A 56,296-nucleotide genomic window follows, 5' to 3' on the forward strand; every position below is an offset into this window, starting at 1 on the left:
GCCGGAAAGTGCCGCTCGCGCCCGGTCAGGCCGACAAGGTCGATCATCTCCTGCGCGCGCTTTTCACGCTCGGTGCGGCCGATGCCCTGGATGAACAGCGGAAAGGCGATGTTGTCGCGCACGTTGAGGTGCGGCAGCAGCGCGAAGTGCTGGAACACCATCCCCATCTTGTGACGGCGGATCTCGATCAGTTCGGCCTCGGTCGCCTTCAGCAGATCCTTGCCGTCCAGCATCAGTTCGCCCGCCGTCGGCTCGATCAGCCGCGACAGGCAGCGCACCAGGGTGGACTTGCCCGACCCCGACAGCCCCATCACGATGAAAATCTCGCCCTCACGGATATCAAGGCTGACATCGCGCACGGCGCCGATCAGGTGGGCCCGTTCCAATTCGCCCGGCGCGACCTTGCCGCCGGTCTCGCGCAGGAACTTCGCGCCCCCCGCGCCGTAGAGCTTCCACAGATTGCTGCACCCGAGTTTGATCGGGCGCGGATCACCCGCGCCCGCCTCTGCTGGCTCGATGGCCCGATCCGATGCCGTCACCTAATTGGCCCACGCCTTCCAGGTGGCCTCGTTGGCCGCGATCCATGCGTTCGCCACGTCGTCGATGGACTTGCCGTCCAGATCGACCTCGCCCGACATCTTGTTCAGGTCGGCGGTCTCGATGTGGTAGGCCTTGGCGACCTTATAGGCCAGCGGCCACTTGTCCTTCATCCCGCCAAAGGCGTATTTCCAGATCTTGCCGTGCGGCTTGCCGCAGTCATAGGCCAGATCGGGGTTCACGCCCCATTTCGGGTCGGTGTAGCAGGCCGGTTCGTATTCCGGGAACTGCACCCATTCGCCCTGATACTTGGCCGGGGCCCAGTGCGGCGAATAGATCCACACCATGATCGGCGCCTTGCGCTGATAGGCCGAGTCAAGCTCCGCGAACATCGCCGCATCGGTGCCGGCATGGATGACCACGAAGGGCAGCTTCAGCGCCTTCACCCGCTCGTCGTCGAAGCCTTCCCAGGTGACCGGGCCGCCCAGATAGCGACCCAGCGGCGCGGTCTCGGGGGTCGAGAAGGCGGCGGCGCAGGCGGGCGCCAGCAGCGCGTGCCAATCCGGCAGGCCCGGGCACTTGTCCTTCATGTACAGCGGATACCACCACTCCTCCTTGGCGTCGGGGCCCAGTTCGCCCAGCCGCTCGGTCTGCTTGGTGGCGTCCGAGGCCTTCATCGCCTCGCCCGCGGTGGTGTCCCAGTATTCCATGCCGACGTCGATATCGCCGTTGGTCAGGCTGGTGGTCAGGCTCGAAAGATAGTCGCCGGTCGGATACTCGACGTTGTCGCCCAGCTTTTGCAGGATGCCGCCAAGGATCTTGGCGTTGATGTTCACGCTGGTCCAGTCAAAGAGCGCGATCCGCACCGGATCGGTCGAGTCCTTGGCCTGCACCGGTCCCATACTCAGCGACACCGCGCCAAGAACGAGCGCCCCGAGCGCAGCGGATTTGAACGTCGGTAGTCTACGCATCGTCAATTCTCCCATGTGTCGCTGGATTCAACGCGGTTCCCCGCCGCTCACGAAATGGTGATGGCGTTTCCCCACTGTGTCAATGTTTTCCCGCCACTAAAATTCTTGCCGCCCGGCGCGGTGCGGGCGGGGCCTTCGGCGGGCAACCAGATGGCGTGGACGCACAAGTTTGCGGCAGGTCGCGCCCGCGTTGCCGCCCGCGGCCCGCAACGACACAGGCCCCGCCGAAAACTCGGCAGGGCCTGCACCCGGATTTTCAGACGGCCGCCGCGGCGGCGTCGCTCAGTACGGCGAGTCGGGGAAGTAGAACGCCTTGGCGTTGTCCTTGGTCACCAGCGTCGCGTCCATCGTGAAGGTGCCCCGCACCGGAACCTGATCGTAGAAGTTCGCGGCGGTCAGTTCCATCGCGGTGCCGATCATGGCTGGCGGATAAAGCACGTCGACCGGCATGATCTTGTCGCCGTCCATCACCTTCTTGATCATGTCCTTCGACCCGGCGCCCGCCACGACATACTGGATGTCGGTGCGTTTCGCCTGGTCGATCGCCTGCAGCACGCCCACGGCCATGTCGTCATCCTGGCACCAGACCACGTCGATCTTGGGGTATTTGGTCAGGTAGTCCTGCATCACCTTGAAGGCGTCATCCCGGCTCCAGTTGCCGAACTGCTTTTCCAGAACCTTGACGTTCGAGCCCTTGATCGCGGCGTCAAAGCCGTCCTGGCGCATCTGGTCGATCGGGATCGGCAGACCGCGGATCACCACGACCTGCGCATCGGGGCTGCGGCCCTTGATGTAATCGCCCGCCACCTGCCCCAGCGCCACGTTGTTGCCCGCCACGTAAAGGTCGCGCACCGTGCCGTCGTTCACGCTGGGCGCGCGGTCGACGAGGGTGACGAACACGCCCTTGCTCTTGATCTCCTTGATCGCGTTGACCAGCGGATCGGGGTCGGAGGGCAGGATCACCAGCGCATTGATGCCCTGGGTTTCAAGGTCCTGCACCGCGTTGGCCTGGCTGGCTGCGTCGGGCGAGGTCTTGACGATCACCTTCAGCCCCGGATGTTCCGCCATCAGCAGCTTGGCCACCCGCTCGGCGTGGAACACGATCCCGGCGGTCCAGCCGTGGTCGGCGGCCGGGATCGACACCCCGATGGTGATGTTCGTCGCATCGGCGTGGGCCAGTCCGCCGAAGGCGGTCGCGGCGGTCAGGGCCAGTCCAAATAGCATTCTTCGCATTGTCTCTCTCCCTAATCAGACCGAGGGTTCAAGTGTTGCGAGCCGGGCGGTTCCCTCGATTGCCGCCCGGCGCGTCGTCACGATTTCCGGATCAGCGAGCGCTGAACCAGCATCGCGATGATGATGATCGCGCCCTGAATGGCGCCGATCAGGTATTCGCTGACAAAATTCGACAACAGCATGATGTTGCCCACCAGTTCCAGAATGAAGGCGCCGCAGATCGTGCCCCAGATGCGGCCCACCCCGCCGCGCAGCGCGGTGCCGCCCACCACCACGGCGGTGATCGCCTGAAGCTCCCACAATATCCCGGTGGTGGCCGAGGTGGAGCCGAGCCGCGGCACATAAAGCAGCACGGCGATGGCGACGCAGAGGCCCTGAATGACATAGGTCACGATCCGCACCCGGCGCACCGGAATGCCGGAATACCGCGCCACGTCCTCGTTCGAGCCGACGGCGGCGACGTGGCGGCCGTAGCGCGTGCGGTAAAGGATGAAGGCGCCGATGGACGCGGTCACGAAGATCGCCAGGATCGGGATCGGCACGCCCAGCACGGCGCCGAAATAGACCGGGCGGTAGGTCGCCTGAAGCTCGGGGTTGCGCAGGGTGATCGCGCCGCCCTGCGACAGCCAGGTGGTCAGCCCGCGAAAGATCCCCATCGTACCCAGCGTGGCGATGAAGGGCTCGATCCGCCCGACGGTGATGATCAGCCCGTTGGCCAGCCCGCAGGTCGCCCCGATCGCCAGTGCCAGCGCCATCGCCGCCATCAGCATCGTGACCGGGTCGGCAATCACGCCGCTGTTGAGGAACAGGATCATCACGCTGCCGACGAAGGCCACCATCGCGCCGACTGACAGATCAAGCCCGCCGGCCGAGATCACGAAGGTCGCGCCGACCGCCGCGATGGCGATGAACGCGCTGCGGGTGATGACGTTCAGCAGGTTGTCGACGGTCAGGAAGTTCGGATGGGCAAAGCTGCCCAGCACCAGGAGCAGCGCCAGCGCCACGAACGGCGCCACGGCGCGCAGGTCCACCTCGGTGCGGCGTTTGCGGGCGGCGGGGGTGGTCTGCGCAATCGTCATGCTGGCTCCTTACGCCGCCGCCCCGGCCGCAACGCCGGTCGCCAGCACGACAATTTCGGTTTCCGTCATCCGCGCGCCCGCCACCTCGCCCGCGATCCGCCCGGCGCGCATCACCACGATGCGGTCGCAGATGCCGATCAGCTCCTGCATCTCGGACGAGACCACGATGACGGATCGTCCCTCGGCGGTCAGGTTGGTGATGAACTTGTAGATCTGTTCCTTGGTGCCGATGTCGATGCCGCGCGTCGGCTCGTCGATGATGATGATCTGCGGGTCGCGCATCATCATCTTGGCCAGCAGCAGTTTCTGCTGGTTGCCGCCGGACAGTTGCCCGGCCAGCATGTCGGGCCGCCCGACCCGGATGTCGAAGTCGCCGATCGCCTTCTCAAGCGCCACCCGTTCGGCCGCCGTGTCGATCCGGCCGCGGCGCACGAAGCGGCCGAGCGAGGCCAGCGTCAGGTTGACCCCCAGATCGCGGGTCAGCAGCAACCCCTTGCCCTTGCGATCCTCGGTCAGGTAGGCGATGCCCGCGTCCAGACTTTCGGCGGCGGTGTGGAAATGCACCGGCCTGCCCGCGAGGCTGACGCGGCCGCGGCCCGGACGCAGGCCGACGATCGCCTCCATCACCTCGGTCCGCCCGGCCCCGACCAGGCCGGAGAAGCCCAGAATCTCGCCCTTGCGCAGCGCGAACGACACGTCGTGCGCATAGCCCGGCACGCTGAACCCCTCCACCTCCAGCACGGTCTCGCCCTGCGGCGGGGCGTGGTGATCGGGATACAGCTTCGACACGTCGCGCCCGACCATCAGCCGGGCCATGTCGACCGGCTCAAGATCGGCGGCGGCGCGGGTCGCCACCTGATGGCCGTCGCGCAGCACGGTGATCTGGTCGGCGATCGCCTTCACCTCGTGCAACCGGTGCGAGATGAACATCACGCCCACGCCCCTGTCGCGGATATCGGCGATGATGCGCAGCAGCGCGTCGGTTTCCACCCCGCTGAGCGAGGCGGTCGGTTCGTCGAAGATCACCACCCGGTGCGGCACCAGCAGCACACGGGCGATCTGCACAAGCTGGCGCTGCGCGATCGACAGCCGCCCGACGGTGGCGCCGGGGTCCACATCGGTGCCAAGCTCGGCCAGCACCGCCCGCGCGCCCGCGTTCATCGCGCGGTCATCGACGGTGAAACGCCCCACCAGTTCACGGCCAAGGTAAAGGTTCTGCGCCACCGTCAGATCGGGCGCGAGCAATATCTCCTGATGCACCAGCACGATGCCGCGCCGCTCGGCCTCGACCGGGCCGGCCAGCGTCACCGCCGCGCCATCGATCCGCACCTCGCCCGCCGAGGGTTGCAGGTGCCCGGCCAGCACCTTCATCAGCGTCGATTTGCCCGCGCCGTTCTCGCCGATCACCGCGTGAACCGCGCCGGGATGCACGGCAAGGGTGATGTCGTTCAAGACCCGGATCGGGCCGAAATCCTTGCACAGCCCCACCGCCTCCAGGCAGGGCGCGGCGGCCGCGGACAAAGGCGCGGCCGGACCGGTCATCCCAGCGGCGTCCAGACGCTGCCCGCCTGCGACGAGGCGACCGCCGCCGCGATGAAGCGCATGCCCGCCAGCCCGTCCTGCACGGTGGGATAGATCACCTCGGCGTCCGGCGCCTGCCCGCTGCGCGCGGCCCGGATCGCGCGCGCGGCCTCCATGTAGATGTTGGCGAAGCCTTCCAGGTAGCCCTCGGGGTGGCCGCCGGGGATGCGCGTCACCCGCGCCGCCTGCGGCCGGGCCCCGGCGCCGCCGCGCGTCAGCAATTGCTTGGGTTCCCCGAACCGCGTGAACCACAGATAGTTCGGGTCGGCCTGCGTCCACTCCAGCCCGCCTTTGGTGCCGTAGACCCGCAGCTTCAGCCCGTTTTCATTGCCCACCGCGACCTGACTGGCCCAGAGCATCCCGCGCGCCCCGCCGCGATAGCGCAGCAGGATCTGCACATCGTCATCCAGCGGGCGGCCTTCAACGAAGGTGGTCAGTTGCGCCAGCAAGGACTCGGTCTGAAGCCCGCTGACGAAGGCCGCCAGGTTGTAGGCATGGGTGCCGATGTCGCCGATCGCCCCGCCCGCGCCCGACCGCGCCGGATCGGTGCGCCACTCGGCCTGCTTGCTGCCGGTGCGCTCGGCCGCTTGGGTCAGCCAGTCCTGCGGATATTCGGCCTGCACCAGCCGGATTTCCCCCAGCTCGCCCGCCGCGACCATCGCGCGGGCCTGCCGGATCATCGGATAGCCGGTGTAATTGTGCGTCAGCACGAAAACCTTGCCGGTCTTCGCCACCAGGTCCACCAGCTCCTCGGCCTCGGCCACCGTCAGCGTCATCGGCTTGTCGCAGATGACGTGGATGCCCGCCTCCAGGAAGGCGCGCGCGACCGGGGCGTGCATGTGGTTCGGGGTGACGATGGACACCGCCTCGATCCCGTCCGCCCGCGCCGCCTCGGCCCGCGCCATTTCGGCGTAGGTGCCATAGCTGCGATCCGCCGCGATGCCGATCTCGGCCGCCGAGGCCGCCGCCCGCGCCGGTTCGGACGACAGCGCCCCGGCGACCAGCGTGAACTGATCGTCGATCCGGGCGGCGATGCGATGGACGGCGCCGATGAAGGCGCCCTGCCCGCCCCCCACCATGCCAAGGCGGATGCGGTCGGCGGTGCCGGTCGGGCGGCTGGCTTCGATGGTCATCTCAGGCTCCTCGGCTCAGGCCCAGCATACGCCGGTTGGCGGCATCATCCGCGCCCGAGCCCGCGAAATCGTCGAAGGCTTTTTCGGTCACCCGGATGATGTGGCGCTTGATGAACTCGGCGCCCTCGCGCGCGCCGTCCTCGGGGTGCTTCAGCGCGCATTCCCATTCGAGCACGGCCCAACTGCCGTAACCATACTGCGTCAGCTTGGAAAAGATGCCGCTGAAATCGACCTGCCCGTCGCCCAGGCTGCGGAAGCGGCCCGCGCGGTCGGCCCAGCTTTGGAAGCCGCCATAGACGCCCTGCCGCCCGGTCGGGTTGAACTCGGCGTCCTTCACGTGGAAGGCCCGGATGCGTTCATGGTAGATGTCGATATAGGCAAGGTAATCAAGCTGTTGCAGCACGAAGTGCGAGGGGTCGTACAAGAGGTTGGCGCGGGCGTGGTTGCCGACCCGATCCAGGAACATCTCGTAGCTGGCGCCGTCATGCAGGTCTTCGCCGGGGTGGATTTCATAGCAGACATCCACCCCCATCTCGTCCGCATAGTCGAGGATCGGGTGCCAGCGCCGCGCCAGTTCGTCGAACGCGGTTTCCACCAGCCCGGCCGGGCGTTGCGGCCAGGGATACATGTAGGGCCAGGCCAGCGCGCCCGAAAAGGTGGCGTGCGCCGAAAGCCCGAGGTTGCGCGAGGCGCGCAGCGCGCGTTTGACCTGATCCACCGCCCAATCCGTCCGCGCCGCCGGATTGCCGCGCACGGCGGGGGCGGCGAAGCCGTCGAAGGCGGTGTCATAGGCCGGGTGCACGGCGACCAGTTGGCCCTGCAGATGGGTGGACAGTTCGGTGATCGCCAGCCCGTGATCGGCGGCGATCCCGGCGATCTCGTCGCAGTAGGTCTGCGAGTCCGAGGCTTTCACCAGATCAAAGAGTCGCCCGTCCCAGGATGGAATCTGCACGCCCTTGTAGCCCAGCCCGGCGGCCCAGGCGCAGATCGACGGGAACGAGTTGAACGGCGCCTCGTCGCCCGCGAACTGGGCAAGGAAGATCGCCGGCCCCTTGATCGTCTTCATCGCACACCTCCCAAGGACACTGAAGACCGAAGCCCGGCCTCAGACTCATCATCTACAGTTTTTAATGGATTACAAACCGAATTCAATCCATGGCGTTACCCCGCCGGGCCCGGCTCAGGCCCCGGTCTTGCACGGCACCGAGGCGGGATCGTGCAGCGCGCGCAGGGAATCGGCCGACTGCCGCACGACGTCCGCGATCCGCAAAAGCTGGCTGGTCAGCGGGCTGGTCCTGCGCCAGATCATGCCGATGGTGCGCGACGGTGTCGGCGCCTTGAAGCGCGCGATCGACACCGGCGCCGAGCGCGTCTCGACCGCCACCGCCATGTCCGGGATCAGCGTGACACCGATCCCGGCCCCGACCAGTTGCACCAGCGTGGCCAGCGAACTGCCGTCCAGCAACTCGCGCGGGGGGGCCGCATGCAGGTTGCAGAACGACAGCGCCTGATCGCGAAAACAGTGGCCTTCCTCCAGCAGCAAAAGCCGCATCTCGCGCAGCATTTCGCGGTTGGGCACCGGCTTGTCTGCATCCTCGGCGGGCCGGACCAGCACGAAATCCTCGGAAAACAGCGCGACCTCGATCAACGAGGGTTCCGACACCGGCAGCGCCACGATAGCGGTGTCGAGCCGACCTTCCATCAGCTCCCGCAACAGCTTCGACGTCAGCGTTTCGCGCACATGGATGTCGAGGTCGGCGTTCATCCGGGTCAGGTTGCCGATGATCGTGGGCAGCAGATAGGGCGCGATCGTCGGGATCACCCCGATCCGCAGCCTCCCCACCAGCCGACCCTGCGAGGCGCGCGCCAGATCGCCCAGTTCATCGACCGATCGCAAGATGTCGCGCGCGCGCAGGGCGAAGGCTTCGCCGAAGTTGGTCAACCGCACCTGACGCGCGCCCCGCTCGAACAGGTCCGTCCCGAGAGTTTCCTCCATCTCTTTGATCTGCATAGACAAAGCAGGCTGCGAAATGGTGCAGGCTTCCGCCGCGCGGCCAAAATGGCCGTGCCGGGCCAGCGCCTCGAAGTAGCGAAGCTGCTTGAACGTCAGATTGATCATAACCGTGCCTTATCGCCGCAATCAGGAGATTCAACTTAGACTAATGAACCGACTTTGATAGACCTGATGGCAAGGCGCAACGAGTCACCAACTCCGCCACGGTCCGGCGTCAAGTCCACTCACGGTGCCTCGGCGCCGGACGCGCGGAAAGTCGGCGACCTTGCAATCGCGTCAACGCAGCCACGATCGGAGAGAGACATGGACGGAAATGAAGGCGGAACCGCAGGCAAGTGCCCGGTGATGCACGGGGCGGGAAGCCAGACCACGGCTGCGGCACGCTCGAACCGGGACTGGTGGCCGAACCAGCTGAACCTCAGGATCCTGCACCAGCATTCCGCACTGTCCAATCCGATGGGTCCGGCGTTTGACTATGCCGGTGCGTTCGGAAAGCTCGACCTTGCGGCGCTGAAGGCAGACCTCGTCGCGCTGATGACCGACAGCCAGGACTGGTGGCCGGCCGACTGGGGCCACTACGGGCCGCTTTTCATCCGGATGGCCTGGCATAGCGCGGGCACCTACCGCACCGGCGACGGGCGTGGCGGCGCGGGCGCGGGCTCGCAGCGTTTCGCACCGCTCAATTCCTGGCCCGACAACGTGAACCTCGACAAGGCGCGGCGCCTGCTGTGGCCGGTCAAGCAGAAATACGGCAGCAGGATATCCTGGGCCGACCTCATGATCCTCGCCGGCAACTGCGCGCTGGAATCGATGGGCTTCAAGACCTTCGGCTTTGGCGGCGGGCGGGTGGACATCTGGGAACCGGAGGAGGACATCTACTGGGGCAACGAGGACACCTGGCTGGGCGATACGCGCTATGAGGGCGACCGCAAGTTGGAAAACCCGCTGGCCGCGGTGCAGATGGGGCTGATCTACGTGAACCCGGAGGGGCCGAACGGCACGCCGGACCCGGTTGCCTCGGGCCGCGACATCCGCGAAACCTTCGCCCGCATGGCGATGAACGATTACGAGACGGTCGCCCTGACCGCCGGGGGTCATACCTTCGGCAAGGCCCACGGTGCGGGTGATGCGGCGCTGGTCGGCCCGGCACCAGAGGCGGCACCGATCGAGCAGATGGGCCTGGGCTGGAAAAGCAGCTTCGGCAGCGGCAAGGGTGGCGACCAGATCGGCAGCGGCATCGAGGGCGCGTGGAAGCCCAATCCCACGACGTGGGACATGGGGTATCTGACGGTCCTGTTCAAATATGACTGGGTCTTGGGCAAGAGCCCGGCGGGCGCGCAGCAATGGCACCCGAAGGACACGGCGCCCGAGGATATGGTCGTCGATGCCGCCGACCCGTCAAAGAAGCACCCGCCGATGATGACCACGGCGGACATGGCGATGAAGATGGACCCGATCTACGGCCCGATCGCCCGCCATTTCCTCGACAACCCGGACGAGTTCGCCGATGCCTTCGCCCGCGCCTGGTTCAAGCTGACCCATCGCGACATGGGCCCGAAGGCGCTTTATCTGGGCACCGAGGTTCCGGCCGAAGACCTGATCTGGCAGGATCCGATCCCCGCCGTTGATCACGCCCTGATCGACGCGGCGGACATCGCGGCGCTCAAGGCGAAAATCCTCGCCTCGGGCCTCTCAGTATCGGAACTGGTCGCCACCGCCTGGGCCTCGGCCGCGACCTTCCGCGGCTCGGACAAGCGCGGCGGTGCCAATGGCGCGCGCATCCGGCTGGCCCCGCAGAAAGACTGGGAGGCCAACCAGCCCGCGCAACTCGCCAAGGTGCTGGGTGTGCTTGAAGGGGTGCAGACCGCCTTCAACGCGACGGCGACGGGCGGCAAGAAGGTCTCGCTCGCCGATCTGATCGTGCTGGGCGGCGGTGCCGCGGTCGAGCAGGCGGCGAAGGCGGCGGGCCACGCGGTGACGGTTCCCTTCACGCCGGGCCGCACCGATGCCTCGCAGGAGCAGACCGATGTGGACAGCTTCTGCGTGCTGGAACCCACCGCCGACGGGTTCCGCAACTACCTCAAGACCGCCTACACCGTGTCGGCCGAGGAACTGCTGATTGATCGCGCGCAACTTCTGACGCTGACCGCGCCCGAGATGACGGTTCTGCTTGGCGGCCTGCGCGCGCTGAACGCGAACGTCGGCGGGGCACAACACGGCGTCTTCACGACGCGGCCGGGGGTGCTGACCACCGACTTCTTCGTCAACCTGCTCGACATGGGCACGGTGTGGACGCCGACCTCGAAAGACGCCGCCACGTTCGAGGGTCGCGACCGCACCACCGGCGCGGTGACGGGAACCGGCACCCGGGTCGATCTTATCTTCGGCTCGAACTCCCAGCTTCGCGCGCTTGCCGAGGTCCATGCCTGCGACGACTCGCAAGCAGGCTTCGTGCGGGACTTCGTGGCGGCCTGGACCAAGGTGATGATGCTCGACCGCTTCGATCTCGTCTGAGCCGGACGCATGAACCCCGAACGCGGCGGAACCCCCGCCGCGTTCGGGCATCGGGTCCAATGACCGCGGTCACCGCGGGTTCCGCTGTCCCGCACAGGCTTGACCCAGATCAACCCGTGCGGGCTGCGGGGCCGCTACCTTGCCACAGGTGTCACCGGGCCGGGAGAGCGGGACGTGCGGGAACCGCAAGCACCAGAGGCCGCCCCGCATGCCGCGGCACCGCAGGCGGTGCTGGATGGGTTGCGGGTCGATGCGGGCACCGGGCTGACCGAGGCCGAGGCTGCGGCCCGCCTTGCAAGGTTCGGACCCAACACGATCGAGGCGCGGCGGCGCGCGGGCATCCTGAGCCTGCTGCGCCACCAGATCGAAAGCCCGGTCGTGATTTTGCTGGCGGGCGCCGCGGCCCTTGCCGGATATTTCAACGAGATCGAAGAGGCCGTGGCGATCGGGATCGTGCTTGGCCTCAACACGCTGATCGGCTTTCTGACCGAGTTCCGGGCGACGCGCTCGATCGCCGCGCTGCGGGCACTGGGCACGCGCACGACGCGCGCCCGGCGCGGCGGACATGAGCGTGTGCTGGACGCGAAGGGGTTGGTTCCGGGCGATATCGTCGTGCTGGATGCGGGCGACGGCGTGCCCGCCGACCTGCGGCTGGTCGAAGGATCGAACCTGGAGGTTGACGAATCCACCCTGACCGGCGAATCCGTCGCGGTGCCGAAGGCGGTTCCGGCGGTCCCTGCCGAGGCCCGGCTGGCCGACCGGCCGTCGATGCTGTTCAAGGGCACCGCCCTGACACGGGGCAGCGCGCTTGGCATCGTGGTGGGCACCGGGCTTGCGACCGAGCTTGGCCGGGTGTCGCAACTGGTCGCCGAGGCCGGGGCCGGAAGCTCGCCGATCGAACGGAAGCTTGCGCATCTGTCCGCGCAACTGGTCTGGGCGACGCTGATCCTCACGATCCTGATCGCGGGCGTCGGCATCCTGACCGGCAAGGACATCCTGCTGATGGCCGAGGCGTCGATCGCCCTTGCGGTTGCGGCGATCCCCGAGGGCTTGCCGATCGTGGCGACCCTGGTGCTGGCGCGCGGCATGTGGCGCATGGCGCGCCAGAACGCGCTGGTGGAACGGCTGTCGGCGGTCGAGACGCTGGGCGCCACCACGATCAGACTGACCGACAAGACCGGCACGCTGACAGAGAACCGCATGACGGTGCGGCGGCTCTGCCTGGCCTCGGGCGAGGTCGTGATCCCGGACGCCACCGGCACCCTGCCCGACGATGGCACCCTTGCCACGCTGCTGGAAACCGCCGTGCTCTGCAATGACGCCACGCTTGATGGCGCCGAGGCACCCGGCACCGGCGACCCGATGGAACTGGCGCTGTTGCGGGCGGGGCTGCGGGCAGGCTATCGGCGCGCCGGGCTTCTGGCCGCAAGGCCGGTGGTGCGCAAGCACGCCTTCGACGGCCAGACCCGGCTGATGGCGACGGTTCACGCCAGCGGCGAGGCGTTCCTGGTCGCCGTGAAGGGCGCGCCCGAGGCGGTGCTGGCGGCCAGCCGCCATGTGGCGCCCGACGGCACCCTGCGCGCCCTTGATGCGCGGGACCGGCAGGACTGGCTGCGCCGGGTCGACGACCTTGGTCGGCACGGGCTGCGCGTCATCGCCTGCGCCACCGCGACCGTCGACCGGGCGGACGCGCCGCCCTACGCCGATCTGGTCTTCCTCGGCCTGATCGGGCTGGAGGATCCCGCGCGGGCCGATGCCCCGCAGGCGATCGCGGCCTGTCACCGGGCCGGTATCCGGGTGATCATGGTCACCGGCGATCATGCCGTGACCGCGCGCAGCATCGGCCGCGCGGTGGGTCTGCCCGCTGCCGCGGCCAATGTCGCCGAAGGCGCGCAGGTCGCCGAACTGGTGACCGGCGGCACCGACGATCTGACCGCGATCAGCATCTTCGCCCGCGTCAGCCCGAAGGAAAAGCTTGACCTCGTGCGCGCCTATCAGGCCAGGGGCGAGGTCGTCGCGATGACCGGCGACGGCGTCAACGACGCGCCCGCGCTCCGGCAGGCCGACATCGGTGTCGCCATGGGGCTGCGCGGCACCGACGTGGCGCGCGAGGCCGCGGCGATGGTCCTGCTCGACGACGCCTTCCCGACCATCGTCGCCGCGATCCGGGAAGGGCGGATCATCTTTGGCAACATCCGCAGGTTCGCCGCCTACCTGCTGGCCTGCAACCTGACCGAGGTGCTGGTGGTCGGGCTGGCCGTGCTCTCGGCGCTGCCGCTGCCTGTGCTGCCGTTGCAGATCCTCTATCTGAACCTGATCACCGATGTCTTCCCGGCGTTCGCGCTGGCGCTGGGTGAAGGCGAGGCGGACGTGCTGCAACGTCCGCCACGCGACCCCCGACAGCCGATCCTCGGTCGCCCGCAGTGGGTCCGGATCGTGCTGCAAAGCCTGGTGATGACCGGCGGCATCTTCGGCGCCCTCGGGGCCGCGCGGCTGCTCGGCTTCGACGCGCGGGCCACGGTGTCGGTGACCTTCCTGACGCTGGCCTTTGCGCAATTGTGGCAGGTGTTCAACATGCGCGCGGACCGATCAAGCCTGCTGCGCAACGAGATCACCCGCAACCCCTGGGTCTGGGCGGCGCTTTGCCTGTGTTCCGCCCTGCTGGCGGCGCCGCCCTACATTGCGCCGCTGGCGCAGGTGCTTGGCCTGGTTCCGCTGGAGCCGCGGATGTGGGCGGTCGTGCTGGGCCTGAGCGCGGCGCCGGTCGTGGTCTGGCAGGCCGGGGCGCTGATCCTCGGCCGACTGCGCCGCGATCGCTGAGCCCGGCCCCCCCCCTCAGTCGTCCAGCACGGGCCCCTTGCCGGTATGCTTGCGCAGCCGCGAGGGGGTGTGGAACTTGCGCACGCGGAACGGGTTCTTGTCGCTCTGGCTGCGGAAGGTCAGCCGGATCGGCGTGCCCGGCATGTCGAAATCGGCCCTGAGCCCGTTCACCAGATAGCGGCGGTAGCTGTCGGGCATGTCCTCGGGGTGCGAGCACATCAGGATGAAACCCGGCGGCCGGGTCTTGACCTGGGTCGCGTAACGCAGCCGGATGCGACGCCCGCCGGGTGCCGGTGGCGGGTGCGCCTCGGTCATAAGGTTCAGCCACTGGTTCAGCTTGGAGGTGCCGATGCGGCGGTTCCAGACCGCGTGCGCCTTCAGGATCGCGTCGTGCAGCCGGTCCAGCCCGCGCCCGGTCAGCGCCGAGACGGTCACCAGCGGCGCGCCGCGCAACTGCGGCAGCAGGCGGTCGAACATCTCCTTGAGTTCGGCCAGCTTGCCCTGCTTTTCGTCCTCAAGATCCCATTTGTTGACCGCGATCACCACCGCGCGGCCCTCGGTCTCGGCGAAGTCGGCCAGACGCAGGTCTTGCGTCTCAAACGGAATTTCGACGTCGAGCAGCACCACCACGACCTCGGCAAAGCGCACGGCGCGGATGCCGTCAGACACCGACATCTTTTCCAGCTTCTCGGAAATCCGGGCGCGCTTGCGCATCCCCGCCGTATCGAAGATGCGCATCGGCGTGCCCATCCACTCGGTCGCGACCGAGATCGCATCGCGGGTGATCCCGGCTTCCGGCCCGGTCAGCAGCCGTTCTTCCCCGATGATGCGGTTGATCAGCGTCGATTTCCCGGCGTTCGGCCGCCCGATCACCGCGATCTGCAACGGGCGCGCCTTGGTCGGCACTGGCACCGAGCCCTCGTCATCGCCCTCGGGCACGTCGACATCGACCTCGGGCAATTCGTCGGGGTCAAGCTTGGCGCGCTCGGCGAAAGCGTCGGCCAGCGGTTGCAGCACACGGTACAGGTCGTCCATCCCTTCGCCGTGTTCGGCCGACATCCGCACCGGCTCGCCCAACCCCAAAGCGTAAGCCTCCAGAAAGCCGGACTCGCCCGCCTTGCCCTCGGCCTTGTTGACGCCAAGGATGACGTGGGCGTTCTTCTTGCGCAGGATCTCGGCAAAGACCTGATCGGTCGCCGTGACCCCCTGCCGCCCGTCGATCAGGAACAGGCACACATCCGCCATTTCCACCGCGCGTTCGGTCAGCCGCCGCATCCGGCCTTGCAGGCTGTCGTCGGTGGCATCTTCCAGACCGGCCGAGTCGATCACGGTAAAGCGCAGGTCGGCGAGCTTGCCCGCGCCCTCGCGCAGATCGCGCGTCACGCCGGGTTGGTCGTCGACCAGCGCCAGCTTGCGGCCGACCAGACGGTTGAACAGCGTGGACTTGCCCACATTGGGGCGCCCGACGATGGCGAGGGTGAAGGTCATGGCATGGCTCCGGATCGGCGAAACCGACCCGTTACACCCTTACGCGCCTAGCGGAAAGCGCGAAGTTGGCCGTCGCGCGTCACCACGTAGAGCGTGCGCCCCGCCACCACCGGATCACTCGCCGCCCCAGCGCCCAATTGCAGCGCGCCGGTCTGCGCCCCCGAGGCCGGATCGAAGAACCGCGCCTGCCCGTCGGACGAGGTCACGATCAACTGGTTGCCCGCCAGCACCGGCCCGTAATGGGCAAAGATGTCGCGGCGGTTCTTGGCCTTCTTGACCGGCACGTAATAGGGCAGATCCACCTGCCAGATCAGGCCGCCCGTGGTGGCGTCCAGCCGCGCGAGCTTGGCCTGATCGGACACCAGGAACACCGACCCGCCCTCGGGCCAGACCGGGCTGACCACGCCCTCATCCGCCGTCCAGATCTTGTCGCCGGTGTTGAGATCGAGCGCCATCACCTTGCCGGAGGCGTTGCCGATAAAGATGCGGTCGCCCACCACCACCGGATCGCCGGAGATGTCGTTCATCGAGGCATAGCCCTGCCCCAGCCGCTCGCCCGCCACGGTGGTCGACCAGATCTGCGACCCGCCCGGTTTCAGCGCGCCGACCAACTGCCCCGAGGGGAAGGGCAGCATCACGAAGCGGGCGCTGAGCGCCGGGCCCGCGCCGCCGGTCACCCCGGCAACCGAACCGCTGCCGTCAAGCTGCCAGCGCACCTTGCCGGTGCTGGTGTCGATCGCCCAGGCACTGGAATCGCGCGCCACCACATAGACCACGCCGCCCTCGACGGTGGGGGTGCCGGTGACGGGCGCGTGGAAATGCTGGCGCCACAGCACCGCGCCGGTGCCGGGGTCCATCGCCACGACTTCGCCAAAGCCCGAGGCCACGAACAGCTTGCCGTCGCCGAAGGCCAGACCGCCGCCGGAGGCATCATCGCTGTGATCGGTCGCGGGCGTCAGGTCCACCGACCACAGCGTCGCGCCGGCGGTCGAGGTCGCGGTGACGGTCGCGCGGCTGTCGAGCGTGAAGATGCGGCCCGCCGCCACCACCGGATCGGCGCTGATCGCGTGGCCTTTGTCATCGCCCTTGCCGATCGGCGCCGCCCACACGGCGGTCAGCGTCTGGCCAAGGGCCGCCTGCGTCATGTGGTGCTGCGGGCCGCCCATGCGTGCGGTCCAGTCGGCATTGGCGACCGGGGCAGGCAGACGGATCGGCTCGGTCCGGTTCCTCGGGGTGGTGTCGGGCGAGGTCGCGCCCGGCTTGTCGGCATCCGCCATCACCTGATCCAGCGGCGTGCGCAGATCGAAGCGCGGCCCCTTGAGGATAAGCGGTTTTGGCGCACAGGCCGCGACGGCGCCCAGGCAGGCGATGACTCCCAGCACCCCGATCCGTCTCACGGCCTCAGCTCCTCCTCAAATTCACTCGGACGTGGCATCCAGGGCCCGGCCGATCCATCAGTTCACCGCAGGATCGCCACCGAGGGCGACAATCATCGCAGTCGCGCGCCGACGCAAGCCCGGCGTGACCTGCGGCTCTTGCAGGATCGCCTTGAACTGCGTGATCGCCCCGGCCTTGTCACCCGCCCCGACGGCGATCAGCGCCAGTTGTTCCATCGCCAGCGGCCGATAGGGCCGTCCGGCCTCGGCCAGCGGCTTGAGCGCCGCGGTGCGGGCCTCGGCGGTCATCGTGTCGCCCGCCACCACCGCGCGCTTCAGCGCGGCCAGGTCGCGGTAGCTTTGTGGCAGGCTCGCATCCGCCACCACCGCGTCCAGCGCGGTGGTCGCGGCCTGGGTATCGCCCGCCTCGACGGCGGCCCCGGCGGTGAGGAAATCGAGGATCGCCGCCTGCCCGCCCTCGGCATGCAACGCCTCCAGCGCCTTCACGCGGGCGGCGGGGTCATTCTCGGCCTGCGCCGACTGCACCGCATCGCCAAAGGCCCGCGCGGCGGCGGCCTCCTGCGCCTTGGTATACTCGCGCCAGGCCGCGCCCGCGACGATCAGCACCACCGCCAGCATCGGAATCCAGCCGTAGTTGCGGAAGAACGCGAACAGCTTGTCACGGCGGACCTCTTCGGTCACCTCGTCGATGAAACTGTCCGGGTTGCTCATCCGCGTCTCTCCTGGCCTGTGGCGCCGCGATCCGGGCGGCCTTCGATCCGGGCCCGTCTTACACGCAAGCGTCCGGCCTTGCCAAGCCCCGGCCCCTGCGCGTTTCCGCTTGACCTCGCCCCCGCGCCTGTCAAAACCAGCGCGACGCCGGAACCGGACGGGATCAGATGAGCACCGCCACCCTTTCCATCGACCTCGACGCAATCGCCGCCAACTGGCGTGCGCTTGACCGGCTGAGCGACAGCGGAACCCAGACCGCCGCCGTGGTCAAGGCCGACGCCTACGGGCTGGGCGTCGGGCCGGTGGCGCGCGCGCTGGCCCGCGCCGGGGCGCGCCGCTTCTTCGTTGCCGTCGCCGAGGAAGGCGCCGCGCTGCGCGAGGCGCTGGGGCCGGGGCCGCAGATCTGCGTGCTGTCGGGGCACATGGCGGGCGACACCGAGATGATCGGCGATCTCGACCTGACCCCGATGCTGAACTCGCTCGACCAGATGACGCGCCATCTGGAGGCGCTGCACGGCCACCCGTTCGGCATCCAGCTTGACACCGGCATGAACCGGCTGGGGATGGAGCCCGACGAATGGGCCGCCGTCGCCGCGATCGCGCTGGAAGCCGCGCCGGAACTGCTGATGAGCCACCTTGCCTGCGCCGATGACCCCGGCCACCCGATGAACGCCCAGCAACTGGCCACCTTCCACGCCCTGACCGACGGCACCGGGGTGCCGCGCTCGCTGGCGGCGACCGGCGGCATCCTCTTGGGGCCGGAATACCACTTCGACCTGACCCGGCCCGGCATCGGCCTTTACGGCGGCCATCCCTTCACCGAGGCCCACCCTGTCGTGCGCCTGACGCTGCCGGTGATCCAGACCCGCGTGCTGGAACCGGGCGAAAGCGTCGGCTACGGCTGCACCTGGGTGGCCGAGGCGCCGTCGATGATCGCCACCGTCGCGGGCGGCTATGCCGATGGCCTGCTGCGCAGCCTGTCGGGCCGCGCCGTGCTCTGGGCCGACGAGGTGCCCTGCCCGCTGATCGGCCGCGTCTCGATGGACCTGATCACCGTCGATGTCAGCCACCTCGCCGCGCCGCCGCGATCGCTCGACCTGATCGGCCCGGATCAGGGCGTCGATGCGCTGGCCGATCAGGCCGGCACCATCGGCTACGAGATTCTGACCGGCCTCGGCCCGCGCTACCTGCGCCGCTATACCGGGGGTGCCGCGTGATCCTGGCCGCCCCGCTCGCCGCCACCGGGCGCGTCACGCTGGGCGCGCTTGCCGCCGTGGGCCGCGCCGCGCTGTTCGCCTTTGCCACCCTCAGCCACCTCGTCCGCCCGCCGTTCTACTGGCGCGAGTTCGGCGCGGCGCTGGTGCAGATCGGCTACTTCAGCCTGCCGGTGGTCGGCATGACCGCCTTCTTCACCGGCGGCGCGCTGGCCTTGCAGATCTACTCGGGCGGCGCCCGCTTCAACGCCGAATCCGTCGTGCCCTCGATCGTCGCCATCGGCATGGCGCGCGAGCTTGGCCCCGTGCTGGGCGGCCTGATGGTCGCGGCGCGCGTCGCCAGTTCCATCGCCGCCGAGATCGGCACCATGAAGGTGACCGAGCAGATCGACGCGCTGGTGACGCTGTCCACCCACCCGATGAAATACCTCACCGTGCCGCGCGTGCTGGCGGCAACGCTGGCGGTGCCGCTGCTGGTCGGCGTCGGCGACGCGATCGGCATCATGGGCGGCTTTGTCGTCGGCGTGAACCGGCTCGGCTTCAACGACGCCGCCTACATCAAGAACACCGCCGATTTCCTGCAACCCTGGGACGTCGGCTCGGGCATGGTCAAGGGCGCGGTCTTCGGCTTTTTGGTGGCGCTGATGGGCTGCTACTACGGCATGACCTCCGACCGTGGCGCGCAGGGCGTGGGCCGTGCCACCAAGGCCGCCGTGGTCGCGGCCTCGGTTCTGATCCTCGCCTCCAACTACCTGCTGACCGAGCTTTTTTTCACCTCATGATCACCCTCACCGATGTCCACAAGGCGTTCGGCGCCAACCGGGTTCTGCAAGGGGTGACCCTCACCATCCCGACGGCGCAAAGCATGGTGATCATCGGCGGCTCGGGCACCGGCAAGTCGGTCCTGCTGAAATGCATCCTCGGCCTTGTCACCCCCGACAGCGGCACCATCGACATCGACGGCGAGGATGTCACCAAGACCGAGCAAGACGCCTTCCTCGCCCGCTTCGGGATGCTCTTTCAGGGCGGCGCCCTCTTTGACAGCCTCAGCGTCTGGCAGAACGTCGCCTTTCGCCTGCTGCGCGGCGCGCAGAAGCTGCCCAAGGCGCAGGCGCGCGAGATCGCCATCGAGAAGCTGCGCCGTGTCGGCCTCAAGCCCGATGTGGCCGACCTCTATCCCGCCGAACTGTCGGGCGGCATGCAAAAGCGCGTCGGCCTTGCCCGCGCCATCGCCGCAAACCCGCAGATCATCTTCTTCGACGAACCGACGACCGGCCTCGACCCGATCATGGCGGGTGTCATCAACGACCTGATCCGCGAGATCGTGGTGGAAATGGGCGTGACCGCGATGACCATCACGCATGACATGACCTCGGTGCGCGCCATCGCCGACCGCGTCGCGATGCTGCACGGCGGCCTGATCCGCTGGACCGGCCCGGTCGCCGAGATGGACGCATCGGGCGATCCCTACCTCGACCAGTTCATCCACGGCCGCGCCACCGGCCCGATCGAATCGGTCCGCTGAGCGGCGGCGGCCCCCTGCGCCGCGCACAACCCCCATAGTTTCCGCCCCCGGCACAATACCCATGCGCCCGGCGCATTGTTTCCGTCTCGCGCAACCGGCCTGACTGCGCGCCAGATCGCCCCCCGCAAATATCGGTTTTCGCAGCACTTTTTGTTGCGAGTGCGCGCGCGCGGCGAAATGATTAACAAAACGTGAGGGAGATCCACCATGCCGCGTTCCACCCGGTCGGTGCTGCATCAGGGCCTGTCGGCGCTGCGGAGCGCGGCGACGATCCTGATGCCCGTGCTGGCCGCAGCACTCGCCGCCGCCACCGCGCTTGCCATCGCGGGCCTCGGTCCGGCGCTGCACCTCGACGCCGCCTGGAACGGCGCGCCGATCCCCGACGCCGGGCTCTGGGCCGAGGGGCTGGTGGCCGGGCTGCTGCTGCTGCTGTGCGCCTTCCTGCCTGCCAACGCGCGGATGCAGCGCCTTGAACGCTCGCACCGCGATTTTCACATCGGGATGGAGGATGTCGCCCGCGCCTATGCCCTTGCCCACCGCGAGGACCGCAGCGGCGCCTTCACCCTGTCGGCCGAATTCGACGCCGTGCGGGAACGCATCGCCTTCCTGCGCCACCACCCCGACCTCGCCACGCTGGAGCCCGAGGTGCTGGAGGTGGCGGGCCAGATGAGCCAGATCGCCCGCGACCTCGCCCGCGTCTATTCCGACGAAAAGCTCGCCCGCGCCCGCGCCTTCCTGACCCAGCGGCAAGAGGAAAACGCCGCCCTCGCCGACCGCATCCGCCTTGCCCACTATGCCACCGCGGAACTGAAGCGATGGATGCAGGATGTCGAGGCCGACGAAAAGACCGTCGCGACCCAGCTTGAACGGCTGGAGCGGGATTTGCACGACGTGCTGCCCGCGCTCGGCTACGATTTCGAGGATGTGCCCGGCAATGTCGTGCAGATGCCCGCCAAGCCGAAGTGACCGGCCCCCGCGATCGGGCCCCGCGTCTGCCCCTTTCGCATTGGTGAGAATATCCTCGGGGGGGGTCATGGCCCGCTGGGCCAAGACATCGGGGGGCAGACAGCGCTCCGGCTTTCGCCGCCGCGCGCCACGATCCCGGTTGCCGCGCCTGCCCGGCTAGGGCAGGAAGGGGCATGGCCAAAGCTCCGCCCCAGTTCACCTGCACCGCCTGCGGCGCCGTCCACAAGAAATGGGCCGGGCGCTGCGAGGGCTGCGGCGCCTGGAATTCCATCGTCGAAGAGGCGCCGCTGTCGGCCGGCCCCGCCACCCGGTCGCTCGGCGCCAATCGCGGCCGCGCCATCCCGCTGGGCACCCTGACGAGCGAGGAACCGCCGCCGCCCCGCACCCTGTCGGGGATGGAGGAATTCGACCGCGTGCTGGGTGGCGGCCTGGTGCCCGCCTCGGCGATCCTCGTCGGCGGCGATCCCGGCATCGGCAAATCCACCCTGCTGTTGCAAGCCACCGCCGCCTTCGCCCGCGCGGGCCTGTCGTGCCTCTACATCTCGGGCGAGGAGGCGGCGGCGCAGGTGCGGATGCGCGCGCAGCGCCTGGGCCTGGCTGACGCGCCGGTGCAACTGGGCGCCGAAACCAACCTGCGCGACATCCTGACCACGCTCGATACCGTGCGCCCCGCGCTGGCGGTGATCGACTCGATCCAGACGATGTGGGCCGACAACGTCGAATCCGCCCCCGGTTCGGTCAGCCAGGTCCGCGCCGCCTGTCACGAGTTGGTGAGTTTCGCCAAGAAGCGCGGCACCTCGATCATCCTCGTCGGCCACGTCACCAAGGACGGCCAGATCGCCGGGCCCCGCGTGGTCGAACACATGGTCGATACCGTGCTTTACTTCGAGGGCGAACGCGGCCACCAGTTCCGTATCCTGCGCGCCGTCAAGAACCGCTTTGGCGCGGCGGATGAGATCGGCGTGTTCGAGATGACCGGCAGCGGCCTCGCGCAGGTCACCAACCCCTCGGCGCTGTTCCTGTCGGAACGCGGGCAGGCCACGCCCGGCTCGGTGGTTTTCGCCGGAATCGAGGGCACAAGGCCGGTGCTGACCGAGATTCAGGCCCTCGTCGCCCCCTCCACCCTCGGCACCCCGCGCCGCACTGTGGTCGGCCTCGACGGTGGTCGCCTGTCCACCATCCTCGCGGTGCTGGAGGCGCGCTGCGCCATCCCCTTCGCCGGGCTCGACGTGTTCCTCAACGTCGCGGGCGGCATGAAGGTCAGCGAGCCCGCCGCCGATCTCGCCGTCGCCGCGGCGCTCCTGTCGGCGCGCGAAGATGTGGCACTTCCGCCAGATACGGTGGTATTCGGCGAAATCAGCCTGTCGGGGGCGCTGCGTCCGGTGGGGCAGACGGAAAACAGGTTGAAAGAAGCGCGAAAACTTGGTTTCTCAACGGCAATCGCGCCCTCCCGCTCCAAGATCGGCGGCGGTGAGGGGATGCGGCTGCGCGAGATGCCCGACTTGACGGCGTTCGTGGGCGACATGTTCGGCGCGGGCTGAGCCCGGAGGGAGCTAGGAATGCAGGCGTTCACCATCGTCGACGGGGCCGTCGCCATCGTCATCGTGCTGTCGGCGATCCTCGCCTATTCGCGCGGCTTCGTGCGCGAGGTGCTGGCGATCGCGGGCTGGGTGGTCGCCGCGGTGCTCGCCTATACCTTCGCCCATCAGGTCGAGCCGCTGATGAAGGAGATCCCGGTCGTCGGCGATTTCCTCAAGGGCTCGTGCGAGTTGTCGATCATCGCGGCCTTCACGGCGGTCTTTGCCGTCGGGCTGATCGTGATGTCGTTCTTCACGCCGCTCTTTTCCTCGGTGGTGCGGCAATCGGCGATCGGTGGTGTCGACCAGGGTCTGGGCTTCCTGTTCGGCGTGGCGCGCGGGGTGCTGCTGGTGGCGGTCGCCTTCCTTGTCTACCAGCGCACGATGGGCGGCGAGGCCATACCGATGGTGGCCCAGAGCCGATCCGCCATCGTGTTCGCGCAGTTCGAAACCCAGATCAACAAGCAGATCCCCTCCGACGCGCCGAACTGGGTGGTCGCGAAGTATGAACATCTGGTGGGCGATTGCGGCGCCCCGGCCGCGGGCGGCGTGAAAGCCGTGACGCCCCCGCCCGCCACCGGCACCACGGCGCCCGCCACCGGCACCGCACCGGCGACCACCGGCACCGTCACCAACTGATCGCCCCGTGACACTTCGGTAACGACGCACTACATGAAGGGCGACCCCACCTGCCGGGATTCGGAGTTTGCCGCCGATGTCGCATTTTCCCCGCCACCCGTTCGATCCGCCTGATGACGACGACAAGCTGCATGAGGAATGCGGCATCTTCGGCGTGATCGGGGTGGTCGACGCGGCGAACTTCGTCGCCCTCGGGATGCACGCGCTGCAGCATCGCGGCCAAGAGGCGGGCGGCATCGTCACGCACGATCCGCTCACCGGTTTCAACTCGGCCCGCCGGTTCGGCTATGTGCGCGACAACTTCACCAAACCCGACGTGATGGACACCCTGCCGGGCTCGATCGGCATCGGCCATGTGCGCTATTCCACCGCCGGATCGAAGGGCGCCACCGCGATCCGCGACGTGCAGCCCTTCTTCGGCGAGTTCTCGATGGGCGGCTGCGCCATCGCACACAACGGCAACCTGACCAACGCCACCGCGCTGCGCCGCGAACTGATCGAGCGCGGCTCGATCTTCCAGTCGTCGTCCGACAGCGAGTGCATCATCCACCTGATGGCGCGCTCGATCCAGAAGAACATCCCCGAGCGGATGAAGGACGCGCTGCGCCGGGTCGAGGGCGCGTTCTCGGTCGTCGCGATGACCCGCACCAAACTGATCGGGGTGCGCGATGCGCTTGGCGTGCGCCCGCTGGTGCTGGGCCGGGTCGGCCCGGCCGGCACCAATGGCGGCTGGGTGCTGTCGTCGGAAACCTGCGGGCTCGACATCATCGGCGCTGAGTTCGTGCGCGAGATCGCGCCGGGCGAGATGGTGGTGATCGAGAACGGCGTGGTCGAAAGCTTCCAGCCGTTCGAACGCCGCCCGTCGCGGTTCTGCATCTTCGAGCACGTCTATTTCTCGCGCCCCGATTCCATCCTCGGCGGCCGCTCGGTCTACGAAACCCGCCGCCAGATCGGCGTGGAACTGGCGCGCGAGGCACCGGTGGATGCCGATCTGGTCTGCCCGGTGCCCGACTCTGGCACCCCGGCGGCGATCGGCTACAGCCACGAAAGCGGCATCCCTTACGGCATGGGCATCATCCGCAACCAGTACATGGGCCGCACCTTCATCGAGCCGACCGAGCAGATCCGCAACATGGGCGTGCGGCTGAAGCTGAACGTCAACCGCGCGCTGATCAAGGGCAAGCGGGTGATCCTGGTCGATGACTCGGTGGTGCGCGGCACCACCTCGGTGAAAATCCGCGAGATGATCCTGGAGGCCGGCGCCGCCGAGGTCCACTTCCGCATCGCCTCGCCGCCCACCGCCTGGCCCTGCTTTTACGGCGTCGATACGCCCGAACGGTCGAAACTGCTGGCCGCCGGCATGACCGAGGAAGAGATGCGCGCCTTCATCGGGGTGGACAGCCTGAAGTTCATCTCGCTTGACGGGCTTTACCGCGCCGCGGGCGAAGTGGCCGGGCGCAATGCGAAAAGCCCGCAATATTGCGACGCCTGCTTCTCGGGCGACTACCCGGTCATCCCCGCCGACATGATCGAAAAGGGCTTTGCGATGAAGGCGGCGGAATAGAGCGAATTGCTTCGCTTTTGCCGCAGGCCCGCCGGGCCGGGCGCGCGGCGGATCGCTTGCCACCCTGCCCCGGTTCTGGCAGGTCATCCGGACACCCAGCCCAAAGGCAAAAGGTTCCCGATGCGCCGCTCCGCCCTGCTTTCGTTCGCCGCCCTCGCCCTGGCCGGCCCGGCCGCCGCCGCGCCGCCCTCGCTTTGCGCCAGGGGCGAGGCGGTGGCCTTCACCTGCTCCACCGGCGCCCGCATCCTCTCGGTCTGCGAAACCGACGGTGGCCGCGGGTTGCAATACCGTTACGGCACCCAAGCCAAGCTCGACCTCAGCTACCCCACCCCCGGCACCACGCCCGCCGAGGTCTTCCGCGCCGGGACGCTGATGTATTCGGGCGGCGGCGGCGCCTGGCTGCGCTTTGCCAATGGCGCCTACGGCTACACCGTCTTTACCGCCATCGGCCGCTGGGGCGCGAACGGGGCGCCCCGCACGGCGGCGGGCGTTGCCGTGACCAAGGGCGACACCGACGTGGCCGACATCGCCTGCAAGGGCCCCGATACCGGCGAACTTGGCCCCGACCTCTTCGCGCGCTACGGCCTTGTCACCGACGACCCCGCCGACAGCTTCGACATCCCCGAAGCCTTCCTGCCGAACTGAACCGAAAGGCCCCGCCATGACCGACCGTATCGCCCCCCGCGTGGCCCTCGTCACCGGCGCCTCGCGCGGGCTGGGTGCCGCCATCGCCGAAACCCTTGCCGCGCAGGGCTGGCATGTCGTCGCCGTCGCCCGTACCGTGGGCGGGCTGGAGGAGCTGGACGATCGCATCCGGGCGGCAGGCGGGCAGGCCACGCTGGCGCCGATGGACATCACCACCGAGGATGCGATGCGCCAGCTTTGCCGCGGCATCTACGACCGCTGGGGCCATCTCGACCTCTGGGTGCATCCGGCGATCCACGCCGCCCCGCTGGCGCCCGCAGGCCACATCGACGGCAAAGACATGGACCGCTCGCTCGCCACCAACGTCAAGGCCACCGCCACCCTGATCGCGATGGTCGAACCGCTGCTGCGCGCCGCGCCCGCGGGCACCGCGTTCTTCCTCGACGATCCGCGCGCCGGGCAGAAGTTCTTCGGCGCCTATGGCGCCACCAAGGCCGCCCAGATCGCCCTCGCCCGCTCCTGGCAGGCCGAGACCGCCGCCACCGGCCCGCGCATCCTGATCGAGACACCCGCCCCGATGCCCACCGCCACCCGCGCCCGCTTCTTCCCCGGCGAGCCGCGCAATGCGCTCGCCGCGCCGAAGGACGAGGCCGCGCGGCTGCTCGCCCTGATCTGATCCGCCGCGCCGTCCGCCCCTGCGGGAGCCTCCGGCGGGGATATTTGTCACCAAGATGAAAGTGCAGAGCGAAGCCCCATTCATCTTGGCCCAAATATCCTCGCCGAAGGCGCACCTTGCCGCCCGCGATCCCGTCGGGGCGGGCGCGCAAGCCTTGTTCCGCGCGCCCCGCTCGACTAAGCAGGACGAGGGCGGCAGGGGCAGACGATGCGCATTCTCATTACCAACGACGACGGCATCAACGCCCCCGGCCTGGCGGTCCTGCAAGCCATCGCCGAGGATGTCGCGGGCCCCGGTGGCGAGGTCTGGACCGTGGCCCCCGCCTTTGAACAATCGGGCGTCGGCCACTGCATCAGCTACACCCACCCCACCATGATCGCCGAGCTGGGGCCGCGCCGTTTCGCCGCCGAGGGCTCGCCCGCCGATTGCGTGCTGGCCGGGCTTTACGACGTGCTTTCCGACCGGCGGCCCGACCTCGTGCTGTCGGGCGTCAACCGGGGCAACAACGCGGGCGAGAACACGCTCTATTCGGGCACCATCGGCGGCGCGATGGAAGCGGCCTTGCAGGGCCTGCCCGCCATCGCGCTCAGCCAGTTCATGGGGCCGCGGACCGAGATGCTGGATACCCCGTTCGAGGCCGCCGTCCTGCACGGCGCGACGCTGGTGAAACGCCTGCTGGAGCATGGCCACTGGGAGGATCGCGCCTATCGCACCTTCTACAACGTGAACTTCCCGCCCTGCGGCGCCGCCGAGGTCAAGGGCACCCGCGTCGTGCGGCAGGGCTTTCGCGACTACACGACCTTCTCGGTGGAGCCGGTGCAGTCGCCCTCGGGGCGGCGGTTCCTGTGGATCAAGGGCGGCGCGCAGCACCTGCCGACCGGCCCCGGCACCGATGTCACCGCAAACGTGGACGGCTACATCTCGGTCACACCGATGCGCGCGGACCTGACCGCGCATGACCAGCTCGACAGCCTCAGGGAGCGGCTGGAATGACCGAAGACACGCCCGAGCGGACGATGCGCTTTCTCTACGCGCTCCGCTCCAAGGGCGTGACGGACGCGCGCGTGCTGGGCGCGATGGAACGGATCGACCGCGGCGCCTTCGTGCGGGGCCTGTTCGCGGAACGCGCCTATGAGGACATGCCGCTGCCGATCGCCTGCGGCCAGACCATCAGCCAGCCCTCGGTCGTCGGCCTGATGACCCAGGCGCTGGAGGTCGGCCCGCGCGACAAGGTGCTGGAGGTCGGCACCGGCTCGGGCTACCAGGCCGCGATCCTCAGCCAGCTTGCCCGCCGGGTCTACACCGTCGACCGTCACCGCCGTCTGGTGCGCGAGGCCGAAGAGGTGTTCCGCGCGCTTGATCTGACCAACATCACCGCCGTGACGGCCGATGGCAGCTTCGGGCTGCCTGAACAGGCGCCCTTCGACCGCATTCTGGTGACGGCCGCCGCCGAAGACCCGCCGGGGCCCCTCTTGGCTCAGTTGCGGATCGGCGGTATCATGGTATTGCCTGTCGGGCAGTCCGGGGCCGTGCAGACCCTGATCCGGGTCACGCGGGGGCAAAGCGGGTTCGAGTATCACGAGCTTCGCCCGGTGCGCTTCGTGCCGCTGGTCGAGGGTCTGGGGCAAGAGTGAGCAAAGGTCCGGGCCTACCGGGCAGGGAATGGGGCAAGGCATGGCACTGAAGCTGACGGCGATCCACCGGACCCTCGTGATGAGCGCGGGGCTGTTGTCCCTTGCGGCCTGCAGCGACGTGAAGGACTGGGATCTGCGCAACATGAGCGGCGGGTTCAACACGACCGGCGCCGCCGAACGCGCGACGCTGGCGCGACCCGCGCCCGACAACCGCGGTGTGCTGTCCTACCCCGGCTATCAGGTCGTCGTCGCCAAGCGCGGCGATACGGTCGGCGGCATCGCCAACCGCCTCGGCCTCGCGCCCGACGAACTGGCGCGCTACAACGCCATCAGTGCCAATGATCCGCTGAACGAGGGCGAGGTGATCGCCCTGCCGGGCCGTGTCGCGGAACCCTCGCCCGCCACCGGCGCGCCGACCATCGGGCCGATCACGCCGCCCGCCAACGACCAGATCGACATCACCACGCTGGCGACCGGCGCCATCGACCGCGCGCAGACGACGCCCGGCCCCGGCACCCAGGTCGCAGCACTGGCACCGCCCACCGGGCCGAAGGTCGCCGCGGCCCAGCCGGCCAAGCACAAGGTTGCCCGTGGCGAGACCGCCTATACCATCGCGCGGCTTTACAGCATTCCGGTGCGCGCGCTGGCCGACTGGAACGGCCTCGGCCCCGATCTGGCGGTGCATGAGGGCCAGGTGCTGCTGATCCCGGTGGTCGATCCGACCCGCACGGTTTCGGCGCCGCCGGTCACGCCGCCCGGCCAGCCCTCGCCCGCGCCCGAACCGCCGAGCGCGTCCAAGCCCTTGCCGACCACCAGCCCGCCCGCCGCCAGCGCGCCGACGCCGGTGCCGGCTTCGCCGAACCTCGGCAAGGATCGCACCGCCGCCAGCGCGTCGAAGTTCATGATGCCAGTCGACGGCAAGATCATCCGCCCCTTCAGCAAGAAGGGCGAGGGCATCGACATCGCGGCGGCGGCGGGCACCGCCGTGGTCGCCTCGGGCGACGGCACGGTGGCCGCGATCACCAAGGATACCGACGGCTTTCCGATCGTGGTGATCCGCCACGACGGCAACCTGCTGTCGGCCTACCAGCGCCTCGACGGGGTGACGGTGGCCAAGGGCGACAAGGTCAAGCGCGGCCAGAAGATCGCCGTGATCCGGGCGGGCGACCCGGCCTTCCTGCACTTCGTGGTGTCGCAGGGGATCGAGCCGATCGACCCGGCGACCGTGCTGAACTAGGGTGACGGCAGCGGCGACGGCTAAAGCCGGACGCCGCGCCGCCCGGCCAGATCGGTGAAATACTGCCAGGCGACGCGGCCCGAGCGGGCGCCGCGCGTCGCCTGCCACTCGATCGCCTCGGCGCGCAGCGCCGCCTCGTCGATCGCCACGCCGTAAGCGCCACAATAGCCGCGGATCATCGCCAGATAGTCATCCTGACTGCAGGGGTGGAAGCCGAGCCAGAGCCCGAAGCGATCCGACAGCGAGACCTTCTCCTCCACCGCCTCGGAGGGATTGATCGCCGACGACCGTTCATTCTCGATCATGTCGCGCGGCATCAGGTGGCGGCGGTTGGAGGTGGCGTAGAACACCACATTCTCGGGCCGCCCCTCGATGCCACCGTCCAGCACGGCCTTCAGGCTTTTGTAATGCTCGTCGTCATGGCTGAACGACAGGTCGTCGCAGAACAGCAGGAAGCGTTCGGCCCGGTCGCGCAGCAGGTGCAGCAGGCGGCCGACCGAGGGCAGATCCTCGCGGTGCAGTTCGACCATCTTGAGCGCCGCCCCGCGCGTCAGAGCTTCGGCGTGCACCGCCTTGACAAGGCTCGACTTTCCCATCCCGCGGGCGCCCCACAGTAGGGCGTTGTTGGCGGGCAGGCCACGGGCGAACTGCAGGGTGTTTTCCAGCAGGGTGTCACGCGCCCGGTTGACGCCGATCAGCAGCGACAGATCGACCCGGTTCACCCGTGGCACCGGCTCCAGCCGGTCCGGGGCGACATGCCAGACGAAAGCCTCCGCCGCGTCGAAGTCGGGCGCCGCGGGCCGGGGCGGGCTCAACCGCTCCAGCGCCTCGGCGATCCGCAACAACGGGTCGATCACTTGGCGTCGTCCTCGTCGTCAACCCACAGCCCCTGGGCGCGCAGATCGGCCTCGCGGGCCTTTTCGATGCGCCGGATCAGCACGATCGAGACTTCGTAAAGCGCGTAGATCACCGAGAACAGCATGAGCTGCGACACCACGTCGGGCGGCGTCACGACGGCCGCCAGCACCAGAATACCGAGGATCGCATAGCGCCGCACATTGATCAGCGAGCGCGACGAGATCAGCCCGGCCTTGCCCATCAGCGTCAGCAGCACCGGCAACTGGAAGCACAGGCCGAAGGCCACGATGAAGGTCGTGGTCAGCACCAGATAGGCCTCGATCGAGCCCTGGAAGGTGATGCCCGCGCGCGCCAGCGCCTCGCCCGTGCCCGGCGCAAGGGTGCCCGGCGCCGGGCCGGGCTGCTGAAAGCTGAGGAAGAAGCCGAACGCCATCGGCAGGATCGCATAATAGGCAAAGGCGGCGCCGAGGAAGAACATCGCGGGCGAGGCGACCAGGAACGGCAGGAACGCCGCGCGCTCTTTCTTGTAGAGGCCGGGCGCGACAAAGCGCCAAAGCTGATAGCTGATCACCGGGAACGAGAGCACCAGCCCGCCGATCGCCGCGATGCGGATGGCGACGAAGAAACCCTCCTGCAGCTTGATCATGGTCAGCCCGCAGGCCTGACCGCGCACTTCCATCGCGTGGCAGATCGGTCGGGTCAGGAAGTTGAAGATCGGGTCCGACACGAAGTAGCACAGGACCAGCGCCACCATGAAGGCGCTGACCGACCAGATCAGCCGGGTGCGCAACTCGGCCAGATGCTCCATCAGCGGGGCGCCGGATTGGTCGATCTCATCGGCGCTCATGCGTCACTCTTCCTGGCGGCGGCACGGGCGCGCGGCTTGGGGGCCGGTGCGTCGGCTGCGGTATCCGCGGTGTCGGCCTTCGGCTTGCGCGGCGCGCGGGGCGGCTTTGCGGCGGCCTCGGGGGCGGCTGGGGCGGCCTCGGGGGCGGCCGCCTTCGCGCGCGGCTTGCGGACGGGCTTCGGCGCGGGTTCGGGTTCTGACTCTGACTCCGGCTCCGGCTCCGGCTCGAAATCGGCCAGTTCCTCGGGCGTCGGGCGGTTGCGCAACGCGGCGCGCTCGGCGGCGGCAGCCTCGGCGGCGGCGGCATTGGCCTTCACCTGCGCCGCAAGCTCGGCGGTGGCGGGGCCGATTTCGGCGGGCGCGGCATCGGCCCCCGACACTGCCGCAGCACCCGTCGCCGTGGCGGCACGCTTGGCGGCATCCCACGAGTCGATCTTCCTCGAGGCGCTCGACAGCGCGTCGAGCCCCATCGATTTTACCGAGGTGATGGTTTTCAGGTCCTTGGCGATATCCTCGGCGCCCGCCTCGCGAGCGGCCTGCTCCATCGCGCGCTGGAAGTCGCGCGCCATGGTGCGCGCCTTGGCGGTAAACTGCCCAAGCGCGTGAAAGAGCTTGGGCAGATCCTTCGGACCCACGACGATCAGGGCCACGATCCCGATCAGCATCAGTTCGGACCAGCCGATATCAAACATGGAGCGTCAACCTGCCTTCGGTGACAAAGGCCGTCAGACCTTGTCTTTTTCCTGCTCGGGGGAGGCGTCGCGGGCCACTTCGACCTTGTCGGGATCCTGCTGAATCCCCTTCTTGAACGCGGTGATCCCCCTGCCGACCTCGCCCATCAGCGAACTGACCTTGCCGCGACCGAAGAGCACGAGCAGGACCACGGCAATGACCAGAAGGTGAGGAATGCTCAAGCCTTGTAGCATGTCGGTCTCCTTATTTTGCATGGCCCTAGGGCCGTGTTTTCATCTCTAGTCATGTATTGACTCGCATCGGCAGTTCAAAGCCCGAATCCGCACCTCGGGTGGATAAATTATGCCCGGCCTACAGCGTTGCGTTCGTCGCCCCGCCGTCGAGCAGGATGTTCTGCCCCACGATGAAGCCCGCATGGACCGAGCAGAGGAAGGCGCACATCGCCCCGAACTCGGCCGCCGTGCCATAGCGCCCGGCCGGAATCGACGCCGCGCGCCGCTCCCTGGCCGCCGCGAGGCTGATACCCTGCGCCTTTGCCGCCCCGGTGTCGAGCATGATGGCGCGGTCGGTGGCATGGATGCCGGGCAGCAGGTTGTTGATCGTGACACCGTGTCCCGCCACCTGCCGCGCGGTGCCCGCGACAAAACCGGTCAGCCCCGCCCGCGCCGCGTTGGAAAGCCCAAGCTGCGGGATCGGCGCCTTCACCGACTGGCTGGTGATGTTCACCACCCGGCCCCAGCCGCGCGCGATCATCCCCGGCATCAGCGCCTGCATCAGCGCGATCGGCGTCAGCATGTTGGCATCCAGCGCGCGGATGAAATCGTCGCGGCTCCAGTCGGTCCACATGCCGGGCGGCGGGCCGCCGGCGTTGGTTACCAGAATATCCACCTGGCCCGCCTCGATCAGCACAAGATCGCGGCCCTCGGGCGTGGTGATGTCGGCGGCGACCGCCGTCACCTGCACGTCGTAGGTGGACCGCAGCGCGGCCGCCGTCGCCTCCAGCGCCTCGGCCCCGCGCGCGTTCAAGACGAGGTTGACCCCCGCCGCCGCCAGCGCCTCGGCGCAGCCGCGCCCCAACCCCTTCGACGAGGCCGTCACCAGCGCCCGCCGCCCCGTGATGCCAAGATCCATCTGTCGCCCCCCTGTCGGTGTCCTGCGACCTTGGCTAACACCGGGACCGGCGCACGAAAAGCGCCAATCCCGCCGGACCGGGCGGATTGGCGGCGCGCGGGAACCCGCCGTTTCGCGAGGCGGCGCCGATCTTGCCAAAACTTTGACGTTTTTGCCCGATACCCTGGATCATCGGCGACTCCCCTGTGCGGGGGGCGCGACGGGAAGGACCGCGACGATGGCAGAACCGACCGCAGACGATCGCCCCCTGGCATCCGTGCCCGGCTACGCCTGCCAGGTGTTCCCGGCCGACGCGATCTTTGTTACCTCGGGCGCGAACCTTGGCGATGAGGTGGGCGATGCCGACGTGGTTTGCCCCGGTGACGTCTATCAGCTTGACCCCGAGGCCGCGCCGCTGCGCCTGACGATTGCCCCCGCCGCGGGCGATCTTGGCACCGCGGGGCGGGTGCAGGTCGTGGCGCCGGGGTCCGAGGTCGGGCAGCCGGGTGACCGGGTGGAGCTTTGCGCGCGGCTGATGCTGATGGAGGGGGCGGGCGATTCGGTCGAACTGCTGATCCTGCGCCACCGCGATGCGGGTGGCGCGGGCGGCGTCTATGCGCTGCCGCTGTCGCCGATGGCGCCGAAAACCGATTACACGCTGATCCGGGTTGCCGCCGATCCCGGCGCGGTGCGGCTGGCGGACCTTGTCTGCATCTCGTTCGGGCGCGGCACGATGATCGCGCTGGCCGATGGCCATCAGGTGCCGATCGAGACGCTGCACCCCGGCGACCGCGTGCTGACGCGCGATCATGGCCCGCAGCCGGTGCGCTGGATCGGCCGCGCCACGCTGCGCGCGGTGGGCAGCTTTGCCCCGGTGGTGATCACCGCGGGCACGCTGAGCAATTCCGGCGACCTGATCGTCGGCCAGCATCACCGCATGTTCCTGTATCAGCGCAACCGCACCCGGCTGGTGCGCACCGCCGAACTTCTGGTGCAGGCCAAGCATCTGGTGGATGACGAACACGTCTTTCTGCGCGAGGGCGGCTTTGTCGACTACTTCAGCCTGATCTTCGACCGCCACGAAATCGTCTATGCCGAGGGCATTCCGGCCGAAAGCCTGATGGTGAACGACGCCACCCTGTCGCACCTGCCCGAGGATCTGGCCGCCGAGGTCAAGGCCCGCTTTCCCGGCCTCAGCCAGCACCAGCACTTCGGCACCGAAGCCGGGCGGCTGGCGCTGGACGAGATCGGCGCGGCGGCGCTGTTCCGGGCCAGCCGGGCGGGCTGACCCGCGGCTACGGCGTGGCGACGATGAAGAGGGCGCCGGTTGCCGGGTTGCCATTCAGCGTTGCCGTGCCCGAGGTCGCCGTCGCCTGGATGCCCTTGATCGGCGTGCCCTTGAAATCGCCCGTCAGCCCGCCATTCAGCCCCAGCGTGTTGCCCTGCCCGGTCAGCGTGCCCGCGAAATCGGCGACGAACTGGTTCGGCCGCGTCGCAGCGCAACCGTTGGTGGTGCCGATGCAGCCGTTCGTTACCGAGATGCTGCCGGCATAGGACACTTGCGGCGACTTGACCGTCACCGGGGTCGTCGTCGTGTCCTGATAGTTGCCCGCAAAGCTGGTCAGGTTGCCCCCGATCGTCTGGGTGGCGAAGTTGGCGTTCATCGCGGCCAGGCCCAGCAGTTCGATCGGCGTCGTCGGCGTGTTCACCACGACCTTGGTGTAGCCGTTGTAGGTGGCGGTTCCGGTCGACGGCATCGCGGTGAACTTGCTGTTCGACATCGCCGTGAGCGAGGTATTCATCGCGTTCTGCAACGGCTGGTTGGCCTTGTAGAACCCGTCCGGGTCGGTGACGCTGTCAATGAGCCCGCTGCTACCGCTGCACCCGGCCAGCATCGACACCGCCGCCGCAGCGGCCAGCCCGAGCATCCGCGCCATACCATTCACTCCGCTATTGCGCGCCCTGTGGCCGCCGACCCCTGACATACCCTTAAGCATAGGTTAAAGTTGCCGCGGCGGGCAAACGCCGTTGATCGCCTTCCGCGAATATCTGCGTTTCCAGCACCGCAACGGTGGGGCTGCCTTGCCCGATCAGGCCCGCTCGGCTATAGCCCGGCCATGCTGGACAACCGCCCCCCCCTGCCGCCCGAGATCGCCCGCCGCCGGACCTTTGCGATCATCTCGCACCCCGACGCCGGCAAGACCACGCTGACCGAAAAGTTCCTGCTGTTCGGCGGCGCGATCCAGATGGCGGGCCAGGTCCGTGCCAAGGGCGAGGCGCGGCGGACCCGGTCCGACTTCATGAAGCTGGAGCAGGAGCGGGGGATTTCCGTTTCTGCCTCGGCGATGTCGTTCGACTTCGGCCGCTATCGCTTCAATCTGGTCGATACCCCCGGCCACTCGGATTTCTCGGAAGATACCTATCGCACGCTGACGGCGGTCGATGCGGCGGTGATGGTGATCGACGGCGCCAAGGGGGTGGAAAGCCAGACCCGCAAGCTTTTCGAGGTCTGCCGGTTGCGCGACCTGCCGATCCTGACCTTTTGCAACAAGATGGACCGCGAGGCGCGCGACACCTTCACCATCATCGACGAGATTCAGGAAAACCTCGCCATCGACGTGACGCCCGCAAGCTGGCCGATCGGGGTCGGGCGCGAGTTCGTCGGCTGCTACGACATCCTGCACGACCGGCTGGAACTGATGGACCGCGCCGACCGCAACCGGGTGGCGGAATCGATCAAGATCAACGGTTTGCACGACCCCAGGCTGAGCGAGCACGTGCCCGCCGACCTGCTGGAGAAGCTGCGCGAAGAGGTCGACATGGCGCGCGAACTGCTGCCCGCCTTCGACCGGCAGGCGTTTCTGGAAGGCCACATGACGCCGATCTGGTTCGGCTCGGCGATCAACTCGTTCGGCGTGAAGGAACTGATGGCGGGGATCGGCGAATACGGGCCGGAGCCGCAGCCGCAGCGCGCCGCCGAACGCCAGATCGCGCCCGAGGAAACGCCGGTGACGGGCTTTGTCTTCAAGGTGCAGGCCAACATGGACCCCAAGCACCGCGACCGGGTCGCCTTCGTGCGCCTTGCCTCGGGACATTTCACCCGCGGCATGAAGCTGTTGCACGTCCGCTCGAAGAAACCGATGGCGGTGACCAACCCGGTGCTGTTCCTCGCCGCCGACCGCGAACTGGCCGAGGAGGCCTGGGCCGGCGACATCATCGGCATCCCGAACCACGGCCAGCTTCGCATCGGCGACGCGCTGACCGAGGGTGAAAGCCTGCGCTTCACCGGCATCCCCTCATTTGCGCCCGAACTGCTGCAATCGGTGCGCGCGATGGACCCGATGAAGGCCAAACATCTCGACAAGGCGCTGATGCAGTTCGCCGAGGAAGGCGCCGCCAAGGTGTTCAAGCCGATGATCGGCTCGGGCTACATCGTCGGCGTGGTGGGGCCGTTGCAATTCGACGTGCTGGCCAGCCGGATCGAGCAGGAATATTCCCTGCCGGTGCGCTTCGAGCCCTCGCATTTCACCTCGGCCCGCTGGGTCTCGGGCGACAAGGCGGCGGTGGAAAAGCTGGTGAACGTCAACAAGGGCCACATCGCCACCGACAGCGACGGCGATCTGGTCTACCTGACGCGCCTGCAATGGGACATCGACCGCATCGGCCGCGATTTCCCGGACGTGAAGCTGACGGCGACGAAAGAGATGATGGTGTAAGGGGCGCGCCCGGGACCGCCACGGCAACTCTCCAGTGGAGAGTTGCCCGGTCCGGTTGCCCATAAGGCCAAGGGCCGTTGGGCAAGGCGCGTGCGGCCGGGAGCGCGAGCGCCCATCATTGGCGCGCCTGCCTGGGCTGGCGCGGTCACGCGCCTGCCAGCGGCAGGCAGGCGCGGCCCGATGTGTCGACGGACACATCGGGCAAAAGCGTCAAACTGCGGTGCAAGGGTTCCGGGGTGTTTCCGCCCGCCTCACACCGTTTCCACCGGATAGGTCCAGACCCGGAACCCCTTCAGCAGGTGCGGCCCGAACGAGTTGATCAGCGGCACGTCGGTGGCATCGCGGCCGCGCGCCACCACGATGCGGCCGATGCGGGGCACGTTGTTGCGCGGATCGAAGGTCCACCAGCGGCCGCCGAGGTAAACCTCCATCCAGGCGGAATAGTCCATGTCGCTGGTGATCGGCACGCCGATGTCGCTGAGGTGGCCGTTCACATAGCGGGCGGGGATGTTCATGCAGCGGCAGAAGGCGATGGCGAGGTGGGCATAGTCGCGGCAGACGCCGACCTGTTCCTGCCAGCCGTCAAAGGCGGTGCGGGTCGATCGCGCCTGCAGGTAGTCGAACCGGATGTGGCCCTTGACGTAGTCGCAGATCGCCTGCACCCGGTTCCAGCCGGGGCGGGCCCCGCCGAACAGGTTCCAGGCGATCGGGCTCAGCTTGTCGGTCTCGCAGTAGCGGCTGCCCATCAGGTAGACGAGGCAATCATCGGGCAGGTCGGCGACCGGAACCTCGGCGGCATCCAGTTGAACAACGTCCGGCAAGCCGCTGTTTTCCATCACCCCGTCGCCCCAAAGGGTGAAATCGCCGACCGGCGCCACGAAGCGGCGGCAGGTGTTGCCGAAAAGGTCGGTATAGGTCCGCATCGGCACGGCCGGATTGGCGATCACCTCTTCCGGCGCGCGCACGTTGGGCGCGTTTTCGGCATGGGCGGTCAGCAGGCAGACCATCGGCGTCGGTTGCGGGCAGGTCACCGTGATCTCGTAACCGTAGCGGATCAGCATCTGTCGCTCCTTCCGCGCCAGCGCGCACCGATCGGCACAGGCATCGGCATCCACCCCGCCGACCCGGGATGATGCTGCATCCGCGAAAGAATGCGCCGGTTCGGCCGCCGCCGCAACCCGATTGCAGCGCGGCGGCCGAACCGTGGCGCGCGGGCCTCAGCCGATCTGCACCTCCAGCGTCACCTCGGCCTTCAGCAGCTTGGAAATCGGGCAGTTGGCCTTGGCCTGCGCCGCCAGTTCGTGCACCTTCTCGGCCGAGGCGTCGGCCTTCACCACCGTCACCAGATGCGCCTTGGTCACCGTCGGGCTGCCCTCGGTCGCGGGGTCGAGCGTGATGGTCGAGGTCGTCGAGATCGACGCGGGCGTGATCCCGGCGCCGCCCATCAGCGCCGACAGGAACATCGAGTAGCAGGCGGCATGGGCGGCGCCGATCAACTCTTCGGGGTTCGATCCCGCCTTGTCCTCGAACCGGGTGGCAAAGCTGAACGGGATGGCGGCCAGCGCCCCGCTTTGCGTGCTGACGATGCCGCCGCCGTCTTTCAGGCTTCCAGTCCAGACGGCCGATGCGGATTTGTGGATCATGTTGATCTCCCTTGGGTTTCCTCGCGGCTGCCCCGGCGTGCTGTGGCGGCGGCGGCCTCCTGCCCACCACATCTAGCGCGCCAAGCCGAAAACGCCAGCCACCCCCGATCCGTCGATCCGCCGCCAGATCGCGCCAACGATGCCGACACGTCACGAATATTGACCTCGTGAAGTTTATGCGCTAACCCGCTCGCACCTCCTTTCGGAGAGACTCACCCGACGCCGGGACGCCCGGTAAACAGCGTCCCACTCATCCATGCGGTCCGATGCCGCATTCTTCAGGACGCCAATGACCAAATTTTCCGACCTCGCGCTGGACCCGAGGGTCTTGCAAGCCGTTGCAGATGCCGGCTACGAAACCCCCACCCCGATCCAGGCCCAGGCCATTCCGTACGCGCTGCAAGGCAAGGACGTGCTGGGGATCGCCCAGACCGGCACCGGCAAGACCGCCAGCTTTGTGCTGCCGATGATCACCATGCTGGCCAACGGCCGGGCCCGCGCGCGGATGCCGCGCAGCCTCGTGCTGTGCCCGACGCGCGAACTGGCCGCCCAGGTCGCCGAGAACTTCGACACCTACACGAAGTATCTCAAGCTGACCAAGGCGCTGCTGATCGGCGGCGTGTCGTTCGGCGAACAGGACAAGCTGATCGACCGCGGCGTCGATGTGCTGATCGCCACCCCCGGCCGACTCTTGGACCATTTCGAGCGCGGCAAGCTGTTGCTGACCGGCGTGCAGATCATGGTGGTGGACGAGGCCGACCGGATGCTCGACATGGGCTTCATCCCGGATATCGAGCGCATCTTCAGCCTGACGCCCTTCACCCGGCAGACGTTCTTCTACTCGGCCACGATGGCGCCCGAGATCGAGCGCATCACCAACGCCTTCCTGCACAGCCCGGCCCGGATCGAAGTTGCGCGGCAGGCGACGGCGTCGGAGACGATCGAACAGCAACTGATCGCGATCAAGCCGGTCCGCAAGGATCGCGGCTTTGCCGAAAAGCGTGCCGTGCTGCGGTCCTTGATCCGCCAGGAAGGCGAGGCCTGCACCAACGCGATCATCTTCTGCAACCGCAAGATGGATGTGGACGTGGTCGCCAAGTCGCTGAAACAGCACGGGTTCAACGCGGCGCCGATCCACGGCGACCTGGATCAGTCGATGCGCACCAAGACGCTGGACAGCTTCCGTGACGGCTCGCTGCACTTGCTCGTCGCCTCCGACGTGGCGGCGCGGGGCCTGGACATTCCGGCGGTCAGCCACATCTTCAACTTCGACGTGCCGACCCACCCCGAGGATTATGTGCACCGGATCGGCCGCACCGGCCGCGCCGGGCGGCTGGGCAAGTCCTATACCATCGCCGTGCCCGCCGACGACAAATACATCAGCGCCATTGAATCGCTGCTGAAGAAGACGATCCCGCTTGGCCCGGTGCCTGACTACGAAGCGAGTGCCGAGCGTGATGGCGACAGTGGCCGCCGCCCGGCCCGCGCGGAACGCCGCCCCACGCGCCCCGATGCGCCGCCGCGCCCGGTCGCCGCACACCACCAGGTGGCCGCGATGCAGCCGCTGCCCGAGGTCGAGGCCCGGATCGTCGAGGTGGCCGAGGTCGAGCCGCGCGCCGAAGCCGCGCCCGAGCCGCGCCGTCGCGAGCGTCGGGATGACCGGCCCGCCGTGCGGCGCGAGGAACGCCCGGAGGAGCGCCGCAATGAGCGCCGCCCGCCCGAACGGCGCCGCGATGATGAGCGCGTGATGGGGATGGGTGACCACATGCCGGATTTCCTGACCCGCAGCTTCGTGCCGCAAGCCAGTTCCGAATGACAAAACGCGCCCCCTCGGGGGCGCGTTTCAGTTCGCGACGATCGACAGCGCGCCTCAGCCCGCCAGCAGGCGGCTGACGACCACCGTCACCTCGGGCTTCTTGCCAACCTCTTCCATCGCGGCCTGACGCACGACGCGGCGCACCGCCTCGTCCATCTTGTCGTCATTGGCAAAGAGGCGCGCGTCGGCCTTGCCGAGGAATTCGGCCAGATCGGCCTCGACCACCTCCGACAGCAGCCGCCCGCTGCGGCCGCGCAGCGGCAGGCCCATCAGTTCGGCCCAGGCGTCGCCCAGCGGTTCCTCTTCCTCGTCCATGATCAGCGTGATCAGCGCGTGGCCGTTCATCGCCATCCGGATGCGGTCGCGGATCACGCCATCCATCGCCCCCACCAGCGCGGTGCCGTCCAGATAGACGCGCCCGGTTTCGATGTATTCAACCACATCGGGGAAGTCGCCGGTCAGGTCCACCATCATGCCGTTGGTCACCACGTCCGAGGCGATGCCCTTCGCCGTCGCCAGCCGCGCGTGTTCGCGCAGGTGGCGGTGTTCGCCGTGCATCGGGATCAGCATCGCGGGCTTCATCGCGGCGTGCACCCGTTCCAGATCGGGGCGGTTGGCGTGGCCCGAGACGTGATAGCGCCCGGTCTGATCGTCGACCACGTTCACGCCCATTTCCGAATAGGCGTTGATGATGCGGTTCACGCCGCGTTCATTGCCGGGGATCGTCTTGGAGGAGAACAGGAACGTGTCGCCCTCCTTCAGCTCGATGCCCAGATACTTGCCACGGGAAAGCTGCGCCGAGGCGGCGCGGCGTTCGCCCTGGCTGCCGGTGACGATCAGCATCAGGTTGCCGCGCGGAATTTCGGCCGCCATCTCGGGCGGCACGGTGGGCGGGAAATCGGTCAGCACGCCGGTTTCCACCGCCGCCGTCACCATCCGCTTCATCGCGCGCCCCATCAGGCAGACCGTGCGCCCCGCCGCGCGCCCGGCCTCGGCCAGCGTCTTCAGCCGCGCCACGTTCGAGGCGAAGGTGGTCGCCACCACCAGCCCCGAGGCACCTTCCACCAGTTCGCGCAGCGCCGGGCCGATCGAGCTTTCGCTGCGGCCCGGATGCAGGCTGAACACGTTGGTCGAATCGCAGACCAGCACCTTCACGCCCTCGCCCTCGCCCGCGACGATATCGCTTTCGTCGGGGTCGTAGGGCTCGCCCACGATCGGGTTCGGGTCGAGCTTGAAATCGCCCGAATGCACGATGCGCCCGACCGGCGTGTCGATGATCAGCGCCGAGCTTTCCGGGATCGAGTGTGACACCGGCACGAACTGCACCCGGAACGGCCCGGCCTCGACCACGTCGGGGCGCGGCTCGACCACGGTGATGATGCTGGCGGGGTGGCCCTGATCCTCCAGCTTCAGCGCGGCGATGGCGCCGGTGAAGCGGCGGCAATAGACCGGCGCGCGCAGCCGCGGCCACAGATGGCCAAGGGCGCCGACGTGGTCTTCGTGCGCGTGGGTGATGAAGATCGCCTCGATCCGGTCGGCGCGGTCGGCCAGCCATTTGATGTCGGGCAGGATCAGGTCGACCCCCGGCGTGGTTTCGGCCTCGGGGAAGGTCACGCCCAGATCGACGACGATCAGCCGCTCGCGCCCCTCGCGGCCGTAGCCGTAGACGTAGCAGTTCATCCCGATCTCCCCCGCGCCGCCGAGGGGAAGATAGATCAGGCGTTCGTCGCTCATGCGGTTTCCAGTTCCATGTTGTAGCGGTGGATGACCGTGAGGCCGTGAATGGTCAGGTCATCGTCAACTTTGTCGAAGAGCGTAAACCCCTGATCGAAGAGCGGCGCAAGCCCGCCGGTGGCAATGACGCGCATCGGGCGGTCGCGCTCGATGCGGATCTGGCGCACGATGCCCTCGCAAAGGCCGATGTAGCCCCAGAAGATGCCCGATTGCATGCAGGCGACGGTATTGGTGCCGATCGCCGCCTGCGGGCGGCTGACATCGACATGCGGCAGCGCGGCGGCGGCCATGTGCAGCGCCTCCAGCGACAGGTTCACGCCGGGCGCGATCACGCCGCCGATATAGGCGCCGTCGATATCGACCACGTCGAAGGTGGTGGCGGTGCCGAAATCGACCACGATCAGGTCGCCGCCGTAACGGTCGAAGCTGCCCACGGTGTTGACCAGCCGGTCGGGGCCGACGGTGGTGCCCTGATCGACGCGGGGGGCCACCGGCAGGCGGCATTCCGGCTTGCCCACCACCAGCGGGCGGCAGTCGTAGTAGCGGTTGCAGAGCACGCGCAGGTTGAACACGACGCGCGGCACGGTGGAGGAGATGATCGCCTCGGTGATCGTCGCCTCGACCTTGGTCAGCAGCATCAGCGACGAGAGCCAGACGAAGTATTCATCCGCCGTGCGGCGATGATCGGTGGCGATGCGCCAGGTTCCGAGGAACCGCGCGCCGTCCCAGATCGCAAAGACCGTGTTGGTATTGCCGCAGTCGATCGCCAGAAGCATCGCCGCCCCCCTGTCAGAAAAACACGTCGGCCGCCGGGATCGCCCGTCGGCCTTGCGCGGTTTGCAGCACCAGCGCGCCGCTGTCGTCCACCGTCTGAAACGTGCCTTGCAGCGTCTCGGCGCCGGTGCGCGCGGTGATCGGCTGGCCGATCCGCGCCGCGCGGGCGAGCCAGGCGGCACGGATCGGGGCGAAGCCCGATGTGGTGAAGATCGCTTCCCAAGCCGCATAGGCGGGGGCGAGGGCGTTCAGGAACTCCTCGGGCGTCACCCGCGCGCCGGTCTCTTCCAGCAGGCTGACCGGGCGCAGCGCGCGGGGCTCGACCTGATCGGCGCCGGGCGCGGCGACAAGGTTGACCCCGATGCCGATCGCCAGATGCGCCACACCCGCGCCCTGCCCGACGCTTTCCAGCAGGATGCCCGCCACCTTGCCGCCATTCAGCAGCACGTCATTGGGCCATTTCAGCGCAAAGGGCTCGGCCCGGCCGCTGACCGCCACGAAGGCATCGGAAAGCGCCAGCGCGGCGACAAAGCTGCGCAGCGCCACCACCTCGGGCCGTTCGGTCGGCTTCATCACCAGCGTGGCGGCGAAGTTGCCTTCGGGCATCGCCCAGGCCCGGCCCCGGCGACCGCGCGCCGCAGTCTGGTGCCGCGCCATGATCCAAGCGGGGCCCGTCAGCGACGGCGCCAGCCGGGCGGCTTCGGCATTGGTGGAATCGGTCTGACCCAGGACGTGGCGTGCCACGCCCGCGGGCCATGCCTCCTCAGTGGACAAGCGCGCCCGCGGCGGCCTGCGCCAGCGCCTCGACCCCGAAGAGGTTCACCACCCCCACCACCATGATCGCCGCCGAGGCCATCAGCGCGACCCAAGCGACCGGGCGCATGGTGCCCGCGTCGATCCCTTCGCGATCCTCGCCGAAGTACATGTAGTAGACGATGCGCAGATAGTAGAACGCGCCGATCACCGAGGCGATCACGCCAAGGATGGCCAGCCAGGCCATGCCCGCATTCACCGCCGCCATCAGCACATAGAACTTCCCGAAGAAGCCGACCATCGGCGGCACCCCGGCAAGCGAGAACATCAGCACCATGATCGCCAGCGCCTTCAGCGGCTCGCGGCGCGAATACATCCGCAGGCTGGCGATGTCGGTGACCGGCTTGCCGTCCTTCTCCATCGACAGGATGAAGGCGAAGGCGCCGACGTTCATGGTGACATAGATCACCATGTAGATCAGCATCGCCTTGACGCCGCCCGCCGTGCCCGCCGCCAGCCCCATCAGCGCAAAGCCCATGTGGCTGATCGAGGAATAGGCCATCAGACGCTTGATATCCTTCTGCCCGATCGCCGCCACCGCGCCCAGATACATCGAGGCGACCGACAGCAGCGCCAGCACCTGCCCCCAGTCCTTCGGCGCGGTGCCGAAGGCGCCCTCGGCCAGCCGCGCGATCAGCGCCATCGCGGCCACCTTGGGCGCGGTGGCGAAGAAGGCGGTCACCGGCGTGGGCGAGCCTTCGTAGACGTCGGGCGTCCACATGTGGAAGGGCACCGCCGAGATCTTGAAGGCAAGGCCCGAGAGCAGGAACACCAGGCCGAACAGCAGCCCCATCGACATCTCGCCCTGATGCACCGTGGTGATGATGCCGGAGAAAAGCGTGGTGCCGGCAAAGCCGTAGGTCAGCGAGGCGCCGTAGAGCAAGAGGCCCGAGGACAGCGCGCCCAGCACGAAGTATTTCAGGCCCGCCTCGGCCGATTTCTCGTTGTCGCGCCGCAGCGAGGCCACGACGTAAAGCGCCAGCGATTGCAGCTCCAGCCCCATGTACAGCGACATCAGGTCACCGGCCGAAACCATGATCATCATGCCGACCACGGCCAGCGCGATCAGCACCGGATATTCGAACCGCAGCAGGTCGCGCCGGGCCATGTAGTCCTGCCCGATCGCCAGCACCGCCGCCGCCGACAGCAGCACCGTCACCTTGGCAAAGCGCGCGAAGGCGTCGTCGATGAACATGCCGCCAAAGGCGGTGCGGCTGCCGCTTGTGGTGCCGATCCAGAGCGCGACCAGCACGAACACCGCCGCCGTCGCCCAGAGGATCAGCGAGGCCGCCTTGTCCTTGCCGGAATAGACGCCGAACAGCAGCGCGGCCATCGCATAGACCGCGATCAGGACTTCCGGCAGCGCGGTGGAAAAATCGCCAGGGTTCATGCCTTCGGTCCTTCAGTTCTGTGCCAGTTCGGTGGCTTGCGCCGCCGCCGCGGCTTGCGCCACCTGCGTATCGTAATGCTGCACCAGCGCCGCCACCGAGGGCCCGATGATGTCGGTCACCGCGCTCGGGTAGACGCCGAGGAACAGCGTCATCGCGACCAGCGGGGCAAAGATCGCCTGTTCCCGCAGGTCCATGTCGGTGATGGTCTTCAGCGCCTCTTTCACCAGATCGCCGAACACCACCCGGCGGTAAAGCCAGAGCGCATAGGAGGCCGACAGGATCACCCCGGTCGTGCCCACCGCCGCCACCCAGGTGTTGACCTGGAAGACGCCGACCAGCGTCAGGAACTCACCCACGAACCCCGAGGTGCCCGGCAGGCCGACGTTCGCCATCGTGAAGAACATGAAGACCAGCGCGTAGACCGGCATCCGGATCACCAGCCCGCCATAGGCGTCGATCTCGCGCGTGTGCATCCGGTCGTAGATCACCCCGACACAGAGGAAGAGCGCGCCTGACACGAAGCCGTGGCTGATCATCTGGAAGATCGCGCCGTCGATGCCCTGCTGGTTCGCGGCGAACAGGCCCATCGTGACAAAGCCCATGTGGGCGACGGATGAATAGGCGATCAGCTTCTTCATGTCCTGCTGCACCAGCGCGACGAGGCTGGTGTAGACGATGGCGATCACCGAGAGCCAGAGCACGAACGGCCCCAGCAGATGGCTCGCCACCGGGAACATCGGCAGGCTGAAGCGCAGGAAGCCGTAGCCGCCCATCTTCAGCAGGATCGCCGCCAGCACCACCGAGCCCGCCGTGGGCGCCTGCACGTGCGCATCGGGCAGCCAGGTGTGCACTGGCCACATCGGCATCTTCACCGCGAAGCTGGCGAAGAACGCGAGCCACAGCAGCGTCTGCACCCCGCCCGCGATCTGCCAGCCCAGAAGGCTGATCGGCCCCGCGCTGAACTGGAAGGTCAGCAGCGTCGGAATGTCGGTGGTGCCCGCCTGCGCATACATCGCGATCATCGCGACCAGCATCAGGACCGAGCCGAGAAAGGTGTAGAGGAAGAACTTGAACGAGGCGTAGATGCGATCCTTGCCGCCCCAGATGCCGATGATCAGGAACATCGGGATCAGCCCGGCCTCGAAGAAGAAGTAGAACAGCACGAGGTCCAGCGCCACGAAGACGCCGATCATCAGCGTTTCCAGCACCAGGAAGGCGATCATGTATTCCTTGACGCGCACATCCACCTTCCAGCAGGCGGCGATGGTCAGCGGCATCAGCGCGGTGGTCAGCAGCACAAAGAGCACCGACAGGCCATCGACGCCCAGCTTGTAGTGCAGGCCCAGAATCCAGGGCCGGTCCTCGACGAACTGGAAGCCCGGCGCGTGCGGGTCGAACCCGGTCAGCAGCAGCAGCGAGATCACGAAGGTCAGCGTAGTCGCGGCCAGCGCCAGCCATTTCGCGTTGCGCGCCGCCGCGGCATCACCGCCGCGCAGGAACAGCGCGAGGATCACCGCCGCCACCAGCGGCGTGAAGGTGATGAGGGAAAGCAGGTTGCCCATCAGTGCGCCCCTCCGGTCAGTGTCATCCAGGTCATCAGAACGCCGATCCCGATCACCATCGCGAAGGCGTAGTGGAAGAGGTAGCCCGACTGGGCACGCCCCGCGAGCCGGGTGAACCAGGGCACGATGCCCATCGCCACGCCGTTGATGGTGCCGTCGATCACCTCGCCATCGCCCTTTTTCCACAAGAGGCGGCCAAGGCCGAGCGCCGGGCGCACGAAGATCGCGTCATAGATCTCGTCGAAATACCACTTGTTGAGCAGGAAGAGGTAAAGCGGCCGGTTGATCTCGGCCAGCTTGGCCGGAAGCTCGGGCGAGCGGATATACATCTTCCACGCCACGGCAAAGCCCAGCAGCATCGCGATGAAGGGCGACAGGCTGACCCAGACCGGGCTTTCATGCGCGTGTTCGATCACATGATTGTCAGGCCCCATGAAGATCGCGCCCTGCCCCGGCACCGCGGCGTGCTCGCCGAGCGCAAAGAAGTGCGACATGATCGTTTCGGAGCCGAAGAAGCTGTTGTACCAGATCATGCCGCCGAAGGTCGCGCCAAGCGCCAGCACGCCCAGCGGGATCAGCATCACCAGCGGGCTTTCATGCGCGTGGTCATGCGCGTGATGGTCGCCCCTGGGTTGGCCGTAGAAGGTCATGAACATCAGCCGCCACGAATAGAAGCTGGTGAAGCAGGCCGCGACGACCAGCAGCGTGAAGGCATACATCGAGCCGCCCGCATAGGTGCTTTCGATGATCGCGTCCTTCGACAGGAAGCCGGCAAAGCCGATCGGCACGCCGAAGAGCGCGCCCGAGAACGGGATGCCGACGCCGGTGATCGCCAGCGTGCCGATCATCATCGCCCAGAACGTCAGCGGGATCTTCGTGCGCAGGCCGCCGTAGGCGCGCATGTCCTGTTCGTGGTGCATCGCGGTGATGACCGAGCCCGCGCCGAGGAACAGCATCGCCTTGAAGAAGGCATGCGTCAGCAGGTGGAACATCGCCACGCCGTAGACGCCCGAACCCGCGGCGGCGAACATGTAGCCCAGTTGCGAGCAGGTCGAATAGGCGATGACGCGCTTGATGTCGTTCTGCACCAGACCGACGGTGGCGGCAAAGAACGCGGTCGAGGCGCCCATCACCAAGACCAGCGTGCGGGCGTGCGGCGCGTATTCGTAAAGCGGCGACATCCGGCAGACCAGGAACACCCCCGCCGTCACCATCGTGGCGGCGTGGATCAGCGCGGACACCGGCGTCGGGCCCTCCATCGCGTCGGGCAACCAGGTGTGCAGGAAGAGTTGCGCCGACTTGCCGGAGGCGCCGATGAACAAGAGCACCCCGATCAGGTCGGCGGCGTTCCACTGCGTCCACAGGAACGTCAGGTTGGTGGTCGCCAGCGTCGGCACCTTGGTGAAGATGGTGTCGAAGTCGGTGCTGTCCACCAGGAAGAACAGCGCGAAGATGCCAAGCGCAAAGCCGAAATCGCCGACCCGGTTGACCACGAAGGCCTTGATCGCGGCGGCGTTGGCCGAGGGTTTCTTGTAGTAGAACCCGATCAGCAGGTAGGAGGCGACGCCCACGCCTTCCCAGCCAAAGAACATCTGCACCAGGTTGTCGGCGGTCACCAGCGCCAGCATGGTGAAGGTGAAGAACGAGAGGTAGGCGAAGAAACGCGCCTTGTAGGGCTGATCCGCGGTCCAGTTCTCGTCATGCGCCATGTAGCCGAGCGAATACATATGGACCAGCGATGACACCGTGGTGACCACGATCAGCATGATCGCCGTCAGCCGGTCCAACCGGATCGCCCACCAGGTATCCAGGCTGCCCGAGGTGATGTAGCGCATGATCTCGATATGCGTCGTGGTGCCGTCGAAGGTCACGAACACGACCCAGGACAACAGGCAGGCGAGGAACAAGAGGCCCGTCGTCAGGTATTGCGCGGGCTTTTCGCCGATGGCTTGCCAGAAGAAGCCGCCGATCAGGGCGCCGACGAGCGGCGCGAAAAGGATGATCTGTACCATGCGCCTTCAGCCCTTCATCACGTTGACGTCTTCGACGGCGATGCTGCCGCGCGTCCGGAAGAAGCTGACCAGGATCGCCAGCCCGATCGCCGCCTCGGCCGCCGCGACGGTCAGCACGAACATGGTGAACACCTGCCCCACCAGGTCGTGCGCGAAGCTGGAGAAGGCGACGAGGTTGATGTTGACGGCCAGCAGCATCAGCTCGATCGACATCAGGATGACGATCACGTTCTTCCGGTTCAGGAAGATGCCGAAGATGCCGATGACGAACAGCGCCGCCGCCACCACCAGGTATTGTGTCAGTCCGATCATTCGCGTCCCTCCGGGTCAGCGCCCGATATTCTTGCCGTCTGTCAGCCCCGCGCAAGCGGGGGCCTCCCAGTTACATCTCGCCGTCTGTCACCCCCGCTTGCGCGGGGATTTACAACCCCTGCCCCGGCTTCACGTCGATCAGTTCCATCGCCTTGGCCGGATCGCGCCACATCTGCGCCAGCACGTTCTGCCGCTTCACGTCCTTGCGGTGCCGCATTGTCAGCACGATCGCCCCGATCATCGCGACCAGCAGGATCAGCGCCGCGATCATGAACAAAAGCACATACTTGTCGTAGAGCAGCAGCCCCAGCGCGCGGGTGTTTTGCACCTTGGTCAAGTCCGGCGTCACCGCCCCGCGCAGCCCCTCGGCCGCGTCCGAGCTGTGCCAGACGCCGACGACCATGAAGACCTGCATCAGCAGGACGACGCCGATCAGCAGGCCCAGCGGCATGTATTTCACCATCTCGGCCTTCAACTCGGCGAAATCGACATCCAGCATCATCACGACGAAGAGAAACAGCACAGCCACCGCGCCGACATAGACGATGATCAGCAGCATCGCCACGAACTCGGCCCCCATCAGCACGAACAGCCCGGCCGCCGACAGGAAGGCGAGGATCAGCCACAGCACCGAGTGCACCGGGTTCCGCGCCGTCACGACAAAGACGCCCGCGGCCACCGCCGTGATCGCGAACAGATAGAAGGCAAACGCCGCGACAGTCATTCGCTGTCCTCCCCGGTTTCGCCAAAGACGCCCTGAGCGATCTCCAGCGCCTTGGTCATGGCGGGCAGGCCGCCGAACATGCTCATCTGCGAGATCACTTCCGCAATCTCGCGCTTCGTCGCCCCCGCTGCCAGCGCGTGCCGGATGGTCAGCCGGATCTGCGGCTCGGCCTGCGCGCCCAACACCGTCAGCGCGGCCAGCGTCACCAGTAGCCGGGTCTTGGCGTCCAGACCTTCCTTGTTGAAGGTCTTGCCGAACCACATTTCCATCATGTCCCTGGTCATGGTGGGGAACAGGGTGTCGAACCCCTTCACCTGCATGGTCTCCAAGGCCGGATTGAATGCGCGGACCATCTCCTGGCCCTGCTCCATCATCGACTTGAACAGTTTGGTGAAATCCTCGGTCATCTGTAGGGCGCGTCCACGGCGAGGTTGCGAGCGATCTCGGCTTCCCAGCGGTCGCCGTTGTCCAGCAGTTTGGCCTTGTCGAAGTAAAGCTCTTCCCGGCTTTCGGCGGCGAATTCGAAGTTCGGGCCTTCGACGATGGCATCCACCGGGCAGGCTTCCTGACAGAAGCCGCAGTAGATGCACTTGGTCATGTCGATGTCATAGCGCGTGGTGCGGCGGCTGCCGTCGTCGCGGGGTTCGGCGTCGATGGTGATCGCCTGCGCCGGGCAGATCGCCTCACAGAGCTTGCAGGCGATGCAGCGTTCCTCGCCCGAAGGATAGCGGCGCAGCGCGTGTTCGCCACGGAAACGGGGCGACAGCGGCCCCTTTTCGTGCGGGTAGTTCAGCGTCGCTTTCGGCGCGAGGAAATACTTCATGCCCAGACCGAAGCCTTTGATGAAATCCGCCAGGAAGAAGTATTTGATGGCGCGGTTCACGTCGATGGTCATCTCAGGCCCCCATCTTCTGTTCGAGGTGCTCGACACGGGTGTCGATCGAGTGAATGTACTGACCGAGCCCGATAAGGATGCCGGTCTGGCCCTCCTGACCCAGCTTCAGATCGTCAATCTTCTCGGCCAGCTCGCCAATCCTTCCTTCAACCTGCCCGAGCTTTTCCCGGATCAGCCGAAGCTGTTCAAGCACGAGGTTGTCGACACTCTCGCCCATCTCAGCCCCCCACCGTGTAGCGGGCCCAAAGCCCCCAGAGCACGTCGTATTTCGCCAGGAACGCCACGATCACCACCCAGCCGAGGCTCATCGGCAGGAACACCTTCCAGCCGATCCGCATCAGTTGGTCGTAGCGGTAGCGCGGCACGATCGCCTTCACCATGGCGAACATGAAGAAGAAGAACGACATCTTGGCCACCATCCACAGCACGCCGTCCGGCAGGCCGGGGATCGGGCTGAGCCAGCCGCCGAAGAACAAGAGCGAGATCAGCGCGCACATCAGAAAGATCGCGATGTATTCGCCGGCCATGAACAGCAGGTAGGGGGTGGAGGAATACTCGACCATGAACCCCGCGACCAGTTCCGACTCCGCCTCCGGCAGGTCGAACGGCGGGCGGTTGGTTTCGGCCAGCGCCGAGATGAAGAACAAGACCACCATCGGCAGGTGCGGCAGCCAGTACCAGTTCAACAGGCCCAGATGCCCGCGCTGCGCGTTCACGATGTCGCCGAAGTTCATGCTGCCGGTCGAGATGATGATGCCGATGATGATCAGCCCCAGCGACACCTCGTAGGAAATCATCTGCGCCGCCGAGCGCAGCGACCCGAGGAACGGGTATTTCGAGTTCGAGGCCCAGCCGCCCATGATGACGCCGTAAACCTCCAGCGACGACACCGCGAAGACAAAGAGGATCGCCACGTTGATGTCGGACAGCACCCAGCCTTGGGCGAAGGGGATCACCGCCCAGGCCAGCACCGCCAGCACGAAGGACAGCATCGGGGCGAGGAAGAACACCACCTTGTCGGCCCCGGCGGGCACGACGATTTCCTTGACCACGTATTTCAGCGCGTCGGCCACCGATTGCAGCAGACCGAAGGCGCCCACCACGTTGGGGCCGCGCCGCATCTGCACGGCGGCCCAGATCTTGCGGTCGCCGTAGACGAGGAACAGCAGCGAGATCATCACGAAAGCGATGATCAGAAGGCCCTGAAGCAAGATCAGCAGCGTCGTGCCCAGTCCCGTTTGCAGAAAGTCAGCCATCGTGCCTCATCCTCTGACCCTCGGTCGTCAGACCGTCGGTATTCCCTGCATTCCGCAATCGCGCACCGTCACCTCGGCGTCGATCGTCATCAACCCCTGGGGCAGCGCGGCCGAGATGGTGTAAACCGCATCCCCGCGCCAAACGCCACCCTCTTGCGCCACATTCGTCCGCACATGGCGGGCAAATCCGAAGCCCCGGATCAGCGCATATTGCGCCGCCGCACAGCGGGCGTAGGCGTCCACATCGGCATCGGTGCGCGCGTCCTTCATCGACACCACGAAATCCACCAGATCGCCATCCAGCAGCACCGTCTTGATGCCCAGATAGGTCGGGTGAAAATCGCCCTGCCCCATCCCCTGCGAGGGCTGGTCCGCGCAGCCCGCCAGCCCCGCCAGGGCGGTCAGGCTGATTACGCAGAGGCCGCGACGCAGGCGCATCCGCTGTCACTCCGCCGCCAGCGGGGGGGCGTGCCGCGCGGCCTGCGCCAGCGACAGTTCCGCCATCAGGCCCGAGGCCCGCGCAATCGGGTTGGTCAGGTAGAAATCCTTCACCGCGTTGCGGAACTCGGCCCTGGCGGGGGGGCGCACCGCCAGCGGCGTCCAGCCGTTGTCGGGCACAAGGTCGATGCCCGCCAGATGCGGATGCGCGGCGATCAGCGCGCGGCGCAGGTCTGACAGGGTATCCCAGGGTTGGGTCTGGCCCAGGTCCGCCGACAGCGCCCGCAGGATCGCCCAGTTTTCCTTCGCCTCGCCCGGCGGGAAGCCAGCGCGGAGCGCCAGTTGCGGCCGCCCCTCGGTGTTGACGAATAGCCCGGTTTCCTCGGTATAGGCGGCGGCGGGCAGCACCACGTCGGCGCGATGCGCGCCGCGGTCGCCGTGGCTGCCCTGATAGATCACGAAGGCGCCCGGCGCAATTTCCACCTCGTCGGCGCCGAGGTTGTAGACCACCCCGGCCCCGTCCAGCGCGGCGCTCAGGCCGCCCTCGGTCACCGCGCCCACGTCCATCGCGCCGACGCGGGCGGCGGCGGTGTGCAGCACCAGCAGTTTCGCGTTCGACACCTCGCACAGCTTCATCGCCAGCGCCAGCACCGCCTCGCCGTCGGCCTCGTTGATCGCGCCCTGCCCGACGATGACGATGTTGCTCTTGGCCTTCATCGCGTCGGAATAGCTCGCCTCGGTCAGCGCCACCAGCGCGGCGCGGTCGGTGCCGTTGTGGTGGTAGTCATAGGTCAGGTCGACGGCCGCGCCGACCAGCCCGACCACCGCGCCATTGGTCCAGGCCTTGCGGATGCGGGCGTTCAGCACCGGCGCCTCGTCCCTCGGGTTGGTGCCGATCAACTGGATGCCCTTCGCGCCGTCGATATCCTCGATCCGCGCATTGCCGACATAGGCCGAGCGGTTGCCGATCGGCAGCTTGGCGCCATCGGTGCGGCACTCGACATGGCCGCCCAGCCCCTCGATCAGCCCCTTCAGCGCAAAGGCCGCCTCGACCGGGACCAGATCGCCGACCAGCCCGGCAACCCGCTTGCCCTTCATCGCCTTGGCTACCGCCGCCAAAGCCTCGCCCCAGCCCGCACGGCGCAGCTTGCCACCCTCGCGGATGTAGGGCGTATCGAGCCGCTGACGCCGCAGGCCGTCCCAGACGAAGCGGGTCTTGTCGCTGATCCATTCCTCATTCACGCCGTCGTTGTTGCGCGGGATGATCCGCATCACTTCGCGGCCCTTGGTATCGACGCGGATGTTGCTGCCCAGAGCGTCCATCACGTCGATGGTCTCGGTCTTGGTCAGCTCCCACGGCCGCGCGGTAAAGGCGTAGGGCTTGGAGGTCAGCGCGCCGACCGGGCAGAGGTCGATGATGTTGCCCTGCAGGTTCGAGTCAAGCGTCTGGTTCAGGTAGCTGGTGATCTCGGCATCTTCGCCGCGCCCGGTCTGGCCCATCTGGGTGATCCCGGCGACTTCCGAGGTGAAGCGCACGCAGCGGGTGCAGGAAATGCAGCGCGTCATCGCGGTGGCGACCAGCGGGCCGAGGTTCAGATCCTCGCTCGCCCGTTTCGGTTCGCGGTAACGGCTGAAATCGACGCCGTAGGCCATCGCCTGATCCTGCAGATCGCACTCGCCGCCCTGATCGCAGATCGGGCAGTCGAGCGGGTGGTTGATCAGCAGGAACTCCATCACGCCTTCACGGGCGTGGCGCACCATCGGGGTGTTGGTCTTGACCACCGGCGGCTCGCCGTTCGGGCCGGGGCGCAGGTCGCGCACCTGCATGGCGCAGCTTGCGGCGGGCTTCGGCGGGCCGCCGGCCACTTCCACCAGGCACATCCGGCAGTTGCCCGCGATGGTCAGCCGCTCGTGGTAGCAAAAGCGCGGGATCTCCACCCCAGCGACTTCCGCCGCCTGGATCAGCGTCATCGCGCCATCGACCTCGACCACGATGCCGTCGATGCTGATTTTCTTGAGGTCAGCCATGAGCCTGCTCCGCCGTCTTTGCGGCCCCGCGGCGGATCGTCCGCCCGGTCGCCGTGTTCCCTTGCGGCCCGCCGAAGGCAGGGCCGGTGATCCCGTCATCCGCCGGGCCGAAGCCGCGGCACCGCGCACGCCGCCCGGTCATTGCAAGCCCTCGCGCGCCAGCATCGGCACCACGCGGGCATCGAACAGATCGGCCCGCGCCAGCACGCATTTGCGCCGCACGCCGAACAGCTTGGCCTCGTTGCGCGCGGCGAAGCGGTCGAAGGCCCGTTTGACCCCGCGCCAGCCGGTGCCGTAATCGTCGCCCACGATCACGCCGTTCTCCGACAGCAGCGGGTAGAACTGGGTCAGATCGCGCAGCACGCTTTCAAACTCGTGGCCGCCGTCGATATGGATCAGATCGGCCTTCACGCCCTTGCGCGCAAAAACCACCGCGGCGGTTTCCGACGGCATCGGCACCGGCTCGATCACCGCGTCGAGCCCCTCGGCGCGGATGTTCTTGAGAAAGGTCTCGTAGAGCGTCGGATAGCCGTTGCGCAGGCGCAGATCGGCGCGCATCGCGTCGTTGGTCCAGTGCTCGGGCGAGCCGAGCCAGGTATCCACCGCATAGATCCGCGGCGTCAGCCCGATCGCCAGCGCGACCCGCGCCATGTGCACCACCGAGCGGCCCTTCCAGACGCCGATCTCGATGATCGTCGCGGGGCGGAACTCGCGGATCACCGCATCGAGTAGCGGATGGGTCGAGCCGCGCCAGCCCTGCAGATCGACCTCGCGCTCGATCGCGTCGGCTCCCGCATAAAGCGCGTCGAGATCGTCACCGAACAGCGTGACGCCGGGCACCGGCCCGCCGCCGCCCTGTTCCGTCGCACTGTCGATCCCCGGCACCATGCCCGTTTCCCGATCCCCTGCCGTCACGGCCTACTCCGCCGCCATCGCGCCCATGCGCCCGGTCTTGCGGGCCTTGATGCGGTCCTCGATCTCGCCGCGGAATTGCCGGATCAGACCCTGGATCGGCCAGGCTGCCGCGTCGCCCAGGGCGCAGATCGTGTGGCCTTCAACCTGCTTGGTCACCTGTTGCAGCATGTCGATCTCTTCCAGTTCCGCCTCGCCGCGCACCAGACGGTCCATCACGCGCATCATCCAGCCGGTGCCTTCGCGGCAGGGGGTGCACTGGCCGCAGGACTCGTGCTTGTAGAACTTCGACAGCCGCCAGATCGCCTTGATGATGTCGGTGGACTGGTCCATCACGATCACCGCCGCAGTGCCAAGGCCCGAGCGTTTCTCGCGCAGCCAGTCGAAATCCATGATCGCGTCGTCGCATTCCTCGGCGCGCAGCAGTTGCACCGACGAGCCGCCGGGGATCACCGCCTTGAGGTTCTTCCAGCCGCCGCGCACGCCGCCGCAATGCTTTTCCAGCAGTTCCTGCAGCGGGATCGACATCGCTTCCTCGACCACGCAGGGGTTGTTGACGTGGCCCGAGATCGCAAAGAGCTTGGTGCCCGCGTTGTTGGGCCGTCCGAAGCCCGCGAACCATTCCGGGCCGCGCCGCAGGATGGTGGGAACCACGGCGATCGACTCGACGTTGTTCACCGTGGTCGGGCAGCCGTAAAGCCCCGACGCGGCGGGGAACGGCGGCTTCATCCGCGGCATGCCCTTCTTGCCCTCCAGGCTTTCCAGCATCGCGGTTTCCTCGCCGCAGATGTAGGCGCCGGCGCCGTGGTGCAGGTAAAGGTCGAAATCCCAGCCCGAGCCGCTGGCGTTCTTGCCGATCAGCCCGGCGTCATAGGCTTCGTCGATCGCGCGTTGCAGCGCCTCGCGCTCGCGGATGTATTCGCCGCGGATGTAGATGTAGGCGGCATGGGCGCCCATCGCGAAACTGGCGATCAGCGCGCCTTCGACCAGCGTGTGCGGGTCGTGGCGCATGATCTCGCGGTCCTTGCAGGTGCCGGGTTCGGATTCGTCGGCGTTGATCGTCAGGTAGCAGGGCCGCCCGTCGGACTGCTTGGGCATGAACGACCATTTCAGCCCGGTCGGAAACCCCGCCCCGCCGCGGCCGCGCAACCCGCTGGCCTTGATCTGTTCCACCAGCGTGTCACGCCCGCGGGCGAGGATGTCCTTGGTGCCGTCCCAGGCGCCACGCTTGCGCGCGCCCGCCAGGGTGCGGTCGTGCATCCCGTAGATGTTGGTGAAGATGCGATCCTGATCGGTCAGCATGTCAGTTCCTCAATTTCCCTGGCGGCGGCGAAAGACACGCCAGGTCACGACCAGCGCCCAGACGAATGCGGCCAGCGCCGCGAAGTCGAGCAGGAAGGCATAACGGGCGTCGATGCCCAGCTTCCCGCCCAGATAGTTGCCCAGCACCCACAGGATGCCCGTCGCCGCGATCACGATCGCCGCCAGCCGGGCCTGGCTGGCAAGATGCGCGTCCTCGGCGGGGGTGGGTTTGCGGGCCATCGGTTCAGGCGACCCCGCCCTTGTCGGCGGCAAGCGCCCGCGCCTGCGCGACCCAGTCGTCGCGG

General features: G+C 67.7%; 54 protein-coding genes (2 of these 54 cut by a window edge). 17 read left to right on the forward strand and 37 right to left on the reverse strand.

The window, feature by feature from the left end; all coding sequences use genetic code 11:
- The 8 genes from AC11WY_RS06470 to AC11WY_RS06505 form a co-directional block, all read right to left on the reverse strand.
- On the reverse strand, positions 1-539 hold the start of the coding sequence (locus AC11WY_RS06470) for a quaternary amine ABC transporter ATP-binding protein (protein WP_482923710.1). Its footprint begins 544 nt before the window's first position; 539 of the gene's 1,083 nt are visible here — the first part of the coding sequence; its start codon is at positions 537-539; the stop codon falls past the left edge of the window.
- Positions 540-1,508 (reverse strand): ABC transporter substrate-binding protein, encoded by a 969-nt coding sequence (locus AC11WY_RS06475; RefSeq protein ID WP_482923711.1) that lies wholly within the window; start codon positions 1,506-1,508, stop codon positions 540-542.
- Between the two features lie 282 nt (positions 1,509-1,790).
- A complete protein-coding gene (locus tag AC11WY_RS06480; protein ID WP_482923712.1) occupies positions 1,791-2,732 on the reverse strand; it encodes a substrate-binding domain-containing protein in 942 nt (313 codons plus the stop codon).
- Between the two features lie 86 nt (positions 2,733-2,818).
- Positions 2,819-3,820, reverse strand: coding sequence for an ABC transporter permease (locus AC11WY_RS06485; RefSeq protein ID WP_482923713.1), 1,002 nt, complete (start codon positions 3,818-3,820; stop codon positions 2,819-2,821).
- A 9-nt stretch (positions 3,821-3,829) separates the two neighbouring features.
- The gene (locus AC11WY_RS06490; protein ID WP_482923715.1) at positions 3,830-5,362 is read right to left on the reverse strand and encodes a sugar ABC transporter ATP-binding protein; all 1,533 of its coding nucleotides are present in this window, start codon (positions 5,360-5,362) and stop codon (positions 3,830-3,832) included.
- Complete coding sequence (locus AC11WY_RS06495; RefSeq protein ID WP_482923717.1) at positions 5,359-6,534, reverse strand: Gfo/Idh/MocA family protein; 1,176 nt, start codon at positions 6,532-6,534, stop codon at positions 5,359-5,361. Before AC11WY_RS06495 ends, AC11WY_RS06490 begins: the two co-directional genes overlap by 4 nt.
- 1 nt (position 6,535) lies before the next feature.
- Complete coding sequence (locus AC11WY_RS06500) at positions 6,536-7,600, reverse strand: sugar phosphate isomerase/epimerase family protein (RefSeq protein WP_482923718.1); 1,065 nt, start codon at positions 7,598-7,600, stop codon at positions 6,536-6,538.
- Between the two features lie 114 nt (positions 7,601-7,714).
- The gene (locus AC11WY_RS06505; RefSeq protein ID WP_482923720.1) at positions 7,715-8,653 is read right to left on the reverse strand and encodes a LysR substrate-binding domain-containing protein; all 939 of its coding nucleotides are present in this window, start codon (positions 8,651-8,653) and stop codon (positions 7,715-7,717) included.
- A gap of 198 nt (positions 8,654-8,851) precedes the next feature.
- Here AC11WY_RS06505 and katG point away from each other — a divergent pair, with 198 nt between their 5' ends.
- Positions 8,852-11,062 (forward strand): catalase/peroxidase HPI, encoded by a 2,211-nt coding sequence (gene katG / locus AC11WY_RS06510; protein ID WP_482923721.1) that lies wholly within the window; start codon positions 8,852-8,854, stop codon positions 11,060-11,062.
- 174 nt (positions 11,063-11,236) lie between these two features.
- Positions 11,237-13,882: a cation-translocating P-type ATPase gene (locus AC11WY_RS06515; RefSeq protein ID WP_482923723.1), complete on the forward strand. Its 2,646-nt coding sequence runs from the start codon at positions 11,237-11,239 to the stop codon at positions 13,880-13,882.
- 15 nt (positions 13,883-13,897) lie between these two features.
- Here the strand turns inward: AC11WY_RS06515 and der are convergent, their stop codons facing one another.
- The 3 genes from der to AC11WY_RS06530 are packed head-to-tail and all read right to left on the reverse strand — an operon-like array spanning position 13,898 to position 17,478.
- Entirely contained in the window at positions 13,898-15,370 is a 1,473-nt protein-coding gene (gene der, locus AC11WY_RS06520) for a ribosome biogenesis GTPase Der (protein ID WP_482923725.1), read from the reverse strand.
- Positions 15,371-15,417: 47 nt separating this feature from the next.
- Positions 15,418-16,767, reverse strand: coding sequence for a PQQ-binding-like beta-propeller repeat protein (locus AC11WY_RS06525; RefSeq protein ID WP_482923727.1), 1,350 nt, complete (start codon positions 16,765-16,767; stop codon positions 15,418-15,420).
- 57 nt (positions 16,768-16,824) lie between these two features.
- Complete coding sequence (locus AC11WY_RS06530) at positions 16,825-17,478, reverse strand: tetratricopeptide repeat protein (protein WP_482923729.1); 654 nt, start codon at positions 17,476-17,478, stop codon at positions 16,825-16,827.
- Between the two features lie 167 nt (positions 17,479-17,645).
- Here AC11WY_RS06530 and alr point away from each other — a divergent pair, with 167 nt between their 5' ends.
- The 12 genes from alr to AC11WY_RS06590 all read left to right on the forward strand — a co-directional run bounded on the left by alr (position 17,646) and on the right by AC11WY_RS06590 (position 29,155).
- A complete protein-coding gene (alr, locus tag AC11WY_RS06535; RefSeq protein WP_482923731.1) occupies positions 17,646-18,695 on the forward strand; it encodes an alanine racemase in 1,050 nt (349 codons plus the stop codon).
- Entirely contained in the window at positions 18,692-19,474 is a 783-nt protein-coding gene (locus AC11WY_RS06540; protein WP_482923733.1) for an MlaE family ABC transporter permease, read from the forward strand. The genes alr and AC11WY_RS06540 overlap by 4 nt, the downstream gene beginning before the upstream one ends.
- Positions 19,471-20,217 carry an ABC transporter ATP-binding protein gene (locus tag AC11WY_RS06545; protein ID WP_482923735.1) on the forward strand — a complete coding sequence of 249 codons (747 nt, stop codon included), beginning with the start codon at positions 19,471-19,473 and terminating at the stop codon, positions 20,215-20,217. Before AC11WY_RS06540 ends, AC11WY_RS06545 begins: the two co-directional genes overlap by 4 nt.
- Before the next feature lie 207 nt (positions 20,218-20,424).
- Positions 20,425-21,183: a DNA repair protein gene (locus AC11WY_RS06550; RefSeq protein ID WP_482923737.1), complete on the forward strand. Its 759-nt coding sequence runs from the start codon at positions 20,425-20,427 to the stop codon at positions 21,181-21,183.
- Positions 21,184-21,356: 173 nt separating this feature from the next.
- The gene (gene radA / locus AC11WY_RS06555) at positions 21,357-22,724 is read left to right on the forward strand and encodes a DNA repair protein RadA (RefSeq protein WP_482923739.1); all 1,368 of its coding nucleotides are present in this window, start codon (positions 21,357-21,359) and stop codon (positions 22,722-22,724) included.
- 18 nt (positions 22,725-22,742) lie between these two features.
- Complete coding sequence (locus tag AC11WY_RS06560) at positions 22,743-23,399, forward strand: CvpA family protein (protein ID WP_482923741.1); 657 nt, start codon at positions 22,743-22,745, stop codon at positions 23,397-23,399.
- A 76-nt stretch (positions 23,400-23,475) separates the two neighbouring features.
- On the forward strand, positions 23,476-24,963 hold the full coding sequence (purF, locus tag AC11WY_RS06565; RefSeq protein ID WP_482923743.1) for an amidophosphoribosyltransferase: 1,488 nt from the start codon (positions 23,476-23,478) through the stop codon (positions 24,961-24,963).
- Between the two features lie 120 nt (positions 24,964-25,083).
- On the forward strand, positions 25,084-25,608 hold the full coding sequence (locus tag AC11WY_RS06570) for a hypothetical protein (RefSeq protein ID WP_482923744.1): 525 nt from the start codon (positions 25,084-25,086) through the stop codon (positions 25,606-25,608).
- Positions 25,609-25,624: 16 nt separating this feature from the next.
- The gene (locus AC11WY_RS06575; RefSeq protein WP_482923746.1) at positions 25,625-26,284 is read left to right on the forward strand and encodes an SDR family NAD(P)-dependent oxidoreductase; all 660 of its coding nucleotides are present in this window, start codon (positions 25,625-25,627) and stop codon (positions 26,282-26,284) included.
- A gap of 207 nt (positions 26,285-26,491) precedes the next feature.
- Positions 26,492-27,277 carry a 5'/3'-nucleotidase SurE gene (gene surE / locus AC11WY_RS06580; RefSeq protein WP_482923748.1) on the forward strand — a complete coding sequence of 262 codons (786 nt, stop codon included), beginning with the start codon at positions 26,492-26,494 and terminating at the stop codon, positions 27,275-27,277.
- The gene (locus AC11WY_RS06585) at positions 27,274-27,918 is read left to right on the forward strand and encodes a protein-L-isoaspartate(D-aspartate) O-methyltransferase (RefSeq protein ID WP_482923749.1); all 645 of its coding nucleotides are present in this window, start codon (positions 27,274-27,276) and stop codon (positions 27,916-27,918) included. The genes surE and AC11WY_RS06585 overlap by 4 nt, the downstream gene beginning before the upstream one ends.
- A 40-nt stretch (positions 27,919-27,958) precedes the next feature.
- Positions 27,959-29,155 (forward strand): LysM peptidoglycan-binding domain-containing protein, encoded by a 1,197-nt coding sequence (locus tag AC11WY_RS06590; RefSeq protein ID WP_482923751.1) that lies wholly within the window; start codon positions 27,959-27,961, stop codon positions 29,153-29,155.
- A 20-nt stretch (positions 29,156-29,175) separates the two neighbouring features.
- Here the strand turns inward: AC11WY_RS06590 and AC11WY_RS06595 are convergent, their stop codons facing one another.
- The 5 genes from AC11WY_RS06595 to AC11WY_RS06615 form a co-directional block, all read right to left on the reverse strand.
- Positions 29,176-30,012: an ATP-binding protein gene (locus tag AC11WY_RS06595; RefSeq protein ID WP_482923753.1), complete on the reverse strand. Its 837-nt coding sequence runs from the start codon at positions 30,010-30,012 to the stop codon at positions 29,176-29,178.
- Positions 30,009-30,860, reverse strand: coding sequence for a twin-arginine translocase subunit TatC (tatC, locus tag AC11WY_RS06600; RefSeq protein WP_482923755.1), 852 nt, complete (start codon positions 30,858-30,860; stop codon positions 30,009-30,011). The genes AC11WY_RS06595 and tatC overlap by 4 nt, the downstream gene beginning before the upstream one ends.
- On the reverse strand, positions 30,857-31,552 hold the full coding sequence (gene tatB, locus AC11WY_RS06605) for a Sec-independent protein translocase protein TatB (RefSeq protein ID WP_482923756.1): 696 nt from the start codon (positions 31,550-31,552) through the stop codon (positions 30,857-30,859). The genes tatC and tatB overlap by 4 nt, the downstream gene beginning before the upstream one ends.
- Before the next feature lie 33 nt (positions 31,553-31,585).
- On the reverse strand, positions 31,586-31,786 hold the full coding sequence (gene tatA, locus AC11WY_RS06610) for a twin-arginine translocase TatA/TatE family subunit (RefSeq protein WP_482923758.1): 201 nt from the start codon (positions 31,784-31,786) through the stop codon (positions 31,586-31,588).
- A gap of 118 nt (positions 31,787-31,904) precedes the next feature.
- Entirely contained in the window at positions 31,905-32,684 is a 780-nt protein-coding gene (locus AC11WY_RS06615; RefSeq protein WP_482923760.1) for an SDR family oxidoreductase, read from the reverse strand.
- A 217-nt stretch (positions 32,685-32,901) separates the two neighbouring features.
- On the opposite strand from AC11WY_RS06615, the gene AC11WY_RS06620 reads away from it, so the two are divergent.
- Positions 32,902-33,951, forward strand: coding sequence for a Hint domain-containing protein (locus AC11WY_RS06620; RefSeq protein WP_482923762.1), 1,050 nt, complete (start codon positions 32,902-32,904; stop codon positions 33,949-33,951).
- A gap of 7 nt (positions 33,952-33,958) precedes the next feature.
- Here the strand turns inward: AC11WY_RS06620 and AC11WY_RS06625 are convergent, their stop codons facing one another.
- Positions 33,959-34,600 (reverse strand): hypothetical protein, encoded by a 642-nt coding sequence (locus AC11WY_RS06625; protein ID WP_482923764.1) that lies wholly within the window; start codon positions 34,598-34,600, stop codon positions 33,959-33,961.
- A 180-nt stretch (positions 34,601-34,780) separates the two neighbouring features.
- On the opposite strand from AC11WY_RS06625, the gene AC11WY_RS06630 reads away from it, so the two are divergent.
- Entirely contained in the window at positions 34,781-36,379 is a 1,599-nt protein-coding gene (locus AC11WY_RS06630; protein WP_482923766.1) for a peptide chain release factor 3, read from the forward strand.
- A gap of 251 nt (positions 36,380-36,630) precedes the next feature.
- Here the strand turns inward: AC11WY_RS06630 and AC11WY_RS06635 are convergent, their stop codons facing one another.
- Both AC11WY_RS06635 and AC11WY_RS06640 read right to left on the reverse strand, forming a co-directional pair.
- Positions 36,631-37,440 carry a transglutaminase-like domain-containing protein gene (locus AC11WY_RS06635; RefSeq protein ID WP_482923768.1) on the reverse strand — a complete coding sequence of 270 codons (810 nt, stop codon included), beginning with the start codon at positions 37,438-37,440 and terminating at the stop codon, positions 36,631-36,633.
- A gap of 156 nt (positions 37,441-37,596) precedes the next feature.
- Complete coding sequence (locus tag AC11WY_RS06640; RefSeq protein WP_482923769.1) at positions 37,597-38,022, reverse strand: OsmC family peroxiredoxin; 426 nt, start codon at positions 38,020-38,022, stop codon at positions 37,597-37,599.
- Positions 38,023-38,311: 289 nt separating this feature from the next.
- Here AC11WY_RS06640 and AC11WY_RS06645 point away from each other — a divergent pair, with 289 nt between their 5' ends.
- Complete coding sequence (locus tag AC11WY_RS06645) at positions 38,312-39,838, forward strand: DEAD/DEAH box helicase (protein WP_482923770.1); 1,527 nt, start codon at positions 38,312-38,314, stop codon at positions 39,836-39,838.
- Between the two features lie 54 nt (positions 39,839-39,892).
- Here AC11WY_RS06645 and AC11WY_RS06650 read toward each other — a convergent pair whose 3' ends face one another.
- The 18 genes from AC11WY_RS06650 to nuoE form a co-directional block, all read right to left on the reverse strand.
- Positions 39,893-41,572 (reverse strand): ribonuclease J, encoded by a 1,680-nt coding sequence (locus AC11WY_RS06650; RefSeq protein WP_482923772.1) that lies wholly within the window; start codon positions 41,570-41,572, stop codon positions 39,893-39,895.
- Positions 41,569-42,348 (reverse strand): type III pantothenate kinase, encoded by a 780-nt coding sequence (locus AC11WY_RS06655; RefSeq protein ID WP_482923773.1) that lies wholly within the window; start codon positions 42,346-42,348, stop codon positions 41,569-41,571. Before AC11WY_RS06655 ends, AC11WY_RS06650 begins: the two co-directional genes overlap by 4 nt.
- Before the next feature lie 13 nt (positions 42,349-42,361).
- The gene (locus tag AC11WY_RS06660) at positions 42,362-43,090 is read right to left on the reverse strand and encodes a biotin--[acetyl-CoA-carboxylase] ligase (protein ID WP_482923775.1); all 729 of its coding nucleotides are present in this window, start codon (positions 43,088-43,090) and stop codon (positions 42,362-42,364) included.
- 19 nt (positions 43,091-43,109) lie between these two features.
- Positions 43,110-44,549, reverse strand: a complete 1,440-nt coding sequence (gene nuoN / locus AC11WY_RS06665; RefSeq protein WP_482923777.1) for an NADH-quinone oxidoreductase subunit NuoN — start codon at positions 44,547-44,549, stop codon at positions 43,110-43,112.
- Between the two features lie 12 nt (positions 44,550-44,561).
- Positions 44,562-46,112 (reverse strand): NADH-quinone oxidoreductase subunit M, encoded by a 1,551-nt coding sequence (locus AC11WY_RS06670; RefSeq protein ID WP_482923779.1) that lies wholly within the window; start codon positions 46,110-46,112, stop codon positions 44,562-44,564.
- Positions 46,112-48,124 carry an NADH-quinone oxidoreductase subunit L gene (gene nuoL, locus AC11WY_RS06675; protein ID WP_482923780.1) on the reverse strand — a complete coding sequence of 671 codons (2,013 nt, stop codon included), beginning with the start codon at positions 48,122-48,124 and terminating at the stop codon, positions 46,112-46,114. The genes AC11WY_RS06670 and nuoL overlap by 1 nt, the downstream gene beginning before the upstream one ends.
- A 6-nt stretch (positions 48,125-48,130) precedes the next feature.
- The gene (nuoK, locus tag AC11WY_RS06680) at positions 48,131-48,436 is read right to left on the reverse strand and encodes an NADH-quinone oxidoreductase subunit NuoK (RefSeq protein WP_482923782.1); all 306 of its coding nucleotides are present in this window, start codon (positions 48,434-48,436) and stop codon (positions 48,131-48,133) included.
- Between the two features lie 109 nt (positions 48,437-48,545).
- Positions 48,546-49,160 carry an NADH-quinone oxidoreductase subunit J gene (locus tag AC11WY_RS06685; RefSeq protein ID WP_482923784.1) on the reverse strand — a complete coding sequence of 205 codons (615 nt, stop codon included), beginning with the start codon at positions 49,158-49,160 and terminating at the stop codon, positions 48,546-48,548.
- The gene (locus tag AC11WY_RS06690) at positions 49,157-49,567 is read right to left on the reverse strand and encodes a carboxymuconolactone decarboxylase family protein (RefSeq protein WP_482923785.1); all 411 of its coding nucleotides are present in this window, start codon (positions 49,565-49,567) and stop codon (positions 49,157-49,159) included. Before AC11WY_RS06690 ends, AC11WY_RS06685 begins: the two co-directional genes overlap by 4 nt.
- Positions 49,564-50,055, reverse strand: a complete 492-nt coding sequence (gene nuoI / locus AC11WY_RS06695) for an NADH-quinone oxidoreductase subunit NuoI (RefSeq protein ID WP_482923787.1) — start codon at positions 50,053-50,055, stop codon at positions 49,564-49,566. Before nuoI ends, AC11WY_RS06690 begins: the two co-directional genes overlap by 4 nt.
- 1 nt (position 50,056) lies before the next feature.
- Positions 50,057-50,272 carry a hypothetical protein gene (locus tag AC11WY_RS06700; RefSeq protein WP_482923788.1) on the reverse strand — a complete coding sequence of 72 codons (216 nt, stop codon included), beginning with the start codon at positions 50,270-50,272 and terminating at the stop codon, positions 50,057-50,059.
- A gap of 1 nt (position 50,273) precedes the next feature.
- A complete protein-coding gene (gene nuoH, locus AC11WY_RS06705) occupies positions 50,274-51,311 on the reverse strand; it encodes an NADH-quinone oxidoreductase subunit NuoH (RefSeq protein WP_482923790.1) in 1,038 nt (345 codons plus the stop codon).
- Between the two features lie 27 nt (positions 51,312-51,338).
- Positions 51,339-51,749 (reverse strand): hypothetical protein, encoded by a 411-nt coding sequence (locus AC11WY_RS06710; protein WP_482923792.1) that lies wholly within the window; start codon positions 51,747-51,749, stop codon positions 51,339-51,341.
- Positions 51,750-51,755: 6 nt separating this feature from the next.
- The gene (nuoG, locus tag AC11WY_RS06715) at positions 51,756-53,777 is read right to left on the reverse strand and encodes an NADH-quinone oxidoreductase subunit NuoG (RefSeq protein ID WP_482923793.1); all 2,022 of its coding nucleotides are present in this window, start codon (positions 53,775-53,777) and stop codon (positions 51,756-51,758) included.
- Between the two features lie 138 nt (positions 53,778-53,915).
- Positions 53,916-54,692, reverse strand: coding sequence for a class I SAM-dependent methyltransferase (locus AC11WY_RS06720; RefSeq protein WP_482923795.1), 777 nt, complete (start codon positions 54,690-54,692; stop codon positions 53,916-53,918).
- 3 nt (positions 54,693-54,695) lie between these two features.
- Positions 54,696-55,991, reverse strand: a complete 1,296-nt coding sequence (nuoF, locus tag AC11WY_RS06725; protein ID WP_482923797.1) for an NADH-quinone oxidoreductase subunit NuoF — start codon at positions 55,989-55,991, stop codon at positions 54,696-54,698.
- Between the two features lie 9 nt (positions 55,992-56,000).
- On the reverse strand, positions 56,001-56,231 hold the full coding sequence (locus AC11WY_RS06730; protein WP_482923799.1) for a DUF5337 domain-containing protein: 231 nt from the start codon (positions 56,229-56,231) through the stop codon (positions 56,001-56,003).
- 4 nt (positions 56,232-56,235) lie between these two features.
- Positions 56,236-56,296, reverse strand: partial view of an NADH-quinone oxidoreductase subunit NuoE gene (gene nuoE / locus AC11WY_RS06735; protein ID WP_482923801.1) — the 3' end only. 950 nt of this gene lie beyond the right edge of the window; only the last 61 of its 1,011 coding nucleotides appear in the window; its start codon lies off the right edge, out of view; the stop codon is at positions 56,236-56,238.

The organism is Solirhodobacter sp., assembly GCF_964715405.1.

What these genes read in the sequence shown, in the direction of transcription:
- AC11WY_RS06585 (WP_482923749.1), top strand. Translation starts at nt 27,274, where the DNA reads ATGACCGAAGACACGCCCGAGCGGACGATGCGCTTTCTCTACGCGCTC.
- AC11WY_RS06550 (WP_482923737.1), top strand. Translation starts at nt 20,425, where the DNA reads ATGCCGCGTTCCACCCGGTCGGTGCTGCATCAGGGCCTGTCGGCGCTG.
- nuoN (WP_482923777.1), bottom strand. Translation starts at nt 44,549, where the DNA reads ATGAACCCTGGCGATTTTTCCACCGCGCTGCCGGAAGTCCTGATCGCG.
- AC11WY_RS06690 (WP_482923785.1), bottom strand. Translation starts at nt 49,567, where the DNA reads ATGACCGAGGATTTCACCAAACTGTTCAAGTCGATGATGGAGCAGGGC.
- AC11WY_RS06615 (WP_482923760.1), bottom strand. Translation starts at nt 32,684, where the DNA reads ATGGATCTTGGCATCACGGGGCGGCGGGCGCTGGTGACGGCCTCGTCG.
- AC11WY_RS06560 (WP_482923741.1), top strand. Translation starts at nt 22,743, where the DNA reads ATGCAGGCGTTCACCATCGTCGACGGGGCCGTCGCCATCGTCATCGTG.
- AC11WY_RS06710 (WP_482923792.1), bottom strand. Translation starts at nt 51,749, where the DNA reads ATGCGCCTGCGTCGCGGCCTCTGCGTAATCAGCCTGACCGCCCTGGCG.
- AC11WY_RS06635 (WP_482923768.1), bottom strand. Translation starts at nt 37,440, where the DNA reads ATGCTGATCCGCTACGGTTACGAGATCACGGTGACCTGCCCGCAACCG.
- AC11WY_RS06630 (WP_482923766.1), top strand. Translation starts at nt 34,781, where the DNA reads ATGCTGGACAACCGCCCCCCCCTGCCGCCCGAGATCGCCCGCCGCCGG.
- katG (WP_482923721.1), top strand. Translation starts at nt 8,852, where the DNA reads ATGGACGGAAATGAAGGCGGAACCGCAGGCAAGTGCCCGGTGATGCAC.
- AC11WY_RS06495 (WP_482923717.1), bottom strand. Translation starts at nt 6,534, where the DNA reads ATGACCATCGAAGCCAGCCGCCCGACCGGCACCGCCGACCGCATCCGC.
- AC11WY_RS06645 (WP_482923770.1), top strand. Translation starts at nt 38,312, where the DNA reads ATGACCAAATTTTCCGACCTCGCGCTGGACCCGAGGGTCTTGCAAGCC.
- AC11WY_RS06640 (WP_482923769.1), bottom strand. Translation starts at nt 38,022, where the DNA reads ATGATCCACAAATCCGCATCGGCCGTCTGGACTGGAAGCCTGAAAGAC.
- tatA (WP_482923758.1), bottom strand. Translation starts at nt 31,786, where the DNA reads ATGCTACAAGGCTTGAGCATTCCTCACCTTCTGGTCATTGCCGTGGTC.
- alr (WP_482923731.1), top strand. Translation starts at nt 17,646, where the DNA reads ATGAGCACCGCCACCCTTTCCATCGACCTCGACGCAATCGCCGCCAAC.
- radA (WP_482923739.1), top strand. Translation starts at nt 21,357, where the DNA reads ATGGCCAAAGCTCCGCCCCAGTTCACCTGCACCGCCTGCGGCGCCGTC.
- AC11WY_RS06505 (WP_482923720.1), bottom strand. Translation starts at nt 8,653, where the DNA reads ATGATCAATCTGACGTTCAAGCAGCTTCGCTACTTCGAGGCGCTGGCC.
- AC11WY_RS06700 (WP_482923788.1), bottom strand. Translation starts at nt 50,272, where the DNA reads ATGGGCGAGAGTGTCGACAACCTCGTGCTTGAACAGCTTCGGCTGATC.
- der (WP_482923725.1), bottom strand. Translation starts at nt 15,370, where the DNA reads ATGACCTTCACCCTCGCCATCGTCGGGCGCCCCAATGTGGGCAAGTCC.
- purF (WP_482923743.1), top strand. Translation starts at nt 23,476, where the DNA reads ATGTCGCATTTTCCCCGCCACCCGTTCGATCCGCCTGATGACGACGAC.
- AC11WY_RS06500 (WP_482923718.1), bottom strand. Translation starts at nt 7,600, where the DNA reads ATGAAGACGATCAAGGGGCCGGCGATCTTCCTTGCCCAGTTCGCGGGC.
- AC11WY_RS06620 (WP_482923762.1), top strand. Translation starts at nt 32,902, where the DNA reads ATGGCAGAACCGACCGCAGACGATCGCCCCCTGGCATCCGTGCCCGGC.
- AC11WY_RS06650 (WP_482923772.1), bottom strand. Translation starts at nt 41,572, where the DNA reads ATGAGCGACGAACGCCTGATCTATCTTCCCCTCGGCGGCGCGGGGGAG.
- AC11WY_RS06530 (WP_482923729.1), bottom strand. Translation starts at nt 17,478, where the DNA reads ATGAGCAACCCGGACAGTTTCATCGACGAGGTGACCGAAGAGGTCCGC.
- AC11WY_RS06655 (WP_482923773.1), bottom strand. Translation starts at nt 42,348, where the DNA reads ATGCTTCTGGCGATCGACTGCGGCAATACCAACACGGTCTTTGCGATC.
- nuoF (WP_482923797.1), bottom strand. Translation starts at nt 55,991, where the DNA reads ATGCTGACCGATCAGGATCGCATCTTCACCAACATCTACGGGATGCAC.
- nuoK (WP_482923782.1), bottom strand. Translation starts at nt 48,436, where the DNA reads ATGATCGGACTGACACAATACCTGGTGGTGGCGGCGGCGCTGTTCGTC.
- AC11WY_RS06480 (WP_482923712.1), bottom strand. Translation starts at nt 2,732, where the DNA reads ATGCTATTTGGACTGGCCCTGACCGCCGCGACCGCCTTCGGCGGACTG.
- AC11WY_RS06670 (WP_482923779.1), bottom strand. Translation starts at nt 46,112, where the DNA reads ATGGGCAACCTGCTTTCCCTCATCACCTTCACGCCGCTGGTGGCGGCG.
- AC11WY_RS06575 (WP_482923746.1), top strand. Translation starts at nt 25,625, where the DNA reads ATGACCGACCGTATCGCCCCCCGCGTGGCCCTCGTCACCGGCGCCTCG.
- AC11WY_RS06475 (WP_482923711.1), bottom strand. Translation starts at nt 1,508, where the DNA reads ATGCGTAGACTACCGACGTTCAAATCCGCTGCGCTCGGGGCGCTCGTT.
- nuoH (WP_482923790.1), bottom strand. Translation starts at nt 51,311, where the DNA reads ATGGCTGACTTTCTGCAAACGGGACTGGGCACGACGCTGCTGATCTTG.
- AC11WY_RS06545 (WP_482923735.1), top strand. Translation starts at nt 19,471, where the DNA reads ATGATCACCCTCACCGATGTCCACAAGGCGTTCGGCGCCAACCGGGTT.
- AC11WY_RS06625 (WP_482923764.1), bottom strand. Translation starts at nt 34,600, where the DNA reads ATGGCGCGGATGCTCGGGCTGGCCGCTGCGGCGGCGGTGTCGATGCTG.
- nuoI (WP_482923787.1), bottom strand. Translation starts at nt 50,055, where the DNA reads ATGACCATCGACGTGAACCGCGCCATCAAATACTTCTTCCTGGCGGAT.
- surE (WP_482923748.1), top strand. Translation starts at nt 26,492, where the DNA reads ATGCGCATTCTCATTACCAACGACGACGGCATCAACGCCCCCGGCCTG.
- nuoG (WP_482923793.1), bottom strand. Translation starts at nt 53,777, where the DNA reads ATGGCTGACCTCAAGAAAATCAGCATCGACGGCATCGTGGTCGAGGTC.
- AC11WY_RS06590 (WP_482923751.1), top strand. Translation starts at nt 27,959, where the DNA reads ATGGCACTGAAGCTGACGGCGATCCACCGGACCCTCGTGATGAGCGCG.
- tatB (WP_482923756.1), bottom strand. Translation starts at nt 31,552, where the DNA reads ATGTTTGATATCGGCTGGTCCGAACTGATGCTGATCGGGATCGTGGCC.
- nuoL (WP_482923780.1), bottom strand. Translation starts at nt 48,124, where the DNA reads ATGGTACAGATCATCCTTTTCGCGCCGCTCGTCGGCGCCCTGATCGGC.
- AC11WY_RS06485 (WP_482923713.1), bottom strand. Translation starts at nt 3,820, where the DNA reads ATGACGATTGCGCAGACCACCCCCGCCGCCCGCAAACGCCGCACCGAG.
- AC11WY_RS06685 (WP_482923784.1), bottom strand. Translation starts at nt 49,160, where the DNA reads ATGACTGTCGCGGCGTTTGCCTTCTATCTGTTCGCGATCACGGCGGTG.
- AC11WY_RS06490 (WP_482923715.1), bottom strand. Translation starts at nt 5,362, where the DNA reads ATGACCGGTCCGGCCGCGCCTTTGTCCGCGGCCGCCGCGCCCTGCCTG.
- tatC (WP_482923755.1), bottom strand. Translation starts at nt 30,860, where the DNA reads ATGAGCGCCGATGAGATCGACCAATCCGGCGCCCCGCTGATGGAGCAT.
- AC11WY_RS06570 (WP_482923744.1), top strand. Translation starts at nt 25,084, where the DNA reads ATGCGCCGCTCCGCCCTGCTTTCGTTCGCCGCCCTCGCCCTGGCCGGC.
- AC11WY_RS06730 (WP_482923799.1), bottom strand. Translation starts at nt 56,231, where the DNA reads ATGGCCCGCAAACCCACCCCCGCCGAGGACGCGCATCTTGCCAGCCAG.